This is a genomic window from Solidesulfovibrio sp. C21, assembly GCF_047785625.1.
Classification (GTDB): domain Bacteria; phylum Desulfobacterota; class Desulfovibrionia; order Desulfovibrionales; family Desulfovibrionaceae; genus Solidesulfovibrio.
On sequence record NZ_JBLODY010000022.1, the window covers coordinates 1 to 56,462 of the forward strand.

Sequence of the window (56,462 nt, forward strand, 5' to 3'; positions counted from 1 at the left end):
CCCGGCCCCCCACCCTCCCGAAAAACTTTCAAGGGGCTGTAGGCGGTTCGATCCATGCGATCGCCGCATTCAAAGCTAATGGAAGTTTTTGAAGAGGGTCCAGGGGGAAACTTTTTTCAAAAAGTTTCCCCCTGGCCGCCTGAGGCATCCCCCCATTACCCCTCAGATATCAAGCGGCAGACGCACGAAAAAGGTGGTGCCGGCGGTGGCGTCGCTGGCGAAGCCGACCTCGCCGCCGAGGTATTTTTCCGCGAAAAGCTTCATGCCGTAGGTGCCCAGTCCCCGGCCGGCTCCTTTGGTGGAAAAGGCGCGGCGGAAAATCTGCGCCCGGGCTTCCTCGGGCACGACCCCGGGGTTGTGCACCCAGAAGCGCACGTGCCCGTCGTCCAGGGCGCAGCCGACCGTGATGGTGTCACCCTGGCCGGACGCCTCCAGGGCGTTTTTCTGCATGTTGACCAGGATACGGGAGAGGAGCCTGCGGTCCGTGGCGAAAAAGGCGTCGGCGCTTTCCTTGGCCACGACGAGGGTCTTGCCCCGGGCCGAGCTTTCCCGCCGCATGAAGGCGACGATGTCGCCAAGCAGGGTCCGCGTCCCGAGCTTGCTCACCGTGACTTCATAGTCCCCATGCTCGGCCTGGGTGAATTCCCGCTGGGACACGATGAGGTCGTTGATACGCTCGGTGGCGAAAATGAGCAGATCCAGCTCGGCATTGCGGGCGCCTTCCTCCTCTTCGCGCATGATCTCGCAGATGCCCTGCATGCCGGAGACAATGTTCAGGATGTCGTGGTAGAAGATGCGCTCGATGAGCGACAAGCGTTTTTCGGCCCGCGTATCGGTCAGGATGATGGCGTGGAACACTTCCCCGTCGTAGGGCATCCCCCAAGCCCAGAGCCGGAAGTCCAGGGTCTCCAGGCGCTTGCCCCCATGCCGGGCCAGGGAGCATTCGCCCTGGACCTCCGTGGCCCCGGCCAGCAGCTTGGCCATCGACCGGGCCACGCCGCAGCCACGGCAGGTCTCGCTCGTGCCGCAGCCGCCGATTTCGATGTTCGCGCCCAGGCAGGAGAGGGCCTCGCCCAGGCGCTGGCCCAGGACATTTTTGTCGGGACAATCCAGGGAGGCCAGTTCCCGGAACTTCTCATTCGAATAGATGATCTGGCGGGTGGCGTTGCACACGGCCACCCCCAGCGGCAGGCGATTGAGTACGCCGGCCGCCGGGCTCGAGGCGAAGAGCTGGGCCTGGCGGCCGAGTTCCTCAACGGACGTGCGCTGGGCCGGTAAAAACGGTACAACTCCGGCGTTCACAAAACTACCTCCGGGCGGATAATCCGCCCGAACCGCATACCGTATGGTGTGCCGCCCCCGCAAGTCCTCAGGCCATGGTCGCGTCCTCCGCCAGCGCGGACAGGATCGGCGCGCCGGGATCGCCCAGGCGGGCCGCGCAAATCTCCGGCAATCCGGCCAGTTCCGTCAGCAGACGGGACAGGCGGCCATCGTCGGTCACGGCCACGACCAGCCGCGTCGTTCCGTCGGGCCGGGGCAGGCAGGCCAGTCCCAGCAGGGGATAGGCCCGTCTGGCCAGACAGGCGGCCACATGGCGCACGGCGGCCATGGGATCATGGGCGGCCAGCTCCAGCACGGCGCGGCCGCTTTCCGGGCTTTTCGCGTCAATTGGCGTCGGCATGGCTTTCCTCCAGAATCATTTCGCTGTTGGCGGCGCCGGGCGGCACCATGGGATAGACGTGGGCGTCGGGATCGACCGGGACGCGGATGAGCGCCGGTCCCGGGGCGGCCAGGGCGGCGGCCAGGGCGCCGCGACCGTCCCGGCAGTGCTCCATGTCCAGGCTCGCCATGCCGAATCCGGCGGCCAGGGCCGGGAAATTCGGCCGGGCGGCAAAGGTCGAGGCCGTGTAGCGCCCTCCCACGAAAAAGGCCTGCTGTTGGCGCACGAGCCCGAGCACGCCGTTGTCCATGAGCAGGATTTTGACCGGCAGCCCCAGCTCCACCAGCGTGGCCATCTCCTGGATATTCATGAGCAGCCCGCCGTCGCCGGTGACGCAGACAACCGGCGTGCCCGGTTCGGCCAAGGCCGCGCCGATGGCTGACGGCAGCCCGAAGCCCATGGTGCCGAGCCCGCCCGAGGTGAGAAACCGTCCCGGACGCGAGCACGGCCAGACCTGGGCCGCGCGCATCTGGTTCTGGCCCACGTCGGTTGTCACGATGGCCTCGGGGCCGAGGATGTCGGCCACTGTCGCCAGCACGCCGTAAGGACTCTTGGGATCGCCAAGGGCCGGCAGGGAGAAGGGATGCAGCTCGCGCAGCACCGCCCGGTGCGCCGACCAGCGCGGCCGTGTCCGCACCGGCACCAGGGGCAACAGCGCGTCGAGCACCTTGGTTGCGTCCCCGGCCAGGGCGACATGGGCGCGCCGGTTCTTGTGGTGTTCGGCCGGGTCGATGTCGATGTGCACCACGGCCGCGTCCGGACAGAACCGCTTGGCGTCGCCCGTGGCCCGGTCGTCGAAACGCGCGCCAATGGCCACGAGCAGGTCGCAGTCGGTGAGCAGGTGATTGGAGGCCGGCCGGCCGTGCATGCCGATCATGCCCGCGTTTCGCGGATGCCCGCCCGGGAGCAGTCCAAGGGCCATCAGCGTGGTCACCACCGGCGCGTCCAGCGCCTCGGCCAGGGCGGCCACGGCGGCTCCCGCCTCGCACCGGGCCGCGCCGCCGCCGCAGTAGAGCACCGGCCGTTCGCTCGCCGCCATGAGCGCCGCCGCCTTGGCCAGATCGGCCGTGTGCGGCATGGCCTGGACATCGGCCTGACCGGCCTCGGGCCAGGCCTCGAAGCGGACCAGCTCGGTCTGCACGTCCCGGGGCACGTCGATCACCACCGGACCGGGCCGGCCCGAGGCGGCGATGTGGAAGGCGTCGGCCATGAGCCTTGGCAGATCCGCTGCCCGGCGCACCAGCATGTTGTGCTTGGCAATGGGAATGGTCAGGCCGTACACGTCCACTTCCTGAAAGGCGTCCGTGCCGATGAGCCCCCGCGAGACCTGCCCCGTGATACACACCAGCGGCACGGAATCGGCCTTGGCGTCGGCAATGGTGGTCAGCACGTTCATCGCGCCCGGCCCCGACGTGGCCAGACACACCTGGGTCGTGCCCGACACCCGGGCCATGCCCTGGGCAATGAACCCCGCGCCCTGCTCGTGGCGCGCCAGCACGATGCGCACCGGCGTTTCGGCGATGGCGTCGAACATGGGCAGATTGGCCCCACCCGGGATGCCCGACACCACGGTGATGCCTTGCCGCACGAGACTTTCCGCAATGATGCGCGCTCCGGTCATCTCAATCATCTTGGGCCTCCTTGGGCCCCAACGACGCGCGGCGGAAAACGCAAAAAGCCCCCGCCGGCGCGCCGGCGGGGGCTGGATAAGCTTCGAATTGCTGTAAAAGAATCCCCGCTAAGGCGCCGCTATAACGACGCCTACTACGACCGCGCTGGTCCAGAAGGACTTGGGTAGCATGCGGGAATTCGTCGTAGTCATGGCAGGGTTTGCTCCGTAGTTTGGTTATCCCTACCCCGGCTTCCCCCGGCCCGTCAAGCCCCGGGGGCAGGCAGGGGAGGCTTTGCCTCCCCTGCACCCCTCCATCGGGGGGCTTGATGTCCCCCGAACCCCCCTTTACCGGGTTGGTCTGGTGGCTGGGGGGGCCGGGGGGCGCGCCCCAGCCTGAGCTACACCATGTAGCGCAGATAATAGCTGCAGGTGGGATAGGCCCAGATGGCGTCGGCCAGGGCCTTGGCCGGCAGGTTGTTGCGCATGGCCAGGGCGATGGCGTTGATGATTTCCTCGGCGTCGTGGCCGAGGATGTGCGCGCCGAGGATCTCTCCGGTGTCCGGGGCGGTGAGGATCTTGGAGTAGCCGACGGTTTCGCCCAGGCGTTTCCAGGGAAAGGCGTCGGCCAGATCGTATTCCTTTTTCTCGTAGGGGATGTCGCGAGCCCGGCACTGGGCTTCGGTCAGGCCGGCCATGCCCAGCGGCGGCTGGGTGAAGAGCACGCTCGGGGTGCCGCGGCGGTCGATGGGCAGGGTATTGCCGGTGAGCATGTTGTGCCCGGCGGTCTTGCTTTCGAGGTCGGCGGTGGGCGTCAGCGCGTAGGGCGCGTCCAGGCAGTCGCCGGCGGCGTAGATGTCGGGGTTGGCGGTCTGGAGGTAGGGGGTGACGGTGATGCCGCGTTTGTTATGGGTGATGCCGGCGGCTTCGAGGCCGAGGTCGTCGATGGCGGCGGGGCGGCCGGCGGCGTTTATGGCCCTGTCGCAGGTGAGGCTGGCTCCCGGGATCTCGATGCGCAGGCCCTCGGGGCTTTGGGTTATGGAGGAGACCGGGGCGTTTAAGCGCGCGTCGATGCCCAGGGCGCGGGTCGCGTCTACGAGACGGCTGACGGCGTCCTGGTCGAAGTTGCGCAGGAAGGCGTCGCCGTGGGTGAGGATGGCGACTTCTTTCGCGCCGCATATTTTGGCGATGTGGGCCAGTTCGAAGGCGATGAAGCCGCCGCCGATAAAGGCCAGGCGATAGGGCAGGGCGTCGAGGTCGAGAAACGCGTCGCTGGTGTCGAGCCGTTCGCTGCCGGGAAAGTCGAAGCGGCGGGGCCGCGCGCCCACGGCGACGAGAATTTTTTTGCCCGTGTATTCCGTTGCGTCCACTGCTATGGTGTTTTTGCCGGTAAAGATGCCGCGTCCCCGGATGATGTCGATGCCGGCCTTGGCGTAGGACGTTTCGATCCTGGCGTCGACAGGGCTTACAAAGCCGCGTTTGAAGGCCATGAGCGCCTTCCAGTCGACGGCGGGCTCGCCGGAAAGGCCCTTGCCGGCCAGATGGCGGGCGGCGGTTACGGCCTCGACGGCGGCCATGAGCACTTTTTTGGGGTTGCAGCCGGTATGCGGGCAGACCCCGCCGAGCGGTCCGGATTCGATGATGGCCACGGACCAGCCGGCTTCCCGGCAGCGCCGCGCCGCCGGGTGGCAGGCCGGTCCCGCGCCGAGTACGAGCAGGTCGTATGTTCGCGTCATGACGGCTTCCTTTGCCGGGCGGGCGGCCCGGCCTTTGGCTTTGGTAGGGTCAGGCTAGCATGGATCGGGCGGCGAAGACAGGGGCGCGCGCGAAAAGCGGCGGCCGGGCGGAGGCAGGCATGGCGGTGCGATACGACTATGATCTGGTGGTCCTTGGCGGCGGCGCGGCGGGGCTGACGGTTGCGGCCGGCGCGGCAAGGCTTGGGGTCAAGGTTCTTTTGGTCGAGCGCGAAGGACGGCTTGGCGGCGACTGCCTGCATTTTGGCTGCGTGCCGAGCAAGACGCTCATCGCCACGGCCAGGGCCCGGCGGATGATGGCCCGGGCCGGGGAATTCGGCCTGCCCGATGTCGCCTTGCCGCCGGTGGATTTCGCCCGGGTGCGCCGGCGCATCGAGGCCGTGATCGCGGCGATCCAGCAACACGATTCGCCGGAGCGTTTTCGCGAACTCGGGGGCGAGGTCCGCTTCGGGCAAGCCGTGTTTGCCGACGACCATGTCCTTAGGCTCGACGGCGGGCGTCTCAGTGCCGCCCGGATCGTCGTCGCCACCGGATCGCGGGCCGCCGTGCCGGATATCCCGGGACTGGCGGAAGCCGGGTTTCTCACCAACCGGGAGATTTTTTCGCTGGAGCGGCTGCCGGAGCATCTGGTGATCCTCGGCGGCGGGCCGATCGCCGTGGAGATGGGGCAGGCGTTTTCGCGCCTGGGGAGCAGGGTCACGCTGGTGCAGCGCAGCGCCCGGATACTCACCCGAGAGGACGCGGACCTGGCGGCGGTGGTCCAGGCGCGTCTGGCCGCCGAGGGCGTGGACCTGCGCCTTTCCGCCACGGTCGTGTCCGTGGCGCCGGGTAGCCCGAAGACCATCACCATCGAACGGGAAGGGCGGCGCGAGGCCATCGAGGCCACTGCTATTCTCGTCGCCATGGGCCGTGCGCCGAACCTCGAGGGGCTTGGACTTGACGTGGCCGGGGTTGTCCATACAAAAAAGGGCCTTGTGCTCGACGCCCGGTTGCGCTCCAGCCGGCCGCACATTTTCGGGGCCGGCGACGTCACGGGGGAGCACCTTTTCACCCATGCCGCCGGCTACGAGGGCGGGGTGGTGGTGGCGAACGCCGTGTTCCGGCTGCCCAAGAAGGCCGACTACCGGCTTTTGCCGCGCTGCGTATACACCGAGCCGGAGCTGGCCGTGGTCGGCGCGACCGAGGACGGGGCGCGAAAGGCCGGCCTTGCGGTCACGACGATCGTCGAGCCTTTTTCCGGCAACGACCGGGCCAGGGCCGAGGGCGAAACGCAGGGGCTGGTCAAGATCGTGCTCGGGGGCAAGGGGCGGCCCCTCGGCGTCGGCATCGTCGGACCGGACGCCGGGGAGCTTGCCGGCGAATGGGTGGCGGCGCTGGCCGGAAAAGTGGGGCTCGGCAGGCTTTCCGGCGCGGTCCACCCCTATCCGACCCTGGCCGAGACGAGCAAACGGGCGGCCGGGCGCGGGCTCGAGGCCCGGCTTTTTTCGCCCGTTGTGCGGCGGCTGTTGCGTCTTTTTTTCGGGTATCGGGGAAAACGGTAACCATTTTGGACGATTGGCGGACTTAATTATCTGGCGGCGGGCGACGGACGCCTGATCGCGGGGGAGCGGTGCGATGACGGGGGGGAGCGAGGCGGTGCGGCTTATCATGGTGCTCAAGGGCTATCCGCGCCTGTCCGAGACGTTTATTTCCAACGAGATTTTGCTGCTCGAGGCCCAGGGCTTCAAGGTGCGCATCGTCTCCATGCGCGATCCGCGCGAGGCCGCGCGTCATGCCTCGATCTACCGCATCAAGGCCGACGTGGTCTATCTGCCGGAATACATCCGGCCGGCGCTCGGGGAGCTCCTCTACGAGAATTTCCGGGCCGCCCTGGTCGCGCCGCGCGGCTACCTGCGCGCCCTTGGCCTCATGGTCCGGCATCTGGCCCGCACGCGCCGCTCGGCCACGGTCAAGCACCTGCTCCAGGCCGGGTTTCTCTGCCGCCGGGCCCTGACGCCGGGCGAACCCGCCCATCTGCACGCCCACTTCGCCCATTCGCCCACCTCGGTCGCGGTCTATGCCGGGCTCATAAGCGGCCTGCCCGTGAGCTTCACCGGCCACGCCAAGGACGTCTGGACCCAGGAGCCGGGCAAGCTGGCCGAAAAAATCGGCCGGGCCGCCTTCGTGGTCACCTGCACCAGGGCCAACGCCGCCTACCTGCGCCGGCTCTCGCCAAACGGCACGCCGGTCTACGACGTCTACCACGGTATCGACCTGTCCCTTTTTGACGGCGCGGACAAGCGCCCCGAGCCGGCTCCGCCGTACCGCATTCTGACCGTGGCCCGGCTGACGGCCAAGAAAGGCCTGGACACGGTTCTTGACGCCCTGGGCCGTCTGGCCGGGGAGGGGATGGACTTCACCTACGACCTCGTGGGGGAGGGCGAGGACCGGGAAGCCCTGCAGGCGCGGGCGCGAGACCTTGGCCTCGGGGACCGGGTGCGCTGGCATGGGGCGATGCCCCACGAGGCGGTGCTGGCGCTCTACCGGAAAGCCGACGTCTTTGCCCTGGGCTGCCGCGTGCTGCCAAACGGCGACCGCGACGGCGTGCCCAACGTCATTGTCGAGGCCATGGCCATGGGAGTGCCGGTTGCGGCCACCAACGTCTCGGCCCTGCCGGAGCTGGCGAAAGACGGCGAGACGGCCCTGGCCTGCCCGCCCGACGATCCGGCGGCCCTGGCGGCCAATATCCGGCGCTTGCTTACCGACGCGGCGCTTCGCGCGCGCCTGACCGGCGCGGCCAGGGCGGCCGTGGCCCGCGATTTCGACAACGCGGCCAACATCGAACGGCTGGCGGCCATCTTTGCCCGCCATGCCGGGGGCAGGGTCCCGTCAGTCGGGGCCGCGCCGGACGGGGCCGCGTGAACGTCGCCCTGTACGCCCCCTTCAAGCCCCTGGATCATCCCGATCCCTCGGGCGACCGGACCATCGGCCGCGAACTGGCCGCCGCCCTGGAAGCGGGAGGGATCACGATCGTGACCCCGAGCCGGTTTCGCACCCGCTGCTTTTCCACGCGACCGCTTTTGTGGCTGGGAACCCTGGCCGCGCGCCGCGCCGCCCTGGAAGCGGCCAGCCTCGGCCGGGTCAGGGCCTGGCTCACCTTCCACACCTACTACAAGTCGCCGGACGTCATCGGCCCGTATGTCGCCCGGGAACTCGGCATCCCCTACGTCGTCTTCCAGGGCGTCTATTCCACCAAGACCCGGCGCAAGCTCAAGACGCGCCTTGGCTACGAGCTCAATCGCCGGGCCCTTCTGGCCGCCCGGCTGGTGGTCACCAACCGCCGGCTCGATTACGTCAACCTGGCCCGGCTGCTGCCTAAAAACAGGCTTGCCTATGTGCGCCCCGGCATCCATCCCGACGCCTTCGCCTTCGACGCCGAGGCCCGGCGGGAACTGCGCAAGGAGTGGGATGTGGGCGACGCCCCGGTCATCGTCACCGCGGCCATGTTTCGCAACGACGTGAAGACCGAAAGCCTGACCTACCTGTTCTTGCGCCTGGGCGAACTGGCCCGGGAGGGGACGCCTTTCTTCCTGGTCGTGGCCGGCGACGGGGTCATGCGGGACAAGCTGATGGCCCTGGCCCGGCGCGAGCTGCCCGACCGCCATCTGTTTCTGGGCTGCGTCGACCGGGAGGACATGGGGGCGCTTTTCGGCGCGGGGGACATCTTCGCCTTTCCCGGCATTCGGGAGTCCCTGGGCATGGTCTATCTCGAGGCCCAGGCCGCCGGGCTGCCGGTGGTGGCCCTGGCCGACGGCGGCGTGCCCGAGGTGGTGGCGAACGGCCGCACGGGATTGCTCACGCCCCCCGGCGACGACGCGGCCTACCGCCGGGCGTTGCGTGATCTGCTCACGGACCGGCAGCGCCGCCGGGACATGGGCGAGGCGGCCGAGGCCTACGTGCGCGAGAAGCATGACCGCGACCGCAATTACGGGGTGATGGCCCGGGTGCTGCGCCGGCTGGCCGGGGAGGGCTGAAATTGGTACTGGCCGAAAGGCCATGGTTTAGGGTATTATACATAAATTCGTATTTCGTGTATGTTTTTTCTTATTCCCGCATACGCCTTGCGGCCTTCGCGGTGGCCCGCCGGCAAGGCCGGAGCCTGTCATGGCCAATCTCTGTGAAACGCCGCTGCGTGATCTCCCTCCCGCAACGCCCGTAACGCTCGGCCCCTGGACCACGGCCGGTCAGGCCGCCCGCAGGCTGCTCGACGTCGGAGCCGGCGAAGCGCTGGTTCTCGACGGCGGCCGGCCGCTCGGCGTGGTCACCACGCGCGGTCTGTCCCGGGTGCTCAACCAGTCCCCGGACACGGCCGCCCATCTGGCTGTGCGCGACCTCATGGACCCCGTGGCCGTCTCTTCGGATGCCGAGTTTCTGCCGGCTGCCCTGCGCCATTTGCTGGCCGCGCCGTCGCGGCGGCTGGCGGTGGTGGACGCCAAGGGGCGGGCTGTCGGGATTTTGGCCCCGTTTCACGTGGCCCGGCTGTGCGGGGGCATCGACACGCTTGCCGGCCGCACCGTGGCCAGCGCCATGGCCAGGGCGGTGGTGACGGCGGTCATCGGCGAGACGTTGCCGGCCGTTTTGGCCCGCATGATCCGTACCGGCGTCGGTGGCGTGGTGGTGGCCGAGGCGGACAGGCCGCGCGGCGTTTTTACGGCCCGCGACGCCGTGGCGCTTTTGGCCGACGGGCGCGATATCGGCCACTGCCGCGTGGAGGCGGTCATGCGCACCCCGGTGGTGGCCATCTCGCCGCAACTGCCGCTTCCCGAGGCCGTTTCGGGCATGGATGGGGCCGGTGCGGGCCGGCTGGCCGTCACCGACGCCGCCGGCTATCTGCTCGGCCTTTTGACCTGGACCGACGTGGCCCAGGCCGTCTCCGAACGCCTGTCCGAGGCCGAGGGCGCGGCGCTTCGCGAACGGGCGGAGCGGTACCGGGATCTCTACAACAATGCCGCCCAGGGACTTTTCCGCCTGGATACGGCCGGCCGTCCCCTGGCCGCCAATACGACCCTGGCCCGGCTTTTCGGCTGCCGCGACGTGGCCGATTTCCTGCGGCAGGCCCGCACCGACGAGCCCCTCGTGCGTCTGGACATCCCCCAGCGCCGGGAACTGCTCGTGCGCGCCCTGGGGCAGACCGATCCCGTCTTTTTCGAAACGCATTTCTATCATCATGACGGCAGCATGGCGCGCATCAAATGCTATGTGCGGGCCTTACGCGATACCCTCGGCAGTCCGGTGTGCCTGGAAGGGGCCTGCGCCGATTTTTCCGCCTTGCCGCCGACGGAAAGCGCGGCCGGCGAAAACGGCTACCGCTCCATCGTCGAGCACATCACCGAACTGATCTGCCGCATCGACGCCGCCGGGCGGCTGCTCTTCGTCAACACGGCCTTTGCCCGCTACTGGGGCAAGACGGCCGAAGCCTGCGTGGCCGAGCATTTCCGGTCGCCCATGCCGGACGAGGATGCGGACATGGTGGCCGGGCGCCTGGCCGCCCTCTCCCCCGACCGGCCGACCACCGGCTTCGAGCACCGGGTGCTGCGTCCGGACGGCCGCATGCGCTGGCAGCGCTGGACCTACCGGGCCATGTTCGACGAGGCGGGAGCGCTCCTCGAATACCAGGCCGTGGGGCGCGACGTCACGGCGCGCAAGTTGGCCGAGGAACATCTGCGCGCCGAGCACGCCCGGGTCCGGAACATGCTCGAGGCCTTGCCGCTGCCCGTTTTTTTCAAGGATACGGGAGGGCGTTTCACCGGCTGCAACCAGACCTTCGAGACGTTAAGCGGCCTTGCGCGCGCGCGGCTTGTCGGCCGTACCCTCGGGGATTTCCTCGAGGACGGCGAGGCCCGGCCGTACGAGGCCATCGAGGCCGAACTGCTGGCCAAGGGCGGTCGGCAGGTCTACGAGGCCGTGCTGCCGACGCCGGCCGGCGCGCGCCACATGATCATCCACAAAGGCCTTATCCACGATGCCGGGGGGGCCGTTGCCGGCATCATCGGCGTCACCATCGACATCACCGAGCGCAAGCTGGCCGATCGGGCGGCCGTTCAAGTCCGTGACGGGCTGGAGGCCGAGGTGTTGCGCCTGCGCCAGCGCATGGCCGGTGAAATCGAGGCCAGGGAAGAGGCCGAGGCCCGGCTGCGCCGGGAACGACATTTTCTGGATACGGTGCTCACCGGTATCCAGGACGGCATCTGCCTGCTCACGCCCGACCTGACCGTGACGACGTCCAACCGGGCCATGCGGACGCTCTATGCCAGACAGGAAGAAATGGTCGGACGCAAGTGCCACGACCTGTTTCACGGCCTGGGCATGCCCTGCAACGATTGTCCCGCCTTGCGGGCGTTGGCCACGCGCAAGCTGGCCATCAGCCTCGTGCCCAAGGTCGAGGCGGGCAAACCCTCGGGCTGGGTGGAGCTTTTTTGCTATCCGCTGCTCGATGACGACGACGAGGTGGCGGGCGTGGTCGAGATCGTGCGCGACGTCACCGCCGGCAAGCGGCTGGAGGCGGAACTGGCCGACGCGCTGGAGCGGGCCGAGGGAGCCAGCCAGGCCAAGGGGGCGTTTCTGGCCAACATGAGCCACGAGATCCGCACGCCGCTCAATGCCGTGCTCGGCTATGTCCAGCTCATGCTGGCCGACCGCCTGGACCCCAGGCAGCGCGAACGCCTGAGCGTGGTCGAGGAATCCGCCGGCACCCTGCTTTCCATCATCAACGACATCCTCGACTATTCCAAGATCGAGGCCGGCCGTATGGAACTGAAAGCCGCGCCCTTCGATCTGGTGCGCGGCCTGGAGGGCGTGCTCAAGGAACAGGAGGTCCTGGCCCGGGCCAAGGGGCTCGACCTTGTCCTCGACATCGCGGGAAACGTGCCCGGGGCCGTACGCGGCGACGGGTTGCGGCTGCGCCAGGTGCTGCGTAATCTGGTCAACAACGCCGTCAAGTACACCGACAAGGGGGGCGTACGGCTTGGGGTCGCCATTGCCGACGCGCCGCGCGCCGCTTCCGGCGGGGAGGGCGGCCGGCTGTGGCTGCGCTTCACCGTGGCCGACACCGGAATCGGCATTCCCTACGAGCAGCAGGAAACGATCTTCGACAGCTTCACCCAGATTGACGGCGGCCTGACCAAGCGGCAGGCCGGCACCGGACTGGGGCTGGCCATCTGCCGCCGGCTGGCCGGGCTCATGGGCGGGACGATATCGCTCGAAAGCACGCCCGGCCAGGGCAGCGCGTTTCGGCTGGAATGTCCCTTCGATGCGGCCGGCGCCGAATCGGTGCCCGTCGCGGACGCGCTTCCCGGTTCCCGGCCCGACGACTTGCCGCCGCTTTCCATCCTTCTGGTCGAGGACAACCGGGTCAACCGGGTGTTCGCCTCCGATCTCCTGGAAAACAGGGGGCATACCGTCGCCGTGGCCGAAAACGGCCAGGCCGCCCTGGACTATCTGGCCAGGCATCCGGTCGACGTGGTGCTCATGGACATCCAGATGCCGGTCATGGACGGGCTCACCGCCACCCGGGCCATCCGGGCCGGACGTCCGCCCATCGATCCGAAGCTGCCGGTCATCGGGTTGTCGGCCTATGCCATGGATCAGGAACGGGAGCGTTTCCTGGCGGCCGGGCTTGACGACTACATCATCAAGCCCATTGACGTGGAAGCGTTTTTCGCGGTCGTGCGCGGCGTGCTGATCCGTCGCGGCCGCATGCCGTCCGGGGCGCGCCGGGACGAAGTCAGTGAAAAGCAACTCCTCGATACGCAAGGGCTGACGCGCCAATACCGCAACAAGACGGGGCTGTTGACCCGGGTAGGGCGGGCGTTCGTGGCTTCGGTGCCGGAGCAGCTTGCGGCCATGGACGCGGCCCGGCGCGCCGGGGACATGGTGGTGTGCGAGCGGGTGGCCCACACGCTCAAGGGCAATGCGGCCATGTTCGGGGCGGCGGCCATGCGCGCCCTGGCCGCCGAGGCGGAAATTGCCGCCGCCGCCGGCGATGCCGACAAGTTCGCCTCCCTGGCGCCGGGTCTGGTCGAAGCCTGCCAGGCGGTGGTGACCGGGCTGGACGATTTTCTGCGGGGGCTCACGCGTTAGACCTGGGTGCGTTTTCCCGGAGTTTGAGGCATACCGGCCGCAAGGCCTCACGGAGGGACCGTTTTCCATGGCACGTACCGTCTTTTATCTTTTGCGCCACGCCGAGACGCTGTGGAACCGGGACAAGCGCATCCAGGGGCAATGGGACAGCGAATTGCACCCGGAAGGCCATGCCGCCGCCGAAGCCCTGGCGTCGCGCCTCACCGGCCTCGGCCTGTCCCGCATCCTCGTCAGCGATCTGGGCCGGGCCAAATCCACGGCCGGCATTTTCAACCTGCACCTGCGCCTGCCGGTGAGTGTGGAACGCAGGCTGCGCGAACAGCATTACGGCGAGTGGATGGGCAAATACTGGCGCGACATCCCCGAGGCCGATATCCGCGCGGCCGAGGCGGCGGGCTGGGATTTTCGTCCACCCGGCGGCGAGTCGCGAAGCGACGTGCGCCAGCGCGCCGAGCACGCCCTGATCGATGCCGCCCGGGCCAATGCCGGGCGCGCGGTCCTGGTCGTCACCCACCAGGGCGTCATCAAGGCCATACTTTACCATCTCCTCGATCGTCCCTTCGTCCCGGGCGCACCGCCGGCTTTCGACCTGTCCCTGTTGCAGCGGGTGGTGTGCCAGGATGGCGTGCTGTCCATCGACGCCCTGGACGTCGTCCTCCCCGAGGAAGCCCCCGCCCCGGACGTTGCGTGAAAATCGCCTTCTATTGCCAGCACGTGCTCGGCATGGGCCATCTCATGCGCACCCTGGAGATCGTCGCCGCCCTGGCCGGGCATGAGCGACTGCTCATTCTCGGCGGCCCCGACGCCCCGGTCGGCCTGCCCGGTGACGTGACGCTCGTCCGGCTGCCGGCGCTGTCCATGGACGCGGCATTTTCCGCGCTGTCCCTGGACGGGGAGGCCTTGGAAGCGGCCAGGAAGACCCGGGCCGCCATGCTACTCGATGCCCTGGCCGCCTTTGCCCCGGACGTCTTTTTCGTCGAACTCTATCCTTTTGGCCGCAAGGCCTTCGAATTCGAGCTCGTGCCCGCCCTGACCGCCATCCGCGCCGGCGCGTGCGGCCCCTGCCGGGTCGTTTGCGGCGTGCGCGACATCCTGGTGGGAAAAAAGGATCAGCCGGCCTACGAGGCCCGGGTCCTGGACCGGTTGGGGCGCTTTTTCGACGCGGTGTGCGTCCATGGCGACCCGGCGCTTTTTCCGCTGTCGGCCACGTTTTCCCGGGCCGCGGATATCCCCGTGCCCGTGGCCTACACGGGCTACGTGGCTCCCGCGCCGCAGGCGGCCGTCGACGGGGGGGGCGTGCGCCGGGTGTTTGGCGTGGGACAGGGGCGGGAACTTCTGGTCGCAAGCGCCGGGGGCGGCAAGGTCGGCTACGAGCTTTTGGCCGCGACCCTGGCCGCCTGCCGCACGCGGGCGCGTCTCACGGCGCTGGCGGTCCGGGTCTTTACCGGTCCGTATTGCCCCGACGACGCGTATCTGGCGATAGAGGACGCGGCGGCGGGATTGCCGGACGCCAGGGTGGCGCGCTTTACCGACAATTTTGCCGACCTCCTGGGAAGCGCCGATGTCTCGGTGAGTCTGGGCGGGTACAACACGGTCATGGCGCTTCTGGCCGCCGGCGTCCGGGGGCTGGTCTATCCCTTCGACCAGAACCGCGAGCAGCGCCTTCGGGCCGGCCGCCTGGAGGACATGGGGCTTTTGGGCCTGGTCGGGCCGGAGGACCTCGCCCCGGACCGTCTGGCCGACCGGATCGTCGCCGCCCTGGACGCGCCCCGGCCGCCCCGGGCCGCCGTCAATCTGGACGGTGCGCGGGGCACGGCCGCCTTGCTGACGACGCCCGCCGTTTGACGAAAAACGCATCCCCGGAAACGATCCGCCCCTCCGGGCCCCGCGCGAAATCGTAGAGTCCGTCGCAGGCGAACCCGTATTCCGCCAGGAAAGCCTCGAGTTCGGGCAAAAGCGCCTGCCCGTCGTAAAGCGGCACGAGCGCCGTCTCGGCCACCACCACCGATACGCCCGGTAAAAGCCCGCTCGCTCCGCGAAGCGCCGGCAATTCGTAGCCCTGCAAATCCAGCTTGATGACGTCGGCGGCTGCGGCCACGGCGTCGAGCCGCGCTACCGGCACGTCCACCGTCTCCGTCACCGTGAGCGTCTCATCGGCATATTTGTCGCGGATGCCCGTGGGCGGAAGGAGCGAGGACAGCGTGGGGCGGTTCATGACCGAGAGGGTGCGCGTATCCGTCGCCTCGCCGAGGGCCACGGCCCGGACCGTCACCCGGGCGTCGCCGGCGAAACGCTTGGCCAGCTTGCGCGCCAGACGCGGCTGGGGCTCCACGGCCAACACGCGCGCCCGGGGCAGGGCCTCAAGCAGCCGCGCCACGACATTGCCCTTGTTGGCCCCGCCGTCGACGATGACAGGCGCTTCCGGCAACGCCAGCTCCAAAAGACGATCGATCCAGCTCTCCCGCATGAATGGGCATTCCTTTGGGAAGAAAGACAGTGCGAGAGGGGAAACCCTTTAAAAAGGGTTGTCCCCTCTCGCGCTCTCCCTTTCCTCAATTTTATAAAGGGGTGGGGATGTGATATGGATAACGCGCTGTCACCGTTAAAAGTTTTTGGAGAGGGGGTCCGGGGGGGAACCTTTTTTCAAAAAGGTTCCCCCCCGGTCTCATCCTCCTCTTCATCCAAATCCAGCGCCTGGTCGTAGGGCGCGCCGAGGGGCAGTTGCACGGTGAAGGTCGCCTCGCCGCCAAGCTGGAAAAAGGTGAGCGAGCCGCCCATGTTCTTGACGATGCGATAGGCCAGCGGCAGCCCGAGGCGTTCCTCGCCTTCCTCGAAGGGCAGGAAGAGCAGTTCCGGATCGGCCACCGGCATGGTCGTGGCAAAGGTCACGTCGAGATGGATGAACCGGGCGTGGCGCGAGGTGGTAAGCGACACCCGGCCGCCCTGGGGCAGGCGTTTGGACGCGTAGCGCACGAGGCTTGTGACCACCTGGGTGAGCAGTTCCGGGTCGAGCTGGAGATCGGGCAGCCCGGCGGCCAGCTTCGTCTCGGCGGTAACGCCCCGGGCGGAAAATTCCGGAGCCAGGAATTCCACCACGGCGGACACGATGGCCCCGAGCGAACACAGCCGTGGCCGCAGATCGACCGGGTGCAGGTAGGTGCTTATCCGGTCCAGGATGTCCTCGAGGCGTCTGGCCTCGGCCAGGATGATGCCCGCCTCGCGATTGTCCGGCATCCTGGCTTGCAGGCGATGGGCGAAGCCGGCGATGGAAAAAAGCGGGTTGCGGATCTCGTGGGCCACTTCCGCCGAGATCGCGCCCAGGGTCTTGAGCTTTTCCTCCTGGACCACGAAGCGTTCCAGTTCCACCCGGTCGGTGATGTCCACCACGATGCCCTCGATCATGCTCGCGGCGTCGTCGTGGTTGGGCCGGGTCGAGGGAATGGCCCGCAGCAGCGCGTGGATCGTGGCCCCGTTTTTGTGGATGAACCGGCACTCCTCGGTGCGGGCGTGGCCCCGGGCCGGGAAGTCCCGGGTAAGGCTCGCGACCAGGCGTTCCCGGTCGCCCGGGTGCAGACGCGTCACGAACCAGTCCTGTTCGGTCAGGGCTTCGCCCCGGGAAAAGCCGAGCAACGTGCGGCAAAATTTGTTAATGAAAGCCACCCGCAGGTCCGCCTCCAGCACGAAAACCAAAAGCGGCAGGTTTTGCACCAGATTGAAGTAGCGGGTTTCGGCCAGGCGCACGGCCCGGGACAGATGTTGCCGCTCGAGCACGGCTTCCAGGGCATGGGCGAGCAGGTCGAAGCTGACGATGGGTTTTTGCAGATAGTCCGTCGCACCCAGGCGAAAGGCCTGGATCACGCCCTGGATTTCGTCCTGGCCGGAGATGACGATGACTGGCGGAGGCTCGCCGCCCTCCCGGGCCAGGGACGCCAGCACGCCGAACCCGTCCAGGATCGGCAGTCGCAGGTCGAGCAGCACGGCGTCGGGTTTCTGGGCGCGGATGGCGGCAAGCCCGGCCCGGCCGTCGCCGGCGGTGGCGACGGTGTAGCCCGAGGCCGTCAGCCAAAGGCTTATGGCTTGGCGGACGTCGGCGTCATCCTCGACAAGCAGGATTCTGGCGTTTGTGTCGGCCATGGCGGTCTCCGCAGACTGCTGCTTATGATGCCAAGCATAGACCATTTGGCTGCGTCTTGCCAGGGCCGCATGGCGATTCGAGCAGCCGGAACAAGGTTTTTTTGGAGTTGCAAAAATGTCAACTTCACACTAGTGGGAAGAACGCCGTGCCGCCTGCGGAGCGCGTCGGCTCCTTGTGGAGAGAGGTCCGGCCTTGTCTGCCCCGGGACGGATGGAGATCCGGCGTCGTCTGGGGCTTGGTACACAAAAACGTTACGAGAGGGGGAACCCATGAACGCGGCGGACACCGCTTTCGTGCTCATTTCGGCGGCCCTGGTCATGCTCATGACCCCGGGGCTGGCACTTTTTTATGGCGGCATGGTCCGAGGCAAAAACATCCTCGGTACGCTCATGCACTCCAACATCCTGCTTGGCACCGTCACCATCATCTGGGCCATCGTCGGCTACAGCCTGGCCTTCGGCGGCGATATCGGCGGGCTGATCGGCAATCTCGACTACGTGTTCCTGCGCGGGGTCGGCGCCGCCGCCAAGCCGGGCGTGGACAACATCCCGCACCTGGCCTTCATGATCTTCCAGTGCATGTTCGCGGTGATCACGCCGGCGCTGATTACCGGCGCGTTTGCCGAGCGCATCAAGTTTTCCGGTTTTCTCGTCTTCACCTGCCTGTGGATGATCGTGGTCTATTCGCCCATGGCTCACTGGGTCTGGGGCGGCGGCTGGATGGCCAAGATGGGGGCCCTCGATTTCGCCGGCGGCGCGGTGGTCCACATGAGTTCCGGCGCCTCCGCCCTGGCCGCGGCCCTGTACCTGGGCCCGCGGCACGGCTACGGCAAACAGGCGTTTATTCCCCACAACCTGCCGCTGACCATCCTTGGCGCGGGGCTTTTGTGGTTCGGCTGGTTCGGGTTCAACGCCGGCAGCGCCCTGGCCGCCAACGGTCTGGCCGCCTCGGCCTTCGTCACCACGCATCTTGCCGCTGCGGCCGCGGCCGTGAGCTGGATCGTGGTGGAGTGGCTCCATCGCGGCAAGCCGACCACCCTCGGCATGGCTTCCGGCGCGGTGGCGGGCCTTGTCGCCATCACCCCGGCGGCGGGCTTCGTCGAGCCCATGCCGGCCATCCTCATGGGCCTTGTCGCCGGCGCGCTGTGCTACGGCGGCGTGCTTATAAAAAGCCGGCTCAAGTACGACGACGCCCTGGATGTCGTGGGCATCCATGGTCTGGGCGGCACCTTCGGCGCGCTGGCCACCGGCCTTTTCGCCACCACGGCCGTCAACAGCGCCGGGGCCAACGGCCTTTTCTACGGCAACGCCGGACAGCTGTGGATTCAGTTCGTCTCGGTGGTCGCCACCTGGGCCTACTGCTTTGTCATGTCGCTGATCCTGTTTAAGGTCGTGGACTTGATGGTCGGTATTCGGGTAAGCCTGGACGACGAGACCAAGGGCCTCGACGTCAGCCAGCACAGTGAAGTCGGCTACCAGCTCTAACGCGGGGGAGTACATGCGCCATGAAAAAAATCGAAGTCATCACGCGGCCTTACAAGATCGATGAGATCAAGGAAAAGCTCACCGGCATCGGCATCAAGGGCATGACCATCTCCGAGGTCAAGGGCTTCGGCCGTCAGCGCGGCCATACCGAGGTCTACCGTGGGGCCGAGTACCAGGTGGATTTCGTGCCCAAGGTCAAGATGGAGGTGGTGGTGGAGGACGCCATGGCCGTCGAGGTCATCGCCACCATCAAGGCCGCCGCCCAGACCGGCGAGGTCGGCGACGGCAAGATCTTCGTTTCCAGCATCGATGAGGTCATCCGCATCCGCACCGGCGAGACCGGCAACGCGGCTATTTAAGGAAAAGAGGAAGAAGTGCGAGAGGGGAAACCCTTTGCAAAGGGTTCTCCCCTCTCGCGCTCTCCCTTTCCTAAATTTTTTAATGGGGTGGGGAAAAAGAGGGATGCCGCCTTATCGTTCAAGAGAAGGATAAAGAGGTTGCCAAAATTTTCCCTGCCTCGTGTATGATCTCCCCAGAAGCATCCATGTCCCTACAGGAAAAACCGCCGAGCGCGGCCCTGCTTGTCGAAGGCAAGGCCCTTCTGGACACGGCCCTGGCCGAAGGTCAGGTGGACGTGCCCTACGTCGCGGCCCTGGCCGACGTCTTTGACCGCTATTTCCGCGAACGTCTGACCGAGTACGAGGCGTCGGCCGCCGGCCGGGCGGCCTTTGCCCTGGTGGCCGTGGGCGGCTACGGCCGGCGGGAACTGTGCCCGGCTTCGGACATCGACGTGCTGGTGGTCTTCGGCGGCGAGTGCCCGGCCGACGCGCCGGAACTGGCGCGGTTTCTTTTTTTTCCGCTGTGGGACCTGGGCGTGGACCTGGGCCATGGCGTGCGCACCATGGCCCAGTGCCTGGAGTTGGCCCGGACGGACCAGCAAGTGCTGGCGTCGCTGCTCGACGCCCGGTTCATTGCCGGCGACGCCGGCGTGCACGAGGGCCTGGCCGCCCGGCTGGCCGCCGACGTGTTTCCGGACCGGGCCGCCGATTTCGCCCTGTGGCTCGATGCGGACAACAAGGAGCGCAAGGCGTCCTACGGCGACGCCGGGGCCATGCTCGAACCCAACCTCAAAAACGGCCTGGGCGGACTGCGCGCCGTGCATCAGGTGCGCTGGCTTCTGGCCCTGGACGCCGGGCGCGAACGCGATGCCGGGCTCCTGGCCCCGGAACTGGCCGCCCTGGCCGAGGATTTCCATTTCGTCCTGACCGCCCGGATGCATCTGCACCGCCTGTGCGGCCGCAAAAACGACAAGCTGTATTTCGAGTTCCAGGAGCGCGTGGCCGAGGCCATGGGCTTTGGGCCGCGCGGCGACCGGGCCGGGGTGGAGCGGTTTTTGGCAAAGCTGTTGCGCCGCATGGCCGACATCAAGGCCCTGCGCCTTTCCGCCTGGCCGCTTTTGGCCGGAGCGCTCGGGGCGCTCGATCTCGGCGCGCCGGCCAAGACACTGGGCAACGGCGTGGAGCTCGCCCCGGAGGGCCTGCGCTTTGCGCCGGGACTCTCCGACGAGGCGGCCATGGAGGGGCTTTTCGACCTGCTGCTGGCCTGTGCCCGGACGGGCCGGGCGCCCTCCCACGAGACGCTGCGCCGGATGGGGGGCATGGCCGAAGCCTACGCCCGGCTGGCCGGGGTGTCCCCGCTTTCCGGGCGGCGGCTTTACGAGGGCCTTGGCGCGGTCATGCAGGTCGACGCCACCGGCACGGCCATGGACGCGGTCATGGGCACCGGGCTTTTGCGGGCCGCGCTGCCGGAATTCACCCGGGTCGAGGACATCGTCGCCTTCGACATCTACCACGTGCACCCCGTGGGCCGGCACACCCTGGAGGCGGTGCGGCTTCTGGCCGGCATCCGGGCCGGGAAATCGTCGCGCTACAAGGCGCTTCTGGCCGGCCTGCCCCGGCCGGAGCTGGTCTTCTGGGGGCTTTTGCTCCACGACGTGGGCAAGGGCCTGGGCGGAGGCCATGCGGAAAAAGGGGCGCAGCTGGCCGAGGCCATGCTGGTCCGACTCGCCGCGCCGCCGGAGGTGCGCCATGCCGTGGCCGGGCTCGTGCGCGAGCATTTGCTGTTGCCGGAAACGGCCACCGGGCGCGATCTGGCCGACCGGGACGTGGTGGCCGGGGTGGCGGCCCGGGTGGCCACGGTGGAAACGCTCGACATGCTGACGCTCATCGCCCGCTGCGACGGCCAGGCCACCGGGCCCCAGGCCTGGACCGGCTGGAAGGAATCGCTCATTTTCGAGCTCTATGACAAGGTCCGCGCCGCTATCGAGCAGGGCCGCCTTTTCGACGCCGGCGACGTCAAAATCATGCTGGCGACGCGGGAACGCGTGCGTGAGCTGGCCGGCGGGGGTATGGAGCCCGAGGCCCTGGAGCGGGCGCTTTTGGCCATGCCGCCGCGCTATCTGGTGGTGGAATCGCCCGAGACGATCCTGTCCCATCTGGCCTTGCTCAAGGAACTGGACGCGGCCGAGGTCGAGGACAGGCGCATGCGCCCGAGCGCCCGGTCGGCCCGCCGGGGCCGGGACGTGGCCGTTTTGCGCCACGAGGCCTTGCCCGAGGCCGACGGCTTTCGGCTGACCGTGGCGGCCCGGGGCGTGCGCGCCCTTTTCGCCACAGTGTGCGGGGCGCTGGCCCTCTACGACCTGTCCATCCGCGACGCCGACGTGTTCGCCTGGGAGGGCGGGGTGACGATCCTGTCGCTTCGCACCGCCAATCCGCCGGACGTGCTCTATGCCGACGAGGTCTTCGCCCGGGTCGCCCGGGCCGTGCACTATGCGCTTTCGGGCAAGCTCTTTCTCGCCTACCGGCTGGCCAAAAAACGGGAATCGTTCCTCTACCCGCCGGTCGCCAACCGTCCGCGAACCCCGCCCGAGGTGGTGCTCGACGACCGGGCCTCGGATCTCTACACCGTGGTGGAGGTGACTTGCGACGATCGGGTGGGGCTGCTCTACGACATCGCCCGCACGCTCTACGAGCTGCGCCTGGAGACGCATCTGGCCAAGGTGGTGACCCCGGCCGGTCGGGTGCGCGACGTGTTTTACGTGCGCGGCCCCGACGGCAGAAGGGTGGAGGACCCGGAGCAGGCGGCGGAGATCAAGGCCGCGCTGTTGCATCGGCTGGCCGACGATTTGGGCGGCCTGAGCTGAGACCGGAGGCCCCGTGCGCGGCGCTCCGGCGCTTGACGCCGGCCTTGTATCCGGCGATACCTTGGGCATCTACGCCGTGTCGCGGCAGCTATCCGCGACCGTCAAGGAGCCCGTATGAGCGACAGTGAAGCCCTGCCCTGTTCTCCGCGCCTCGGGGAGCCCGCCCCGGATTTCGAGATCGAAACCACCCAGGGCATCCTGCGTCTGGAAGACTTCCGGGGAAGCTGGTTGGTGCTTTTTTCCCATCCGGCGGATTTCACCCCGGTGTGCGCCACCGAGATCATCGCCTTCGCCGGGGTGCGCGAGACATTGCGCGCCAGCGGCTGCGAACTGCTCGGGCTGTCCGTGGATTCCATCTTTTCCCACATCGCCTGGGTGCGCTCCCTGGAATCGCGGTTTTCGGTCACCGTCGATTTCCCTCTGGGCGCGGACACCACCGGCGTGGTGGCGCGGCGCTACGGCATGCACATGCCCGCCGAGTCGCCAAACGAGCCCTCGCGCGTGACCTTCGTCATCGACGACCGCCAGATCGTGCGGGCCCACTTTGCCTACCCCATGACCACCGGCCGCAACGTGGACGAGATCGTGCGGCTGGTCGCGGCCCTGCAGACGACCGACGCCCACGGCGTCGCCACCCCGGCCGGCTGGAAACCGGGCGAGGCGGTGCTCGCCCCGCCACCACGCACCAAGGCCATGGCCGAGGAGCGGGTGAAGGCGGCTGGGCCGGGCTGCCCGGATTGGTATTTTTGCAAAAAGGAGACGGCATGACGTCCGAGGACAATCTAGACGAACGCATAGACGCCGATGAGAGCGTCGCCGCCATCAAACCCGACGGAGGACTGACCCAGACGGCCAAGGATATCCTGCGCGTCTGCGATCCGCCGGCGACCGAGGAGGATATCAGCCGGGCCTTGGTGCGCCATTTTTCCCAGGTCGTGCCCATGGTGCGCGATATGGTCAATCTGGGACTGCTCGTGGATGTCGAGGGCCGGCTGGCCCTGACCGACCTGGCGCGGGACAAGCTGCCGCGCTAGGGCCGCGCCCTGAAAACGCCTGCCGGCGGATTTCGGGGTGCGACACGTCTTATCCCGCCTCTTTGCCCGAAAAGGAAGGCGTCCGCTGTACCGGCTCGGCCTTTACGGTCGCGTTTGGCGGTATTATGGTGTCCAGTATCGATGCGCCGGCCGTCTGCCGTCCGGCGACGGCCAAGCGCCTCTGGAGGTTGCCGTGAACGCCTTTTCCCGGCCCGGGGAGATCCCCGCGCCGTCCAACCCGGAAAACTGCCGCCAATGCGCCGCAGCCGGTCCCACCTGCTGTACGCTCACGCCCGGACATGAGGATTTGTGCTTCCCCATTTCCGAGATGGAGCGCCACCGCATTGCCGAGCATGTGGGCCTTTCGCTTGGGGCGTTCACGCCGGAAGCCAATTCCGGGGCGTTTGTCTCCTGTATGCGCCGGCTTTTTCCCCGTGAGGGCAAGCTGGTCGAAAGCCTTTTCCCGGAATGGGGACGGCACCTGCGCCTGTCGGTCACGCCCGGGGGGCACTGCGTGTTTTTGCGGGACGACGGATGCTGCTTGCCAAGGGAGGCCCGGCCGTATTATTGCCGCCTCTTCCCCTTCTGGATGACCGACGGACGGGTCACGGCCTTTGCCGCCGCCGGTTGCCTCGTCCACCGCCAGGGCCGCACCGTCGCCGGGATGCTTGCGCTTCTTCTGGCGACCGAGGGGCAGGTCCGCGATCTCCACGGCCGACTGCGGCTGGCCTGGGGGCTCCCTCCTCGGGAAGGCATGCCCGCGGTCACTCCCGCCCCAGCGAGATTTGGTACGTGAAAAAATTCCTCATATTGCTTGTTCTGTTGTTGTTCGTTGGCGCCGTTTCCGGTGCCGCCGGCTTGATCGGCCTGTATTACTGGGCTTCGAGCGATCTGCCGAGCTTTCGCAAAATCACCGACTACCGCCCGCCGCTGGTGACGACCATCTATACCCGCGGGGGCAAGGTGCTCGGCTACCTCTATTCCGAAAAGCGCTTTCTGGTGACGCTTTCGGAGATGCCCGAATTTTTGCCCAAGGCCTTTTTGGCCGCCGAGGACGCCACCTTTTACCAGCACGAGGGCGTGGACCTTTCGGCCATCGTGCGGGCCATGATCAAGAACCTCCAGCGCGGCGGCATCCGGCAGGGCGGTTCCACCATCACCCAGCAGGTCATCAAGCGGCTGCTTCTCTCTTCGGAAAAAAGCTACAAGCGCAAGATCAAGGAAGCCATCCTGGCCTACCGCCTGGAAAAGTACCTGACCAAGGACGAGATCCTCACCATCTACCTCAACCAGATCTACCTGGGCTCCCGGGCCTATGGCGTGGAGGCGGCGGCCCGGACCTACTTCGGCGTCCACGTCGGCGACCTGACCCTGGCCCAGGCCGCGCTTCTGGCCGGTCTGCCCCAGGCCCCCACCCGTTACAGCCCTTTTCGGGATTTCCAGGCGGCCAAGAACCGCCAGAAGTACGTGCTCGGACGCATGCTGGCCCAGGGCTGGATCACCCAGGCCCAGCACGATCAGGCCGTGGCCGAGCCGCTGGTGTTTAAAAGCATGCCCGACCCGTCCTGGGAGGTGGCCCCGTTTTACCTGGAAGAGGTGCGCCGGGAGCTTATCACCCGTTTCGGCGAGGATCAGGTCTACAACGGCGGCCTGCACGTGCACACGGCCGTGGACCTCAAGCACCAGGAGGCGGCCGAGCGGGCCCTGCGCGAGGGGCTGGTCGCCTCGGAGAAACGCCGGGGCTACAAGCCGACCCTGGAGAAACTCGACAAGGACAAGTACGCGGATTTTCTGGCCCACAGCAACGTGCCGTCAGCGCTTTTGACCCCGGGCCGCTGGCTCAAGGCCCTGGTCACGGAGGCCGGCGCCCAGGGACTGACCGTGCGTTTCGGCGACAAGTACGGCTTTATCCCGGCCGGCGAGATCGGCTGGGCCAAGGGCCGGGTGGAGGTCGGCGACCTCATCTGGGCCTCGGTGCTGGCCGAGCCGGAGAAAACCGGAGCCCGCAAGGAGGAGGCCGAGGCCCCGGCCCCCAAGGACAAAAAGGGCAAGGCCGCCGAAGCGAAGAAATCCACCCCGGCCCCGTCCGCCCGGCCCATGTGGAAGCTGGCCATGCAGCTCGAACCGCGCATCGAGGGGGCCATTGTGTCCATGGACCCGCGCACGGGCGAGGTGCTGGCCTGCGTCGGCGGTTTCTCCTTCGAAAAAAGCCAGTTCAACCGGGCCACCCAGTCGTTTCGCCAGCCCGGATCGTCGTTTAAGCCCATCGTCTATTCCGCGGCCATGGACAACGGCATGACCCCTGCCACGGTGGTCATGGACGCGCCTTTTTCCTCCCGCGATCCCTGGAGCGGCCAGGTCTGGTCGCCGGGCAACTACGAGGGCAGCTATGCCGGGCCCATGACGCTGCGGGCCGCGCTGTCCAAGTCGAAAAACCTCGTCACGGTGCGGGTGGCCCAGCAGGTGGGCATGAAGAAGATCATCGCCCGGGCCCAGGAACTCGGCCTGCGCGGTGAATTCGTGCCGTACCTGCCGGTGAGCCTGGGGGCTGTCGCCGTCAACCTGTTGGACATGATCCACGCCTATTCGGCCTTTGCCCGCGACGGCTCGACCATCACCCCGCGCTTCGTCCTGGACGTCAAGAGCCCCTGGGGCGAGGAACTCTACGTCAACAAGCCCGAGATCAAGCAGGTGCTCACGCCCCAGACCGCCTACATCATGGACTGTATGCTGAAAGAGGTGGTGCGGGCCGGCACGGCCACGCGGGTCAAGGTTCTGGGACGGCCCATCGCCGGCAAGACCGGCACCACCAACGACTTCCAGGATGCCTGGTTCATGGGGTTCTCGCCGTATCTGCTGACCGGCTGCTATGTCGGCTTCGACCAGCCCAAGCCCATGGGCAAGGGCGAGACCGGCGGACGGGCGGCGCTGCCCATCTGGCTGGCCTACCGCGAGGCCGTGGAGAACGATTATCCGGTCGAGGACTTCTCCCGGCCCCCGGGCATCGTCATGGCCAACGTGGACGGGGTGCCCATGCCCTTTAAGGAAGGCACCGAACGCGGCTCCATGGCCATCATGGACGAGGAGCAGGAGAAGGCCTTTTTCACCGACCCCAACGCGCCACTCGGCAAGGGCGAGGACCTGCTCAAACAGATGTTCTGATCGCGCGCGCCCACGGCCGTTTTCCCTGGCCCGGGCGCGCGCGTTTTCCCGCAGCCCATCCCTCCCTCCGGCTTCCTGGCGCGGGGACAAGGCGTCCGCTTTTTTGGGGCCGCCGCGGTTGCCGTCTTCTTCCGAACAGAGAGTATCCCACCGTCGCCCGGCCGCATTTGGCAGCCGGGCGACGGTTTTTTGGGGCCTGTCCGGTCGCGGGACACGGTTTGGTCCAAGACGGTTTTTGGGGAATGTGGGTCCGGACTTTTGCGGGAGGGCGGGGGAGACGGAGGTCTCGGAGCGATTATGGAAGCAGTTGTGGGAGATTAGGGAGAAAATTGTCTTTTATGTGACGCCTCATGGATACTATTGCGCCTGTGAAAGGGATGGAAAAACAGAGGCGTTGTTCAACCACACTCGGAAAGATAGAGTGGTTTATGGGTGACCACGCGCTTGTATCGCAGAAGTATTTCGGGGCGTTTTGGGGAATCGTTTTGATCTGACGCAATGTTAATGAAAAGGTTACGCCGAGATATTTTATTTTTCCTCTAAACTCCTTTGTCCCTCGGCCGATAAGTCCCGCAGGCAAGGTTGCACAAAACCAAAGGAGAAACGCCATGTCCTCTGATCTCATCAGCCTCAGTTACGGCAGCACCAATACCCTGGGTACGCTGACCAGCTCGAGCAAGTCCTCCACCGTGAATTCCGCTTCGGGCTCGGACGCCGCCGGGAGCACCAGCGTTCAGGGTGACGACAAGAATTTATCCAACGGTGCGGAAATGATGCAGAAGCTCAAGGATCTGCAAAGTTCCGATCCGGACAAGTTCAAGGAAGTGGCGCAGAAGATTTCGGACAGTCTGTCCGATGCGGCCAAGAATTCCACGGATTCCAAGGCCGCCGGCATGTACAGCGATATGGCCGGCAAGTTCGCCCAGGCCGCCAAGTCGGGCAATATGTCCTCGCTGAGTCCCTCCGAGCCGCCGAGCAACGCTTCCGGTGCCCAGGGCCAGGCAGCCATGAAGTACGCCGCCCAGCAAGGCGGCGGCAACCCCATGGATAACGTCGACCACATCATTTCCGGCGCGCTTTCCGGCGTGGGCTCTTCCGAAGCCTAGGCCATCGCACACCGTGGCCTCCCGCCGCCGGAACATTTCGGAAATGCGGCGGCGGGAGGCGGGGATGGCGCCTGCCACTCTTTCTCGAAAGCCAAAGCGACGACTTCCGAAGAGAACAATTTCAAATGCTTGATTTTTTCTTAAAAATACGCGCGTATTTTCAAGGGATGCGGCTACAGGTCGCGCGACGGCGCGTCGTGGCTGAACAGCGTGTTTTCCAGGCTTTGCGTCTCGGCCGGCGGCAGGCGCATGGCGAGACGCTGGATATCCTCCAGGTAGCGCCGGGCGTTGCTTAAATAGAAGGCCAGGGCCGGCACGAACGTCTTTCCCACCAGGCCGTCGATAAAAAGGCGGCTGATCTCCTTTTCCCGCAACAGCACGTACTGCGACAGCAGAAACACCCGGCGCTCCCGCAGCGACATGGCGCGAAGCGCCCGGGCCATGACCGTGCGGGCGTGGGGCTGATACATCCAGAAATAGAGAAAATCCAAACCATTGGCGATGAAGATGGCTTGCAGCCCGCCCGGGTGCGATTCCAGGCCGGAAAGGAATCGTTTGGGCGACTCAAGCAGGCTCGCCGCATCGGCGTCGGGATGGAGCAGTTCGAGCCGCGTCTGCGCCTCCCGGAGCTGGCGGAATTTTTCCCGGTAGTCGCGGGCCCGCAGGCGCAGATAGTGGCCCCGGTCGGCCAGCCCCTCGATGACGGCGGCCACGCAGTCCGAAGCGAACTTGGACACGATGGCCGCGAAGGGGTCCAGGAGCGCCTCGGGCGAGGCCGCGCCGGCCTGCCGCAAGGCCCAGGCCAGGAGGAAATTGATGCCCACGGCCAGCGGGATGGAGAGCACCGACCGAAACAGGTTGCCCAGGGCCGCCGTCCGGGGCAGCCCCCGGAAGAGATTGTGGCTGGCCAGGTACAATCCGTTGGCCACGGCCATGATGGTGAAAAGGGTGGTCGGGTTGGTCGTGGTGGTGATGCCGAACCCGTGGCCGAGGATGATCGAGCGCACCAGGACGTCGAGCAGCGGTACGGAAAAACCGGTGAAAAAAAGCGAGTCCGCGATGCGGTCGATGCTGACGTAGTCTTCCCAGCGCAAAAGCGGGCTTCGCCGCAGCCCGCCGCAGCCGAAAGCCGTCTGGAGCAGGTTGCGCAGTCCCGTTATGCCGAACCAGATGAACGGGCCGCCATAGGCCAGGACCCACCACGAATGGGTGCTGGCGAAGGACGCGGCGGCCACGGCGAAGCCGATGCCGATTTTCACGGCGTTTTTGAGCGTGCCGTTGGCGTAGCGCTCCCGAAACCGCATGGGCCGGGCATCGGCGGCCGCTTGCAGAAAGCGCTCGGCGGCGCTTGGCTGCATGCCGCCCAGGGTATGGATGTTGGCGGTTTTTCCGGTCGCCTTGAAGGCGCGGCCCACCAGCCACGATAGTCGCCAGCGGTAGCCGCCAAGGCGCAGGGCTGGCCATTCGCCAAGGCGGCGTAGCATCCTGGTGACCGGTCCCGGCGGGCAGTCGTCGGGCAGGGCGCGAAGGCGCGGCGAGACGGCCAAGCCCACGGGAATGACCCGGCGCAGGCTGTCGCCCGGTTTTTTGGCCCGGGCGGCTAGATGGGCCCGGGTGCGGTGGGGCAGGGTGTCGGCCACGGCCAGCCCCATGCCGTGGCAACGGGTGGAACGGCCCGAGGAATCCGAACCCATGCGCACGTCAAGGGGGGAGAGGCGGTAGGCGGCCGTGACCTCCCCCACCTCCGGGCGCAACTCCCGCAGCCGCGCGGCCGTTGCCGTATCTCCGGCCGCCTCGGCCAGCTCGGCCGCCCGGGTGATGCGTTCCTTGAGCCCCACGGCATCGCCGGCGTTGAGGATGGCCAGAAGCTCCAACGTATCGGCCGCGTCGCGTTTTTCCGTTTCGAACACCCGGAGGTTGAAGACCTCGAGATGCGTGATCGCGCCCCGGCAGGCGAAAAGCAGGCGCAGCACATCGGAAAGGTCCATGATGGCGTAGGCCAGGCGCATGGTGCGCGGGGCGGCCATTTCCTTGATGCCATGGGGATGCAGGTACGGGGCGAGCAATCCCCGCAGTCCCGGGGAATCCCGCCGGGACCAGACATCGGCGACGAGTCCCAGCAGTTCGTAATCCCCCTGGTCGAAACACAGCCGGGCCGGGCCGGACAGCGCCGGGGCGGACGGGAGCCGGGGGCGCGGGCTGGCCGGATCGAGCCTGGGCAGGGAATCGCCAGGGAAATCGCTGTGTTGCATAACCACCTTTTTTCCTTGAACAACTCCTAGCGTCTGGTCGGGGCGGCCGTCAAGGGGCCTTGACCGAGGGAGCCGCTTGGCCTGGCAGGACTGTTTTGTTATGCACGGGATTGGCAGGTATGATACCGTCTGTCGCAACACGGGAGGAAAAATGGGAAAATCCAAGGTTCCCCAGGCGGCCCTGGACAGGGTCCGGCAATCGGCCGATGCGATACGCCGCCTGGAAGCCGAGGCCGGCAGGGTCCTTCATGAGGCGGGCGACACCGCCGGTCACCGGAAGCATCTGACCGACAAATGCCTGACCCTCGAAGGTTTGCCCGGGGAAGTTGCCGACATCCTGTCCGCCTCCGACGCGGATGGCGCGGCCGCCTTTGCCGCGGGGCTCGAGGATTTCGCCCGGCGGGCCGGCATGGCCCTGTCCCTCGAGAGCATTTTCTTCATGGGCGCGCTGCTCTATCCCGAGGACTACCAGGACGGCGACCCCAATGATCTGGAACGGTTCCTGGATCGTTTCGAGGCGGCGTAAACCATGGGCGTTTTCGATCCCATCGTGATCAACGGCATGCGGGTCAAGAACCGTTTCGTGCGTTCGGCCACGGCCGAGGGCATGGCCGCTCCCGACGGCACGGTCACGGACAGGCTCGAGGCAACGCTCAAAGCCCTGGCCATCGGCGGGGTGGGGCTCGTCATCTCGGGCCATGCCTACGTGGAGAAGCGGGGACAGGCCGGCGTCGGCCAGCTTGGCGTCCACAGGCCGGAGATGGAAGCGGGAGTGGCTAGGCTGGCCAGGGCCGTGCATGCCCATGGCGGCCGGTTCGTGGTCCAGCTTGCCCACGCCGGCTGCCGGGCCGATCCGACCCTGTCCGGCGAGCCGGCGGTCGGGCCTTCGCAGCCCGAGGACCCGGACGCGCCGCCGTGCCTGGCCATGAGCGCCGAGGATCTGGCCCGGTTCGAGGCCGCTTTCGGCGCGGCCGCCGCGCTGTGCCGCGACGCCGGGGCCGACGGTGTGCAGATTCACGCCGCCCACGGCTACGGCGTCAGCCAGTTTCTCTCCCCGCGCACCAACCGCCGCCTGGGGGCCTACGGCGGCGCTCTGGCCAACCGGGCCAGGCTTCTGCTCGAAACCATAGGCGCCATTCGGGGCCGGATCGGCAACAGTTACCCGGTACTGGTCAAGATCAACTGCGAGGATTTCATCGAGGGCGGCATGACGGCCGAGGAAGGCCGACAGGTCGTTTCCTGGCTCGAGGCCGCCGGCGCGGACGCGGTGGAACTTTCCGGCGGCACGCTGGATTCGGGCAAACTGGCGCCCGTGCGGCCGGGAAAGCTCGCCATCCCCGACGGCGAGGCCTATTACCGGGAACAGGCTGCCGCGCTCAAAGCCCAGAGGATCGGCATCCCGCTTATCCTGGTCGGCGGCATACGCAGCCTGGAAACCGCCCAAGATATCGTCGCCTCGGGCACGGCCGACATGGTCGCCCTGTCCCGGCCGCTGATCCGCGAGCCGGGCCTTATCGCACGCTGGCAGTCCGGCGATGCCGCCCCCTCCGCCTGCGTCAGCGACAACGCCTGCTTCGTGCCCCTGCGCCGGGGCGAAGGCGTCTCCTGCCTGACCGAGATCCGGGAGAAGCGACGCAGGGCGTCGTAATGAGACTGGGGGGAACCTTTCTGTAGAAAGGTTCCCCCCAGACCCCCTTCCCAAGACTTTTCACGGTGATGGGATGTTGCCCGCCAACAACTCGTAAAAGTTAAAAAATTTAGGAAGGGGAGAGCGCGAGAGGGGAGAACCCTTTTTAAAGGGTTTCCCCTCTCGCACCTCTTCTTCTTGCCTCTTCCTATTCTTCGTTCTTATTCTGGATGAAGGCGATGGTTTTTTCGGGCAGGGCTTTATGGCCGCCGGCGGCCGAGAGTTCCGTCAGGTCTTCGGTAATGGTGAGCATGAGGTTGGTGAAGCGCGTCTGCATTTGGAAGCGCTCCCGGGCGTCGGGGCTGTGCCAGGCCTGTTTGAGGAGTTCCGCCGCGTGGTGGTGGATCATCAGCGCAATGGGCTTGGGCATGCTGCCGTAGTATTCCAGCATGTTGGCCTTCATCTCGTCGATGCTCTCCAGGAATTCGGCGAACTGCTCGGTTTGCCGCTCCTCTTCCATGCGCGTTCGGCGGCACTCTTCCTTAAAGCGGATTTCCATGAGCTCCAGGCGTTTTTTGAGTTCCGCCGCGGCCACGAGCTTTTCTTCCTTGAGCCGGTCGAGTTCGGGCTGGTTTTCCTTGTGCCACTCGGCCGCCTCGCTCCGGACGGAGTAGCAAAGCCGGGTGATGGCCTTGGCGATGTTCTCGGGTATCGACATGGTTACCTCGTTTGTTCGAAGAAAAGTTCCATCACCGGCGGCGTGTCCGAGGCGCCCGCACTGGCGAAAAAGTGGTGCAGCGCCGCGAGCCGGTCGAAGTCGACATCCGTGACCGCCTTTTCGATGAAAACCGACGTGCGCTGGTGCATGTAGGGCGTCATTTTGCGTTTGTTGGCCTCGAGCTGTTCGCGCACGATGACCGCCATTTCGCGGATGTTGCGGCGCTGATGGCGAAGCGCCAGCTTGGCCCGTGCTTTTTGGCCCCTGGTCGCGATGTTTTCCCGGATGCGGCTGTGTTTTTCCAGTCGCCGCTCCAGCCGGGATTTGCGGCCGAGCAGATAACGGTAGGCCAGAAAGGTTAAAAGGAGCGCCGGGCCGTACAGGGCGACCACGGAAAAGGAGACATAGATCAACGACGTCTGGGCGGGATTAGGCGGCATGGCGGAAAATAAGGGCGTCCGGGAATCGGCCCGGGCTTTTGAGGGCCGCGTGCCGGGCGGAAGGAAAAAGGCGTTGTCGCGTACTCGTGACTGCACTCATGCGGCTGTGTGCCCGTCGCCGGCCGGTGGGAGCGGCGCTCCCCGGCGACCCAAGCGGGCATCCATTTGTCCTGCTAGGCCAAAGCCCGGCCGGCGTCAAGCCGGCGTTCCCGCCGGCATCCGCGGCCGGACAGGCCGCGCGCCAACCGGCCGGAAGCTCTCGGGGATTTGTCGGACGGCCGGACGCTTTTCGCACGGGCGCGGACAGGGCCGAAAGCGGGCGCCAGGAGCGGCAACCGGATTTTTAAAACTTTCGTGACGGTCCTTCCTTGGGGAGAATATTCTATCCTATTGTTATAAAGAGTTAAATTGGAACAGTGTCAAATTGCCCGGGCCGCCGCGCCAAGCCTATACTCCAGGCTTCCATCCAAAACGCCAAGCCAGGAGCCTGACCCATGCGGTGCCCCATTTGCGAACGCGGCTGTATCCTCGAACCGGGAAAAACGGGCCTTTGCGGCCGCTATACGCTGGAGGACGGCGGCGTCGGGGAGTGCTATCCGGACCGTTATCTGATCGCCAGCCCCATCTCCGTGGAGACCATCCCCTTGCTCCATTTCCATCCGGGCGCGCCGTTTTTCCAGATCAGCACCGTGGGCTGCAACTTCGATTGCCCCGGTTGCATCGCCACGGTCACGGCCCGGGAGATGCGGCCGGACAGCCCGGCCCTGCGCCACATCCCTCCCGAGGCCGTGGTGGACATGGCCGTGGAGCAGGGCTGCCGGGGTATCGCCTTTTTGATGAACGACCCGCTGGCTTCCTATTTCACCTTCCTGGAGGTGGCCAGGGTGGCCAAGGCGCGGGGGCTTCTGGTCGGCTGCGCCAGCAACGCCTATTTCACCGAGGCGTCCCTGCAACCGTTTCTCGAACTTCTCGACTGCATCAACATCGGCGTCAAGGGAATCAGTGCCGAGCGGTCCAGGCTGTGCGGCGGGGCGGACCCGGAGGTGGTGCTGCGCAACATCCGGGCGCTTGTCGCGGCGGGCGTGCACGTGGAGGTCGCCTGCATGGACCGCCTGGACAACCGGGACGACACCCGGCTTCTGGCCGCGACCCTGGCGGAAATTTCCCCCGACATGGTGTTGCAGATGATGCGCTTCGTGCCCATCGAAGACGCCGATCCGGCCCTTGAGCCGGCCATTGCCGACACCGAGGCCTTTGCCCGGGAACTGCGCCGGACACTGCCCTTCACCTACGTCTTCAACACTCCCGGCACACGCGGCCTGGATACGGTTTGCCCGTCGTGCGGCGCGCCGATCGTTTCGCGCGACTTCTACGGCCCCATGGGGGCGCGGCTGCTCACGCTCGCCCCGGGAGTGTCGCCCGAATCCGTGCGTTGCGCCGCCTGCGGGGCCGATGCGGCCATGCGGGGGCCGGCGGAGCCGCCGGTCATGCGCGAGGGGGCCTTTCAGGGCGGCTATCCGTTCACCCGGGCGCTCGAGATCGTGGAGTCCATGTGCCTGGCCATGGGCGTGGACGACCGGGCCGAGGTGGTCGCCGTGTGGGAGCATCTGCTGGCGGGGCGCATGCTGCACCAGCTCCACAAGGACATCCAGACCATCGACGGCTACATGCGGCTGATCCGCGAGTTCGGCGGCGTGCTCGGGCGCGGCCCGGCGGCCGAGGGGCTGGTGGAGTTCATGACGGAGATGATCGAGCCGGTGCGGGAAGGGGCGGTGAAAGTCGCCGGGCGTCCCCGGACTTTTTACGCCATGGGCAAGCCGCTTTTCGGCCTTAAGGGCGACCGCTTCGAGAACCATCTCGTGGGCGTGGCCGGCGGGAAAAGCCTCAACACCACCCTGGACCTCGATGGCCGGCCGGGCCGTTCCATCACGGCGGCAACGCTGCAACAGCTTAACCCCGAAGTGATCTTCATTTCGTCTTTTCTCTCGAACAACATTGAGGACTTTTGCCGGGAGTGCCGGGAGCTTGGACTCGACGACGTGGCCGCCGTGCGCGACGGGCGCGTGTATACCGCTCCCGTGCCGTCGAGCGACTTCGGCGCGCCCAAGTGGGTGCTGGGGCTGCGCTTCATCGCCAGCAAGCTGCACCCGGAGCGTTTCCACTTCGACGGCGAGGCGGATGCGGCGGCCTACCATGCCCACGTTTTCGGCCGCAGCTTTCCGCTTGCGAGCATCAACCGGTCCTTCGCCAAGCCGAGCCGTGATTGGAGATTCGTGAAGGCGGGGAGAAGAGAAGAAAATGCGAGAGGGGAAAACCTTTAAGAAGGGTTTCCCCTCTCGCGCTCTCCCTTTCCTCAACTTTTTGCCGGCACGGGTGCCACGCATCGGCATTTGTTGGAGGAACGTGTCGGGAGAGCCAGGGGAAGGCTTTGGCAGGCCAAGGCCTTCCCCCTGGAGGCGGAAGCGGCGGTTAGTCGGTGACGACCATGATGCTGGTGGCCTTGATCATGGCCTTGACCGGGGCGCCGGCCTTGAGGCCCATGTTCTCGGCGGATTCCTTGGTGATGACGGAGACGATTTCCACGCCGCCGGCGTCGATGACCACTTCGGCGTTGACCATGCCGATGTTGACGGTCTTCACGGTGCCGGGAATAAGATTGCGGGCGCTGACTTTCATTGGTTTTTCTCCTGGTTGAAGGATGCTTGCAGAGTTTGCGAATCCTTCATAGCACAAAGATGAATTGTTTCCAGCCAGAGAAATACTTTTTTCAAAGAAATTTTCAGTCACACGAGACGTAAAATTTCCATGTGAGTGTGGCATTGCATTCCTACTGTATGAAGAATTGAAGGGAAAACGCGTTCTTGTTTCAATATTCTTCGAGAATCTTTGGCTTGCTATGGCGCAGCATCGTGGCGGACGAGGCCGCCTGTCCGTCCAGCGGGTTCCGGGCCCGCGACGAAGGTTGAGGCGGCAGACGTACGGAAGAATCAAGGGGCGGGAGAGGAAGGAGGTAATGGTTTCGATTTTTATTTTCATTTGAACAAAGAAAAGGTAAAGTTTGCCGTGTCATGTAAAAAGATACTCAGAAACTATTACTGTGTGTATGTGCTAAGGAATTTTTAGTGTGGGAACTTCAGTGTCGTTCTGATATGTTTTATGTAGATGGCATGATGCTTGTTTCATAATAGTATGATGGAGGAAATGGCATGGATGTCACTGGCGAATCGAGACAGGAAAAGAAGATTGAAGAAATGGCAAATGTTGTTGAGAAGGTCCATGCCGGGCTTTCCCATCTTTCGGTTAAAGGAGATTTTCGTTTGGCCATCGCGGCGGCCCTTAAGGATTTTGGCGAATCGAGCTGGAAGGATATCGGCAAGGGACCTCGATCGACGCGCGAAAAATTTTTCGCGGCAATTTGCGACTATGCGATCCCGAGGATAGTGAAAATTGGTTTTCCTGAAGGCAAGGTCGATACTTTGCGGCAAGGGTTGCAAGAGATGAATGCGAAATACCTGCAAGAATAAGAGGATGTGAATTTGTCGACAAAACCACGTGGGTCAGGTCCTGCGAAGGTTCGAGTGCGAGGCACAAAAAAACAAGTCCGACGCGTAGGGATCTGTGCGAGGGCGGTCTTTCGAAGCATTGCTTTGAATATCATCAAGTCTTGTGCTGTGTTGCGCCGCAAAGGAGACCGCGCGTGTTGCCCCGCATTACCGCGATGGCAAATCGTCCCTAGCTGAGTTTGCTCATTGTTTTTACCGACTTGTTTATCTTGTTCCCGGTAGGCACGCGAAGTTTGGACTATGGAATAGTGTCGGATTAAGCCGCTCTGAGCGGCTCAACTGCAAGCCTCGGCTTTGTCGGGGGGGCTGACTTACAGCTGTTTTTCGACCTCCGGCTTTGGCGATATTGTGCCCATGAATGCATGGGGGTAATGTTTGAGTGTGCTTGAGGGAATAGCCGGCCAGTGTTTCCTGGTAGTTTTCATCGCCAGGCTCGTCAATCTCCAGCATCGCGCTCCGTCCTGTTCCGACCGGCCGCAGGAATTGCGGCGGCCATTGGACTCAGGGGGCCCTGCCATTAAAACTTTCTGAGTTCGAACAGCTTTTTCGTCTGGGTCGAGACGATGTGGAAGTACTTGTCCTGGGGGATGAAGATGTAGGGTACGTCCTCGGCCCGGCGGAACAGGAAATCCGAGAGAATCATGCGGTTGACGGCCTGGTGGCCGATAATCATGATATACTCGGAATTGCCGCTTAAGTAGAGGGCCTTTTTCACGCCCCGGTAGACCCGGCCGGCCATGGTGGCGTAGCCCTCGCCGCCGGGATAGACGAAGTTGTACTTGTTGCGGGTCCGGGCCGCGAAAAGCTCCGGCCGCGTGCGTTCGATTTCGGCGTAGCTCATGCTGTCGCATTCGCCCACGTCGATCTCGTCGAATTCCGGGAAGGCGTGGTGGGTGGTCTGGCCCTTGCGCGTCTCCAGAAGCGGTTCGGCCATCTCCAGGGTGCGGGTCAGCGTGCTGGTGAAAATGTACGGCAGCGGCGTGCCGATGAAATGGCGCGAGAGCCCCCAGGCCTGTTTGCGGCCCTTGTCGGTCAGGCTCGAATTGCCGCCCACCATGTCGCGCACGTTGTATTCGCTTTCGGCATGGCGCACGAGAAACAGGTTCTTGATCCAGTCGGACATGAGCAGGTCGCGGATGCGGCCGTAGTAGGGCAGGCCGGCCGAGATGCGCTCGGACAGGATGCGGTTATTGAGCGTATCCAGCCGCACCAGGTCGGGGGCCTCGTCCGGCGGCTCGTAGATGTGGCGATAGTAGCCGATGCGGGTCACGAAGCTTTTCTTGGCTTCGGCCTCGGACAGGCCGGCGAATTCCGGGAGCCTGGCCTTGCGGGCGATGGACAGGGCCAGCAGTTCCGGGTCGTCGTTTATGCACTCGATGAATAAAATTGGATGGTTGGGCAGATGGGCCCGCAACGTCTCCCGCCGTTTGCGGGAGACGTTGGTGGCGTCGAGGATGGCGATGTCGCCTTCGGTGGAAAGGTAGGCCTTGGCCTCGGCGAAATTGACCGCCGCGATGCGCTCCCGCAGCCCGGCCGCCTGGGTGTTGGCCGGGTTGTAGAAATCGGGATTGGACGTGTTGCCCGGGATCATGCGCCGGCGCACGTCGCCGTTGTTGAAAATTCCGACTTTGATGTCGTCTTTTTCCAGGTTCTCCTTGATCTTGGCGCCCACGGTGGACTTGCCCATGGCCGGCAGCCCCACCATGGCGATGTAGAGCTTGCTCGGCCTGGCCATTAGAGCAGCCCCACTTCCCAGTTGAAATGGCTGGTGCGTTCACGGCGTTCCACATCCCTGGGCATGGGCTCGCGCAGGTCCACGAACACGGCGTAGCCGGCTCTGGCCAGCTCCTCGCGGTGCTTGTGCAGGTCGACCTCCCAGTTGGCGTAGAGCCAATAGGTGCGGTCGTACTTGACGGCCCAAAAGCCTTCTTCCTTGGGGCTCACCACCGGCAGGCAGGTCTTGATCTCGCCGGAAAGCACCCGGGAGAGCCCGAGCGGCCAGGCCCCCTTGTGCACGATGCCGAGCGGCAAAGGCGAGAGCTTCGGCAGGGCGAGCATGTCCTCGCCGGAAAGCTCCGGCGAAACGAAGGCCCCGGCGAATCCGGCGCGCCCCAGTTCGCCGATGGCGATGGGGTTGGCGATGTTGCAAAACGGGCCGGCCCACAGCTCCAGCCCCTTGGCCCCGGCCGGGAAAAGTCCCGTCTGCCACGGCGCGCCGAGCACGAACCGCTTGCCGCCGCGCGAACAGATGGCCGCAACCAGGCTGACGAATTCGCTTTCCTCATCCGGCCACACCACCGGCGGCAGCCACCACCACACCGAGGCGGCCCGGCCGAGCGGCAGGTTGTGCGCCCGCTTGGTGGAGACCCAGACGCCAAAGGGCCCCTTTTCCTTGCGCATGTCGGGATGCCGCCACACGCTTATGAAAAGCGGTTCGCCCCGGGACGGCTTCCTGGGCTTCGGCAGGACGGGGGAAAACTCCACGGGTTTGGCTTCGCGCTCGGGCATGCGTTCAAGCTCGGCCTGCAAGGGGCGCAGCTTGTCCATGAGCCCGGGTTCGCGGCGGTCGATCAGGTAGGCCGGCATGCCGGATTCGGGGCGCGGGGCGTCGCTTATGGTCAGGGTCAGCCGGCCGCCCTTGGGCACGGGCCGCGTCACCTTGATGATGCGGTGGCCGGGTTCGTCCTCGGTGCCGAGGCGCACCAGGTCGCCGGTCATGAGCGTCACCCGGGCCGACAGGTTCCATTGCCCGGGCTTCATGCCCCGGGTGAGCTTGCCGGCCGGCATGCCGGAGCCGGTGCGCTCCTTGGCGTCGATGGGGTTCTTGGGACGCTGGGGCAGGAAATTGTAATTGGTGGTGGCCCGGCCGAGGGACTGCTCCAAAAAGCTGGCCGCCATCTTCTTGGCCGAGGCGTCGTCGGCGAAGTCGCGCAGGAGCTTGTAGGCCGCGACCGTATGATAGACGTAATGGGGGCCCTTTTTGCGGCCCTCGATCTTCCAGGATGTCACTTCCGGGATGGTCAAAAGCGCCTTGGTCAGGACGTCGAGGCTCAGGTCCTGGCAGGAGAAATAGCGACCCTTCTGGCCCCGATGGGTGTATATGCGGCGGCAGGGCTGGACGCAGCGGCCGCGAAGCCCGGATTTGCCGCCGAGGAAGCTGCTCCAGTAGCAGCGGCCCGAGACGTTGTAGCACAGCGCGCCGTGGACAAAGACTTCCAGGGTAAGGCCTTCGGGCACGCCCTCGGCCATCTCGCGGATTTCGTCCACGGAGAGCTCCCGGGGCAGGACCACGCGGGAAAAGGAGTAGCCGGGCAGGGCGCCAAGGCCGGTCGCGCTCGAAACGTTGGCCAGGGTGGACAGGTGCAGTTCGCCCTTGTAACCGGCCTGCCGGGCAACGGCGGCCACGCCCAGGTCCTGGACGATGAGCGCTTCCGGACCGACATCGGCGATGAGGCGTTTGACCAGCCGGCCTGCCTGGTCCGCCTCGTCGGGCTTGAGCAGGGTGTTTATGGCCACGTAGGTGCGCACGCCGCGTCCCCGGGCCAGCTCGGCCAGGCCGGCCAGCTCGGAGATGGAAAAATTGCGGGCCAGCATGCGGGCGGAGAAGTGCTTGAGCCCGCAGTAGATAGCGTCGGCTCCGGCGGCCACGGCCGCCAGATACGAATAGGGATCCCCCGCAGGGGCCAGGATTTCAGGCTTTTTCGCCTCGGTCATAGGGATACTCGTTTGCAGGAATTATGGGCGGGAGATGCCGCGAGGGGAACATACTAGGACAAAGTCGAACGGGAGGGAATACTTTTTCCGCATCCCGGGCCGCCGGCCGGTCCCTGCGGCAGCATTCGGCGCCAGACTCGTTACCATATTGCAACAGTTTGGGTTTGGTGCAATGGTGACTGCCACGTTTTTTTTATCGGAGGGGCGGATCATGCAACTGGTGACCGAGCAGATGGAGCGGTATTTGTCGGGCGGGGCCTGGATTCGCAAGATTTTCGAGCAGGGCCTGGAGCTCAAGAAGCGGTACGGCGAAGAGGCTGTCTGCGACTTTTCCCTCGGCAACCCCGACCTGCCGCCGCCGCCCATCATCGGCCAGTGCCTGGCCGAGTTGTCCGGCCAGATGGATAAGCCCTTTGCCCTGGGCTACATGCCCAACCCCGGCTATCCCGAGGTGCGCGCCGCCCTGGCCGAGCATCTGCGCAAGGAGCAGGATGGCGCGCCCGTGACCGCCGGCGACGTGATCCTTACCTGCGGCGCGGCCGGCGGCATCAACGTTTTTTTCAGGACCGTGCTGACGCCCGGCGACGTGGTCCTTTGCCCGTCGCCGTATTTCGTGGAATACGACTTCTACGCCGCCAACCACGGCGCGACCCTGACCGCCGTGCCGACCAAACCCGACACCTTCGAGCTGGACATCCCGGCCATGGAGGCGGCCATCACCCCCCGCACCCGGGTGGTCATGATCAACTCCCCCAACAACCCCACCGGGCAGATCTATTCCAAGGAAACGCTGCGCGAGCTTTCGGCCATGCTCACCCGCCAAAACGTGGGCCGCGACCGGCCGATCTATCTGCTGGCCGACGAGCCGTACCGTTTTCTGGCCTACGACGGCGCGGCCGTGCCGTCGGTGCTGCCGCTCTATCCGTATTCCCTGGTCATCGGCTCCTTTTCCAAGAATCTGTCCCTGCCGGGCGAGCGGGTGGGATTCGTGGTGGTCTCGCCGGACATGCCGGGCCGGGAAAAGCTTGTGGCCGGCATGGTCTTCGCCAACCGCATCATGGGCTTCGTCAACGCCCCGGCCGTGGGCCAGGCGCTTTTACTGCGCGCCCTTGGCCAGGAAGTGGACCGCGGCATCTACGAACGCCGGCGCAAGGCCATGGCCGGGGTGCTGACCCGGTCGGGGTATTCGTTTTTCATGCCGCGCGGGGCGTTTTATTTTTTCCCCAAATCGCCCATCCCGGACGAGGTGGCCTTCGTGGAACGGCTCGCGGCCGAGCGGGTGCTGGCCGTGCCAGGGCGCGGATTCGGGCTGCCCGGCCACTTCCGGCTGGCCTTCTGCGTGGACGAGGCGGTCATCAACCGGGCCGAGGCGGGCTTCGTCAAAGCCATGGCCGGATAACGGGCGGGCTTTTTTTACAAGATATCTGTTGACAGTCCCGGTGGGGCGGCATAGTTGATTGCATCTTAACGCTGGCTAAATCTTTGTAACCGTCTCCGAGGATCTTTGCGTTTGCCGAGCTCCCGTCGACCTTTGAAGAGTTAGCCCGAAAAAAAGTTTGGAGCTTTAGCGAATGTCCAAGAAACTCTACGTCGGCAACCTTCCTTTTTCCACCAATGAAGACGAAATCCGCACTCTTTTCGCCAGTTATGGCGATGTGGAGTCGGTCAACCTGATCGTTGACCGCGAGACCGGCCGCCTGCGCGGCTTCGGCTTCGTGGAAATGACCCCTGAAGGTGCCGATGCCGCCATGGAAGCCCTAGACGGCAAGCCTTTCGGCGGCCGCGACCTGCGCGTCAATGAGGCGCAGGAGCGTCAGCCCCGTACCGGCGGTTCCGGCGGTCCCCGTCGCAACAGCTGGTAGTCGCCGTCATGCCGGCGTCCGCGTCGGCTACGGAAGCAGCCAAGGCCCCGTCCGCACGCGGACGGGGCCTTTTATTTGGCCCTTGTGCCGTTGAGAGGCTCTTGGCAGGCTGCCACGCTCGGGCTATACTTCAAGAAATGGACAAGGTGAGCCCTGAGCAACGAAGTCGGACAATGGCCCGGGTTAGGGGGAAAAATACGCGCCCCGAAGTGTTCCTGCGGTCCTTGCTGCATAAGCGGGGATTTCGTTACAGACTGCATGTCGCTTCATTGCCCGGAGTTCCTGACATCGTTTTGCCAAAGTATCGAACAGTTGTATTTGTTAATGGTTGCTTTTGGCATAGGCATCCTGGATGTAAAAGGGCTTCAACTCCTACTACTAATGTTGAATATTGGACAAAGAAATTTGTCAATAATATTGCGCGGGATACAAAAAATAAACTTTTACTTGAGAAGATGGGATGGAAAGTGCTGACTGTTTGGGAATGTGAACTTAAGTTTCCAATGCAACTGGCCAATGATTTGGCGAGTATGATTCGCGGTTGAGTCTTTGTGGGATGCTTATGACGACATGTTTGGCCAATGTCCTTGAGGACATTCCAGATCAGCATCAAAAAAAATATCCTGGCAAGCTCCCGTTGCTGGATTTTTTTGCGGGGAGCGGTTTAGTCAGTTATGCTTTGTCAAGATACTTTGATCTCGTATGGTCCAATGACGTTTGCCCCAAAAAAGCAGACGTCTTCAGGACAAATTATCCAGATAAACCTTTTAAACTAGCATCTATTGCAGGTATTTCCGGTGATGATGTCCCTGCCGCGGCTCTATCTTGGGCCAGCTTTCCTTGCCAGGATCTTTCCCTCGCGGGGCCAGCCAAAGGGATTCGGGCCAGTAGGAGTGGGCTTGTTTGGGAATGGCTTCGCGTGATGGACACAATGAAGCAAAAGCCTCCTCTTGTGGTTGCTGAAAATGTTATTGGACTTCTATCTACACATGAAGGGCGACATTATGCTGAACTGCATAATGCTTTGATGTCTCGGGGGTATCGCGTGGGGGCGATTGTGTTGGATGCGATTCATTTCGTACCTCAATCGCGTCCCCGAGTTTTTGTGATCGGGGTTGATGTGCATGCGCCTCGACTGAGGGAATTCGAGTCGAATGGTCCCAATTGGTTACATCCCTTGGCTGTAATTCGAGCAGCAGCAGGAGTGGAGTCCTTTGTTTGGTGGAATATGCCACAACCACGAAACCGTGCGCAAAACTTGTCCGATATTGTTGACTTAACGATTCCATGTCACGATGCGGCAAGAAGTAAAAAAAATCTTGCCCTGATTCCGCTGAATCATCTTTTGCGTCTTAATGAATGTGGTTTGAATGTTGTTCCTGGGTACAAAAGAATTCGCCAGGGCCGCCAGGTGCTTGAACTGCGTTTTGACGATGTGGCGGGGTGTTTGCGTACCCCGGGAGGAGGTAGCAGCAAGCAATTCTTGGTTATACGTTGTGGGAGCCAATGGCGGACTCGGTTGTTAACACCTCGGGAAGCCGCAAAACTTATGGGAGCGCCTCGCGGTTTTATTTTACCTACATCCGCGAATGATGCATATAGAGCAATGGGAGATGCAGTGGCGGTGCCGGTCGCGCGATATCTTGCGAAGAGCCTGCTCTCAAAAATTGCGGCGGTATCTTATGGACATCCTTGAAGAAAAACTAAGGCAATTTCAGAAGCTACATCGTCTCTATGGAAAGGGGCAACTCGCTCTCGCATTATATGTTACACGGATTGCCATACATAAAGGGCTTCCACTTGATTCTGAGACCTTGGTGACACGAGGAACTGGCCAAGTCGCTGGTTTGAGTAAGTCAGCGGTTCAATCTATCTTAGCTGATTATGGGATTACTCGTGTCCTTGCTGAGGAGTGTGGCCGCACAAGCCGTGGCAGTTTGGGCCATATGAGAAACTACGTGGCATGGCTCAATTCAATCAATGCCGGCGGATTGATCGAATTGGCCCACATAGAATCCTGGTGGATTTCAAGAGTAAAAGAATACTTCCAGGGTAAGCCGTTTGTTTTACGGTATGATGCCGCAAAATCACTTCGGTCAATTGTGACAGATGTGCTTGAGCAGGCTATAAAACGGCAAAAAGAAAATCCTGGGGCGACGTTTGCGGGGACAGTTTTGCAACACCTTGTTGGTGCAAAACTTGATATTATTTTGCAGGGTGAAAAAGAAATACGACATTATGGAGCGAGTGTTGCGGACGCAGCAAATTCTAGGCCTGGTGATTTTGTTGTTGACGATGTTGCAATTCATGTAACGACATCGCCTACAGAGGCATTGATCAGGAAATGTAAATCAAATTTAGATCAAGGTTTATCCCCAATTATCATAACAATATCTGAAAGTAGAGCTGGAATGGAGTCGCTTGCTAGGAATGTCAGCCTTCAATCCAGGATAGATATTATTGAAGCGGAGCAATTTATCGCTACAAATCTTCATGAATGGACGCGATTCGATTCAAAGCGAAGGCGTTTTGAAATTTCTAAGCTTTTTGATCGTTATAATGCAATAATTGAAGAAGTTGAGACAGACCCGAGTCTAATGGTCATGATTCCTTAGTTTTGTTTGATGAATGCCACCCTTTCTTCTCTTCATTAGTTTCGTTCCAGTAATGCCATGCTCCGTGCCTCTTGACGGCCGGATGAAAGGCGGTTAAGTAGTCCAACTTTGCCCTTTACCGAGGTGCGCCAGGACCATGTTCGACAGCCTTACCGACAGACTCGACGACGTCTTCCGCAAGATCAGGGGACACGCCCGCCTGACCGAGGAGAACGTCCAGACCGCCTTGCGCGAGGTGCGTCTGGCCCTGCTTGAGGCCGACGTCAACTTCAAGGTCGTCAAGGACTTCATCGAGCGCGTGCGCGAGCGGGCCATGGGCCAGGACGTGCTCAAGAGCCTGACCCCGGGCCAGCAGGTCGTCAAGATCGTCCACGACGAAATGGTCGAACTGCTCGGCGGCCAGGCCCAGGAACTCGACCTCAAGGCCTCCCCGGCCGTCATCATGGTCGTGGGCCTGCAAGGCTCGGGCAAAACCACCACCTGCGCCAAGCTGGCCCTGAAGCTGCGGCGCGAACTGAAGCGCAAGCCCTATCTGGTGCCGGCCGACGTCTACCGCCCGGCGGCCATCGAGCAGCTCCACAAGTTGGCGTCCCAGCTCGATATCGACGCTTTTCCGTCCACCACGGACCAGAGCCCGGTGGATATCTGCGTGGCCGCCCTGGAAGAGGCCAAGCGCAGCGGCCATGACGTGGTGTTGCTCGACACCGCCGGCCGCCTGCATATCGACGAAGCCCTCATGGAGGAGCTTTCGGCCATCAAGGCCAGGACCAACCCCGGCGAAATCCTGTTCGTGGCCGACGCCATGACCGGCCAGGACGCGGTCACCGTTGCCGCCTCCTTCAACGAGCGCCTGGGCGTCACCGGCGTGGTGCTCACCAAGATGGACGGCGACGCCCGGGGCGGCGCGGCCCTGTCCGTGCGCCAGGTCACGGGCAAGGCCATCAAGCTCGTGGGCACGGGCGAGAAGGTCGCCGACCTGGAAGTCTTCCATCCCGACCGGGTCGCCTCGCGCATCCTCGGCATGGGCGACATCCTGACGCTCATCGAGAAGGCCCAGACCGACGTGGACGCCGAGGAAGCGGCGGCCATGGAGAAGAAACTGCGCAAGGCGCAGTTCACCCTGGAGGATTTCCGCACCCAGATGCGCCGGGTCAAAAAACTCGGCTCCATCGAGGGCCTGCTCAAGCTCATTCCCGGCATGTCCCAGATCCGCAAGCAGCTCGGCGAAGTCCAGATGCCGGAAAAAGAGATGTCCCGGGTCGAGGCCATCATCAATTCCATGACCAAGGCCGAGCGGGCCACCCCCAAGCTCATAAACGTCAGCCGCAAGGAACGCATCGCCAGGGGTTCGGGTACCACGGTCCTGGAAGTCAGCCAGCTTCTTAAAAATTTCAGCCAGATGCAAAAGATGATGCAGCGCATGATGGGCGGCAAGGGCATGCCGAGCATGCCCAAGATGCCCCCTGGCATGAAGATGCCCGGCGGCATGCCGGGAGGGATGCCGGGTATGCCCCCGGGAATGCCTGGTGGCATGCCGGGCGGCATGCCGGGAGTCCCCGGCGGCGGCGATCCCGAAGCCATTCGCGCCGCCCGGGCCGCGGCCAAGGCCGCCGTCAAGAAGAAGAAGGAACAACGGAAAAAACGGAAAAAACGCTAGCCGGACGGCGGGCGGTTATTCCACAACAGCTATCATCCCCAAGGACAGGAGAATACGTTATGGCCATGAAACTGCGTCTGACCCGCATGGGTTCCAAGAAGCGCCCGTTTTACCGCATTGTCGCCATGGACTCCAAGACCCGCCGCGACGGCCGCGCTCTGGAGTATCTGGGCTACTACAACCCCATGGTTGACCCGGCGGAAATAAAAGTGGATAGTGAAAAAGTGCGGTCCTGGCTTGAGCGTGGAGCCAAGCCCTCGGATACCGTGCGCGCCCTGCTGCAAAAGGCTGACGTCTAGGCTCCTCCGGCACACGACGCTTTGAAGAAGAGGTCCGGGCCGGAAATCCCAGACGTCGCCGCTTCACCCCCGGGTACGGCCCGGGGGGAATACGGAAACGGAGGCGGGAGTCCTTCGCTTGCTCTTACGGTTACCTCAGGAGGTGCGTATGTTGAAGGACTTGATTGAGTATGTGGCCAAATCCCTGGTGGACAACCCGGATCAGGTGCAGGTGTCGGAGATAGAGGGCGAACAGACCTCGGTCATCGAACTCAAGGTGGCCAAGGAAGACCTCGGCAAGGTTATCGGCAAACAGGGCCGGACCGCCCGTGCCATGCGCACTATCCTCGGCGCGGCCTCGACCAAGGCTCGCAAACGCTCCGTGCTGGAGATCCTCGAGTAGGAAGCCCCGGCACCTATCGAAACGACCGCCATGGGCCCGGAAAAATACATTATCGTGGGTGACGTGGCGCGCCCACACGGCATCCGAGGGGAGTTGTGCATCGACAGCCATGCCGACTCCCCTTCCTATTTCGGCCGGGGAGCCGTGGTGCGCCTGTGCCCGGCCGGGGCCCCGGGACGCGGCCGCGACTATACCGTGCGCGTCGCCCGCGTCCATAAGGAACGGGTGCTCGTCAGCTTCGAGGGCGTCCCCGACCGCAACGCCGCCGAGGCCCTGCGGGGCTTGGCCGTTTGCGTGCCGGCCTCGCGCCTTGCCCCGCCCGAACCCGACGAGGTCTTTCTCCACCAACTCCTCGGCCTGCGCGTACGTCTGGCCCAATCCGCCCCCACCAGTCCCGACTTCGGCGTCATCGAAGACGTCCGCGACTCCGGCGGGGCCGAACTCTGGGTCATCCGCGACGCCGCCGGCCATGAAATCCTTTTTCCCGCCGCCGATGCGCTGGTGCCCGAAATCGACATTGCCGCCGGTTTCGTGGTCATCGACCCGCCGCCCGGCTTGCTGGAACTCTACCAGACCGACTAACACCGCGTTCGTTTGTCCGAGTATCGCCGGAGCGGCGATGCGGTTTCTCACGGCAAAGCCGACATAGTATCGGTTTTGTTTGGGGGAGGCTGCCGTGTTGTCGTTGCACTGTTGCTTTTGTTTTGCTGTTGCTGTGGTCGCCGTTGTTGGTTGGGCCGGTTGGGGGCTGTGCGGCAGCCGTTGTTGGTCGGGCCGGCTGGAGGCAGTGCGGCCGCGCGCGGCGCATATTTGAAGAATACGCCTTCGCGTCCGTCCTGCCCCCAACCGGCCCTGGCCACGCGTCCCATCCCCGTGAGTGATTCATACCGTCCGTACGGGTCTGCACAGCCGTTGGAAAGCAGGGGGTGTACGCATCTGGCATGGCCCTCCGGCGCAACCCCAACCCCCTTTGAAAGTTTTTGATGGGGGGTCCGGGGGGAAACTTTTTTCAAAAAGTTTCCCCCCGGCCGCCGGAGGCATCCCCTCCCTCATATATCGCCTCCGGCCGCGAAGCCCGAGGCCCAGGCCCAGTGCAGGTTGAAGCCGCCGAGGCGGCCGGTGACGTCGAGTAGTTCGCCGATGACGTAGAGGCCGGGCACGTCGCCGGCGGCCAGGGTCTTGGAGGAGATGCGGTTCACGGCGACGCCGCCGAGGGTCACTTCGGCCTTGGCATAGCCTTCGGCCCGGGCGGGAGTGAAGGGGAAGGCGGAAAGCGCCGTAGCGAGTCTGCGGCGGGCCTTGGGCGAAAGCCCGGCCGCGGGGCCGGTGGCGCCAAGGTGATGGCACAGGGCGGTGGCCAGGCGTTTGGGCAGGCAGCCGGCTAAAGCGTTTTTGATCTCCTGACGGCCGGCATCGGCCAGGATCGCCTCGGGGTCGCGGCCGGGCAGCCAATCGATGGTGAGCGTGTCGCCCTCGCGCCAGAAAAGCGAGGCGTCGAGCACGGCCGGGCCGGAGACGCCCTTGTGGGTGAAAAGCAGCTCTCCGGTCACGTCGCACGGACCGGCAAGGTGCACGGGCAGGGACACGCCGGCCAGTTCGCGGCAAAGCGGGGTCATGTCCGCTCCGGCCAGAAGCGGGGTGAGTCCCGGGCGCAGTTCGGTGACCGACAGGCCGAAGCCCCGGGCCAGGGCGTAGCCGCAATCCGTGGCACCGAGTCCCGGCCAGGACCGTCCGCCCAGGGCCAGCACCAGGGAGGCGGCGCGAATGGGGCCGGCGTCGGTGTCGATAATGAAGACGTCGCCGTCCTTGTGGGCCTCGCGCACCTTCGTGCCGAGCTGGATGCGGGCACCCGCCCGAAGGGCCTCGGCCGAAAGAAACCGGGTCAGGGAGGGCGCGCCGTCGCGGCAGAAGACCTTGCCGCCGGGCTCCTCCACCGTGGCCACGCCGCCGGCATGAATCCAGTCCAGGAAGTCGGTGGGGGAAAAGCGGGCCAGGGCCGATTTGACGAAATGCGGGTTGGCGCAGCGATAGTCCGCGGCCCGGATGTCGGTGTTGGTGCAGTTGGCCCGGCCGCCGCCGGCGGCCAGTACCTTGCGGGCGGCCTTGGGGCCGTGGTCGATGACAAGGGTGTCGCGCCCCCTGCCGGCACAGGCGATGGTGCAGCAAAGGCCGGAGGCCCCGGCTCCCAGAATGACGACGTCGGTGTGCATATTCGCAATGCAACCGGGGGAAAACTTTTCTGAAGAAAAGTTTTCCCCCGGACCCCCTTTCAAAAGACTTTTAATAATAATGCAGTGTTAACTTTATGATGCTGGCCACGTTATAAGTTTTAGGAAGGGGAGAGCGCGAGAGGGGAGAACCCTTTTTTAAAAGGGTTTCCCCTCTCGCACCCTCTTCTCCATCTACTTCCTGACCACGGCCATCCAGGTTTCGAGAGTATCGAGCAGCTTCGCCTTGGCGATGGGCTTGGTCTGGAAGTCGTCGCAGCCGGCGGCCAGTCCGCGCTGGCGATGTTCCTCGAAGGCGTGGGCGGTCAGGGCGATAACCGGGGTGCGGGAGCGTCCCAGTTCCGTTTCCATGCGGCGCAGGGCCTTTGTCGTTTCGAAGCCGTCCATTTCGGGCATTTCCATGTCCATGAGCACGATATCGCAGGGCGTTTCGCGCAGGGCCTCGATCCCGGCCTGGCCGCTGGGAGCCCAGGTCAGGTCGAAGCGGCTGCCTTCGAGCATGAGCCGGATGACTTCGGCGTTGCCGGGGCTGTCCTCGATGAGCAGGACCGTCCCCCGCCAGCCGGCATGGGAGGAAAGGGCGGGCTGGGCCGTGGGCAGCGTGTCGTCAGGGATCGGCACGGCCATGGGGCGCAGCGGAAGGCGCACGGTGAAGGTCGACCCCCGGTCGACAGCGGTTTCCACCTGGATGCTGCCGCCCATCAGGTCCACGAGCTTCTTGCTGATGGCGAGTCCCAGGCCGACTCCGCCGTAGATCCGACTGGTGGAGGCGTCGGCCTGGGTGAAACGGTCGAAGATGACGGGCAGCTTGTCCTTGGGGATGCCGATGCCGGTGTCGCGTACGTCCAGGCGCAGCCAGGAACCGCCGGCGGGGTCGTTCTCCCGGCCGATGTCCAGGACGATGCTGCCCTGGTGGGTGAATTTGACGGCGTTGCCGAGCAGGTTGACCAGCACCTGCCGGATGCGGTCCGGGCTCAAGGATACGCGAGGCGGCAGCCCCTCGGCGACCACAAGGCGCAAGGCGATGTTTTTCGCGGCGGCGTCGGGGCGCATCATGTCCACGATACGCCCGGCGAGTTCTTTGATGTCGCAGGGCTTTTCCTCGAGGATAAGGCCCCCGGAATCGATCTGGGACAGGTCGAGGATGTCGTTTAAAAGGGCCAGCAGGCCTTCCCCGGCGCTCTCGATGGCCAGGATGGCCTGGGTCTGCTTCGGCGGCAGCTCGGCGGCGGAAAGCGCCTGGGCCATGCCCAGAATGGTGTTCATGGGCGTGCGGATTTCATGGCTCATGGTGGAGAGGAATTCCGATTTGGCCCGGTTGGCGGCCTCGGCGGCCTCCTTGGACCGGCGCAGGGACCGTTCCATGGCCTTGCGCTCGGTGATGTCCACCAGCACGGACAGGACGCAGCTTTCGCCGTACGCCTGGATGGGCACGGCGGAAAAGAGCACCACCACGGTGGAGCCGTTTTGATGGAGCAGTTCGAGCTCCTTGCCGACGATGAGGCCCTTGGCGGTAAGCTCGTCCACCAGCGCCCGGCGGTCCTCGGGGCGTGACCACAGCCCGAGGCCCGGGCTTTCGCGGCCGATCGCGTCCGTCTTTTCATAGCCGAACATGCGAGCCCCGTTTTCATTGATGTCCACGATGCGGCCGCTGCCTTGGGTATTCACGCAAAGCCCGACAGGGGACAGGCGGAAAATCTTGGCCAGTTGGTCCTGACTCTCACGCAGGGCCGTTTCGTCCTTTTTCCGGCGGGTGATGTCGGTATGGGAGCCGGCCATGCGCACGATCCGGCCGCTGCCGTCCTTGAAACTCGCGCCCCGGCCGACGATCCACCGATAGGAGCCGTCCGCGTGGCGCAGCCGGTACTCCACGACGAAGCTGTCCGTCTCGCCGTCGGCGCAGCGCCGGTTTTCCCGCATGACGGCCTCGACATCGTCGGGATGGATGCGCCTGCTCCATTCTTTGACGGACGGAGGCACCGCATTCGGGGACAGCCCGAGTATTTCCAGATAACGGGGGGAGAAATAGACCACGTCCGTGTGCAGGTCCCAGTCCCAGATCCCGTCGTTGGAGGCGCGCACCACCAGGGCGTAGCGGGCTTCGCTGGCGGCCAGGGCGTCTTCGGCCTGCTTGCGCTCCGTGATGTCGTTGCCGACGCAAAGAAATTCGGCGGGATTCCCCTTGGGGTCGCGCAGGGCGATCACGGACCAGGCGATCCAGAGGGAGCGGCCATGATCCCCGATATGCCGCCTGTCCAGAAACCGCGCGCCATCCGGGGTCTCGACCAGGGCGGACAGGACCGCCTCCCACGATTCGGGGGCGTCATCGTCCGGGGCGTTCCCCAGGACGTCGATGCCGCGCCCGAGCATGCGCGTCAGGGGGATGCCGAAGACTCGTTGTCCCCAGGCGTTGCAGAACACCACCCGGCCGAGGAGGTCGAGGCGCACGATGAGGCAGGCCACGTTTTCGACCAGTTCGCGGTAGCGGCGTTCGCTTTGGCCGACCGCCTCGAGCAGTTCCTCGAGCCTGGCCGTCTGGCGGCGGACCGTTCGCCGCAGCAGTGCGTTTATGGACAACAAGACAAGCGCCGCCGCGGCCAGGGTCGCCACGGCCCACAGGGCGTAGCGCAGGCTGGACGAGGGGAAAAGGGGCGTACCGCGCCATCTCTTGTCGATATCCTTGAGGGTTTTGGCCGGAATACTGTCGAAGCCCACTTCGACAAAGCGCAAGAGCGCCGCGTTTCCCTTGCGCACGGCGCGGTGCAACTCGCCGGTATAGAGGGTGAAGGCCAGCCTGAACTCGCCCTCGAGCCCCTGCTTGGAGAGGTGGTACATCGCCGGTGGCGCGTCCATGCAAAAGACCTTGACCTTGCCGTCCTTGGCGGCCTGGACCACGTCTTCATAGGTATCGTAGTACAAAAGCGGTCCGATGCCGTGCTGCAGCAATTTGTCGGCGCTGGCGTCGCCGCGTTTGACCGCCACCGGAAAGCCGCGCAGGGAGGAAATGTCGGTTATGCCGGCCAAGTCCTTATGCACGAAGACCGGTACGTCGATGGACGCGTAGGGCTTGGAGAAGAGATAGTCTTTTTTGCGGGCCTCATTTTCGAAAAGCAGGTCGATGACGTCGGCCTCGCCATGGCGCATGGCGTCCTGGGCCGCTTCCCAGGTCATGGGCACGAGGGTGACCGGCACGCCGGTGTGTTGTTCCCACAGCTTCCAGTAATCGACCAGGATGCCGCGCACTTCGCCCGCAGGGGCAGTGATGACGTAAGGCGGGTAATCCTTGTCCACGACCACGGTGAGTTTTTTCGGGCGTTCCGGTTCGGCCTTGGGCGATTGCGTCAGGGGCGTCGCGGCCCCGGCCGGGGCGAGGGCGGGGAAAAGGGCGGCCGACAGCACGGCTGTGACCAAAAGCAGGAAGAAGGCGCGAACGGCCTGCGACAGGGCCTGGCCGGCGGCAGCGGCCGGCGCGGAGGCATCGGAGGGGCGGCGGGGGGCTGTTGCTTCGGGTATTGGAAATCGCATGGCCGCTCTGTTGTTGAGGTCGCGCCGTCTTGCGGAAGCCCATGTCCGCAACTGCTTTCCTGGTACGCGAAAGCCCTGCGGGCGGCAATGCGGGCTTTTTGGCGCCCGCACCGGGCGGGGGCGTGGAAAAACGGTGCTTCGCGGCGTCGCAAGCCGGCTTCTTTTTTGGCCATTGGGCATGATTTGGTTTGCCAGGGAAAGGGGATAAAGCGAATATAGGGCGCAGAATAAGAAGGGGGATGCGGCATGATCAGCACCACGCTTTTTCCGGGACGATATGTGCAGGGGCGCGGGGCGTTGTCCCGGCTGGGCGTCGAGTTGGCGCGGCTGGGCAAACGCCACTTCTGCCTGTGTTCCCCGCATGCTCTCATGCAACTGCTGCCGCCCCTGCTGCCGGAGCTTGAGCGGGCCGGGGAGGTGCATACCGAGCGCTTCGGCCGGGAATGCACGGATGGGGAGGTCGAACGCCTCGTTGCGGCGGTTGCGGCCTTTGGCGCGCAGACCGTGACGGCCTTTGGCGGGGGCAAGACCCTGGATACGGCCAAGGCCGTGGCCGTGCGCGCGGAGCTCCCCGTGGCCGTGGTGCCGACCATCGCCTCCACGGACGCGCCGTGCAGTTCGGTATGCATCATCTACACCCCGGACGGGGTGTTCGAACGCGTGGACGTCTTGCCGCGAAATCCCGACCTGGTGCTGGTGGACACGGCCGTTGTGGCCAAGGCGCCGCCCCGCTTTCTGGTCGCCGGCATGGGGGACGCGTTGGCCACCTGGTTCGAGGCCGATTCCTGCCGCCTGAGCCGCGGCCCCAACATCGCCGGCGATCCGGGGTCCATGACGGCGAACGCCCTGGCCCGGCTGTGCTACGAAACGATTCGGGACTACGGGCTTTCGGCGCGCACCGCCTGCGAGGCCGGCGTTGTCACGCCCGCCCTGGAGCGGGTGGTGGAAGCCAATACGCTTTTAAGTGGCCTGGGATTCGAAAGCGGCGGCCTTGGCGCGGCCCACTCCATCCACAACGGCCTGACGGTGTTGGCCGGCGTCAAGGGCTGCTATCACGGGGAGAAGGTGGCCTTCGGCGTGCTGGCCTCGCTCTTTTTGCGGGAATGGCCCATGGACCTTGTGGACGAGGTCTACGACCTGTGCGCCCGGCTTGGTCTGCCGACGACCCTGGCCGAGCTGGGACTCGCCGACGCCACCGACGCCGACCTGTTCCGGGTGGCCGAAAAGACCTGCGCGGCCGGCGAATCCATCTTCAACGAGCCCGTGGAGATCCTGCCCGAGGCGGTCTTTGCCGCGCTCAAGGCCGGCGACGCCGAGGGACGGCGCCGGAAAGGGGCGGTATAGCGCTGCCTAGCTCCATTCCTTCATCGGCGGGTTGGACTTGCCGGTCATGGATTCGATGTCGATGCGCACCACGGCCGTTTTGGCCACCACCTCGGGCCGGAAACCTTCTTCCGGGCCGGCAAAGTGGTGCATGAGGACGCGCAGGCCATCGAGTTTTTCCGCTTCGTCCTCGATGATGATGGCCGTGCCGAAGCCGATGATCGACTTGTAGTAGGCGGTATAATCGCAGGGGCGTTCGCCGGTGACGATTTCCACGGCGCTGTCGATCTCGAAGCAGACCTTGGGATTTTGGCGCAGGATGTCCATCTTCTTGCCCTTGAACGAGGAATGGAAATAGATGCACCCCGAAGTATAGCCAATGTTGACGGGCACGACATAGGGCCACGCACCGTCGTAGAGCCCGAGCCGGCACACCTTGGCCCGCATGAGCAGTTCTTCCAGTACGCCCCTGTCCGTGAGTTCCCGCTCTTTCTTGCGCATCGCTTCCTCCCGGCAACGGTTTTTTCCCTGTTCCCGAAGGAATGAGGGAAGGTTTCCTCGTGCATATCCGGTGGAGTCCTCCACCCCCCTTGAAAGTTTTTGAAGAGGGTCCGGGGGAAACTTTTTTCAAAAAGTTTCCCCCGGCCGCCGGAGGCTCTTTCTTCTTTCCCCACTAAACGATTATGGCGTCGCAGACCTTGTGCATGAGCGCCTTGATGTCCTTGAAGGCTTCGCGCCCGGCGTGCATCTGCTTGGGGTGGTGGATGGTGGGGCCGGGAGTGGCCACATCGGCGGCGCAGTACTTGATGAGTTTTTGCATGTTCACCGGCTGGGTCTCCAGGTGGAACTGCAAGCCGACGACGTTTTGTTTATAGACGAAGGCCTGATTGGCGCAGGCGGCCGAGGAGGCGGCGTGGACCGCTCCCGGCGGGATGGAGAAGGCGTCGCCGTGCCAGTGGAAGGCGTAGAAGGATTGGGGGAATCCGGCGAAGACCGGTTCGGCCAGGCCTTCCGGCGTCATTTCCACCTTGAACCAGCCGATTTCCGGCACCGGATTTTTGGTGACCGTGCCGCCGAGCACGACGGAGACGAGCTGGGCTCCCAGACAGATGCCGAGCACCTTCTTGCCGGCGGCGATGGCCGCTTCGATGGCTTTTTTCTCGCCGGCCAGCCAGGGATATTCTTTTTCGTCGTAGACGCTCATGGGCCCGCCCATGACGATGAGCATGTCGTAGTCAGAGGCCGGAGGCGGGGTCTCGTCGGCGTAAAAGCCGGTGGCGGTCAGGGGATGGCCTTTCTCGGCGGCAAAGGATGCGATGGAGCCCACATCCTCGAAGGGGACATGGTAAAAGGCGTGCAGGCGCATGGGTACCTCCCGAAGTGACGATGGAAGTCGGCGCGGCGAAAGCGCCGATGCCGGTTGTCGGTTCCGCCCCGGGTTCTTGTCAAGGCCGGGGGAGCGCAAACGCCGGCCGGGGCCTTCCACGGGGCGCGGGATTGGCATATAGGGGCACCATGCCCGACGCCCCGCGCGGGCGGGGCACCAACAAAAACGCGAGGAACTCCATGACCAACCCCACGTGGCATGCCCAGACGCTGGCCCTGCATGCCGGCCATGCTCCGGATGAGGATACGCTTTCCCGGGCCGTGCCCATCTACCAGACCACAAGCTTTTTGTTCCGCGATGCCGCCCACGCGGCCAACCTGTTCGCGCTCAAGGAAGCCGGCTACATCTACACGCGCCTTGGCAACCCCACCACCGACGTGCTGGAAAAGCGTCTGGCCGCCCTGCACGGCGCTCCGGCCTGCCTGTGCACCGCCTCGGGCATGTCCGCCATCTTCTACGCCGTGGCCGCCATCACCAAGGCCGGGCAGAACATCGTTTCGGGCAGCAACCTCTACGGCGGCACCCACACGCTTTTCGAGCATACGCTGAAGCGCTTCGGCATCGAGGTGCGGTTCGTGGACTCTTCCGACCCGGCCAATTTTGCCCGGGCCATCGATGCCGACACGCGCCTCGTCTACACCGAATCCATCGGCAACCCGCGCTGCAACGTGGACGACCTGCCCGCCATCGCCAAGGTGGCCCACGACGCCGGCATCCCCTTTATCCTGGACAACACCGTGGCCGCGCCGCCCATCCTTAATCCCTTCGAGGTGGGGGCGGACATCGCCGTCTATTCCCTGACGAAAATCATCGGCGGCCACGGCACCTGCATCGGCGGGGCCATTGTCGAAAGCGGCGGCTTCGACTGGGCGGCGGGCGGAAAATTTCCGGAGATCACCGCGCCCGATCCCACCTACCACGGGGCCAATTTCTGGGAGATGCTGTGCGAGCTCGAGGGCACGCCGTGCTCGGCCTTTTGCACCAAGTTGCGCACCGGGCTCATGCGTGACATCGGCGCAACGCCGGCTCCCATGAACAGCTTCCTTATCATCCAGGGCCTGGAGACGCTGCCGCTTCGGGCCCGGGCGCACTGCGCCAACGCCCAGCGCGTGGCGGAATTTCTGGAAGCCCATCCCAAGGTGGCCTGGGTCAATTACGCCGGCCTGCCAAGCCACAAGGACCATGCCCGGGCCAAGAAGTTCTTTCCCCTCGGTCCGGGAGCTGTGTTCGGTTTCGGACTCACGGGCGGCATCGAGGCCGGGCGCACATTCATCGAATCGGTGAAGCTGTGCTCGCACCTGGCCAACATTCTCGACGCCAAGACCCTCGTCATCCATCCGGCCAGCACCACCCATTCCCAGCTCACCCCCGACGAGCTGGCGGCGGCCGGCGTGCCCCCGGACATGGTGCGCATCTCGGTCGGCATCGAAGACGTGCGCGACATCATCGCCGACCTGGACCAGGCCCTGGCCCAGGTCTCGGCGTAGGAGAGGGGGAGGAGGGAACCGGGGGAGGGAACCCTTTTTTGAAAAAAAGGGTTCCCTCC

The 56,462-nt window shown here is 64.8% G+C and carries 45 protein-coding genes; 29 read left to right on the plus strand and 16 right to left on the minus strand.

The features are described from left to right. Window positions 1-162: 162 nt before the first annotated feature. From ACMZ6R_RS08815 to ACMZ6R_RS08830, 4 genes are all read right to left on the minus strand, one after another. Window positions 163-1,302 (minus strand): sensor histidine kinase, encoded by a 1,140-nt coding sequence (locus ACMZ6R_RS08815; protein ID WP_416110557.1) that lies wholly within the window; start codon window positions 1,300-1,302, stop codon window positions 163-165. Between the two features lie 67 nt (window positions 1,303-1,369). Continuing rightward, window positions 1,370-1,681 carry a hypothetical protein gene (locus ACMZ6R_RS08820; protein ID WP_416110558.1) on the minus strand — a complete coding sequence of 104 codons (312 nt, stop codon included), beginning with the start codon at window positions 1,679-1,681 and terminating at the stop codon, window positions 1,370-1,372. Further along, a complete protein-coding gene (gene ilvB / locus ACMZ6R_RS08825) occupies window positions 1,665-3,350 on the minus strand; it encodes a biosynthetic-type acetolactate synthase large subunit (RefSeq protein WP_416110559.1) in 1,686 nt (561 codons plus the stop codon). The genes ACMZ6R_RS08820 and ilvB overlap by 17 nt, the downstream gene beginning before the upstream one ends. A 380-nt stretch (window positions 3,351-3,730) precedes the next feature. Beyond that, a complete protein-coding gene (locus ACMZ6R_RS08830; protein ID WP_416110560.1) occupies window positions 3,731-5,065 on the minus strand; it encodes a dihydrolipoyl dehydrogenase family protein in 1,335 nt (444 codons plus the stop codon). A 119-nt stretch (window positions 5,066-5,184) separates the two neighbouring features. On the opposite strand from ACMZ6R_RS08830, the gene ACMZ6R_RS08835 reads away from it, so the two are divergent. The 6 genes from ACMZ6R_RS08835 (at window position 5,185) to ACMZ6R_RS08860 (ending at window position 15,046) form a co-directional block, all read left to right on the plus strand. Then, the gene (locus ACMZ6R_RS08835) at window positions 5,185-6,624 is read left to right on the plus strand and encodes a dihydrolipoyl dehydrogenase family protein (protein ID WP_416110561.1); all 1,440 of its coding nucleotides are present in this window, start codon (window positions 5,185-5,187) and stop codon (window positions 6,622-6,624) included. A gap of 73 nt (window positions 6,625-6,697) precedes the next feature. After that, window positions 6,698-7,984: a glycosyltransferase family 4 protein gene (locus ACMZ6R_RS08840; RefSeq protein WP_416110562.1), complete on the plus strand. Its 1,287-nt coding sequence runs from the start codon at window positions 6,698-6,700 to the stop codon at window positions 7,982-7,984. After that, on the plus strand, window positions 7,981-9,096 hold the full coding sequence (locus ACMZ6R_RS08845) for a glycosyltransferase family 4 protein (RefSeq protein ID WP_416110563.1): 1,116 nt from the start codon (window positions 7,981-7,983) through the stop codon (window positions 9,094-9,096). The genes ACMZ6R_RS08840 and ACMZ6R_RS08845 overlap by 4 nt, the downstream gene beginning before the upstream one ends. Window positions 9,097-9,226: 130 nt before the next feature. Continuing rightward, on the plus strand, window positions 9,227-13,201 hold the full coding sequence (locus ACMZ6R_RS08850) for a PAS domain-containing protein (protein ID WP_416110564.1): 3,975 nt from the start codon (window positions 9,227-9,229) through the stop codon (window positions 13,199-13,201). Window positions 13,202-13,268: 67 nt separating this feature from the next. Continuing rightward, window positions 13,269-13,892 (plus strand): histidine phosphatase family protein, encoded by a 624-nt coding sequence (locus ACMZ6R_RS08855; protein WP_416110565.1) that lies wholly within the window; start codon window positions 13,269-13,271, stop codon window positions 13,890-13,892. Next, on the plus strand, window positions 13,889-15,046 hold the full coding sequence (locus ACMZ6R_RS08860) for a glycosyltransferase family protein (protein WP_416110566.1): 1,158 nt from the start codon (window positions 13,889-13,891) through the stop codon (window positions 15,044-15,046). The genes ACMZ6R_RS08855 and ACMZ6R_RS08860 overlap by 4 nt, the downstream gene beginning before the upstream one ends. Here the strand turns inward: ACMZ6R_RS08860 and ACMZ6R_RS08865 are convergent. After that, window positions 14,991-15,668 (minus strand): FkbM family methyltransferase, encoded by a 678-nt coding sequence (locus ACMZ6R_RS08865; RefSeq protein ID WP_416110567.1) that lies wholly within the window; start codon window positions 15,666-15,668, stop codon window positions 14,991-14,993. The two genes, ACMZ6R_RS08860 and ACMZ6R_RS08865, sit on opposite strands and share 56 nt — an antisense overlap. 176 nt (window positions 15,669-15,844) lie before the next feature. Then, window positions 15,845-17,335 carry a response regulator gene (locus ACMZ6R_RS08870; protein ID WP_416110568.1) on the minus strand — a complete coding sequence of 497 codons (1,491 nt, stop codon included), beginning with the start codon at window positions 17,333-17,335 and terminating at the stop codon, window positions 15,845-15,847. A 270-nt stretch (window positions 17,336-17,605) separates the two neighbouring features. Between ACMZ6R_RS08870 and ACMZ6R_RS08875 the strand changes: the two genes are divergently transcribed. The 8 genes from ACMZ6R_RS08875 to ACMZ6R_RS08910 all read left to right on the plus strand — a co-directional run bounded on the left by ACMZ6R_RS08875 (window position 17,606) and on the right by ACMZ6R_RS08910 (window position 27,324). Continuing rightward, window positions 17,606-18,820, plus strand: coding sequence for an ammonium transporter (locus ACMZ6R_RS08875; RefSeq protein ID WP_416110569.1), 1,215 nt, complete (start codon window positions 17,606-17,608; stop codon window positions 18,818-18,820). 20 nt (window positions 18,821-18,840) lie between these two features. Next, window positions 18,841-19,179 carry a P-II family nitrogen regulator gene (locus tag ACMZ6R_RS08880; protein WP_416110570.1) on the plus strand — a complete coding sequence of 113 codons (339 nt, stop codon included), beginning with the start codon at window positions 18,841-18,843 and terminating at the stop codon, window positions 19,177-19,179. Window positions 19,180-19,364: 185 nt separating this feature from the next. Continuing rightward, window positions 19,365-22,022, plus strand: coding sequence for an HD domain-containing protein (locus ACMZ6R_RS08885; protein WP_416110571.1), 2,658 nt, complete (start codon window positions 19,365-19,367; stop codon window positions 22,020-22,022). A 114-nt stretch (window positions 22,023-22,136) separates the two neighbouring features. Beyond that, window positions 22,137-22,790: a peroxiredoxin gene (locus ACMZ6R_RS08890; protein ID WP_416110572.1), complete on the plus strand. Its 654-nt coding sequence runs from the start codon at window positions 22,137-22,139 to the stop codon at window positions 22,788-22,790. Next, on the plus strand, window positions 22,787-23,056 hold the full coding sequence (locus ACMZ6R_RS08895) for a hypothetical protein (RefSeq protein WP_416110573.1): 270 nt from the start codon (window positions 22,787-22,789) through the stop codon (window positions 23,054-23,056). Before ACMZ6R_RS08890 ends, ACMZ6R_RS08895 begins: the two co-directional genes overlap by 4 nt. Before the next feature lie 193 nt (window positions 23,057-23,249). Further along, a complete protein-coding gene (locus ACMZ6R_RS08900) occupies window positions 23,250-23,852 on the plus strand; it encodes a YkgJ family cysteine cluster protein (protein WP_416110574.1) in 603 nt (200 codons plus the stop codon). Beyond that, window positions 23,849-26,218, plus strand: a complete 2,370-nt coding sequence (locus tag ACMZ6R_RS08905; protein ID WP_416110575.1) for a penicillin-binding protein 1A — start codon at window positions 23,849-23,851, stop codon at window positions 26,216-26,218. Before ACMZ6R_RS08900 ends, ACMZ6R_RS08905 begins: the two co-directional genes overlap by 4 nt. A 608-nt stretch (window positions 26,219-26,826) precedes the next feature. Beyond that, window positions 26,827-27,324: a hypothetical protein gene (locus ACMZ6R_RS08910; protein ID WP_416110576.1), complete on the plus strand. Its 498-nt coding sequence runs from the start codon at window positions 26,827-26,829 to the stop codon at window positions 27,322-27,324. Between the two features lie 173 nt (window positions 27,325-27,497). Here ACMZ6R_RS08910 and ACMZ6R_RS08915 read toward each other — a convergent pair whose 3' ends face one another. After that, complete coding sequence (locus ACMZ6R_RS08915) at window positions 27,498-29,576, minus strand: hypothetical protein (RefSeq protein WP_416110577.1); 2,079 nt, start codon at window positions 29,574-29,576, stop codon at window positions 27,498-27,500. A 151-nt stretch (window positions 29,577-29,727) separates the two neighbouring features. Between ACMZ6R_RS08915 and ACMZ6R_RS08920 the strand changes: the two genes are divergently transcribed. Further along, a complete protein-coding gene (locus ACMZ6R_RS08920; protein ID WP_416110578.1) occupies window positions 29,728-30,102 on the plus strand; it encodes a hypothetical protein in 375 nt (124 codons plus the stop codon). A gap of 3 nt (window positions 30,103-30,105) precedes the next feature. After that, on the plus strand, window positions 30,106-31,224 hold the full coding sequence (locus tag ACMZ6R_RS08925; RefSeq protein WP_416110579.1) for an NADH:flavin oxidoreductase: 1,119 nt from the start codon (window positions 30,106-30,108) through the stop codon (window positions 31,222-31,224). A 187-nt stretch (window positions 31,225-31,411) separates the two neighbouring features. On the opposite strand, the gene ACMZ6R_RS08930 is transcribed toward ACMZ6R_RS08925, so the two are convergent. Continuing rightward, the gene (locus ACMZ6R_RS08930) at window positions 31,412-31,921 is read right to left on the minus strand and encodes a hypothetical protein (RefSeq protein WP_416110580.1); all 510 of its coding nucleotides are present in this window, start codon (window positions 31,919-31,921) and stop codon (window positions 31,412-31,414) included. Window positions 31,922-31,923: 2 nt separating this feature from the next. After that, window positions 31,924-32,361: a hypothetical protein gene (locus tag ACMZ6R_RS08935; RefSeq protein WP_416110581.1), complete on the minus strand. Its 438-nt coding sequence runs from the start codon at window positions 32,359-32,361 to the stop codon at window positions 31,924-31,926. Window positions 32,362-32,855: 494 nt separating this feature from the next. On the opposite strand from ACMZ6R_RS08935, the gene ACMZ6R_RS08940 reads away from it, so the two are divergent. Then, a complete protein-coding gene (locus ACMZ6R_RS08940) occupies window positions 32,856-34,682 on the plus strand; it encodes a radical SAM protein (RefSeq protein WP_416110582.1) in 1,827 nt (608 codons plus the stop codon). Between the two features lie 148 nt (window positions 34,683-34,830). Here ACMZ6R_RS08940 and ACMZ6R_RS08945 read toward each other — a convergent pair whose 3' ends face one another. Then, complete coding sequence (locus tag ACMZ6R_RS08945; RefSeq protein ID WP_416110583.1) at window positions 34,831-35,037, minus strand: TOBE domain-containing protein; 207 nt, start codon at window positions 35,035-35,037, stop codon at window positions 34,831-34,833. Window positions 35,038-35,567: 530 nt separating this feature from the next. Between ACMZ6R_RS08945 and ACMZ6R_RS08950 the strand changes: the two genes are divergently transcribed. After that, window positions 35,568-35,885 carry a hypothetical protein gene (locus ACMZ6R_RS08950; protein WP_416110584.1) on the plus strand — a complete coding sequence of 106 codons (318 nt, stop codon included), beginning with the start codon at window positions 35,568-35,570 and terminating at the stop codon, window positions 35,883-35,885. Between the two features lie 556 nt (window positions 35,886-36,441). Here ACMZ6R_RS08950 and ACMZ6R_RS08955 read toward each other — a convergent pair. Further along, window positions 36,442-37,659 carry a bifunctional nucleoside/nucleotide kinase/histidine phosphatase family protein gene (locus ACMZ6R_RS08955; protein ID WP_416110585.1) on the minus strand — a complete coding sequence of 406 codons (1,218 nt, stop codon included), beginning with the start codon at window positions 37,657-37,659 and terminating at the stop codon, window positions 36,442-36,444. Continuing rightward, on the minus strand, window positions 37,659-39,638 hold the full coding sequence (locus ACMZ6R_RS08960) for a peptidase U32 family protein (protein WP_416110586.1): 1,980 nt from the start codon (window positions 39,636-39,638) through the stop codon (window positions 37,659-37,661). The genes ACMZ6R_RS08955 and ACMZ6R_RS08960 overlap by 1 nt, the downstream gene beginning before the upstream one ends. A 211-nt stretch (window positions 39,639-39,849) precedes the next feature. On the opposite strand from ACMZ6R_RS08960, the gene ACMZ6R_RS08965 reads away from it, so the two are divergent. The 9 genes from ACMZ6R_RS08965 to rimM all read left to right on the plus strand — a co-directional run bounded on the left by ACMZ6R_RS08965 (window position 39,850) and on the right by rimM (window position 47,035). After that, window positions 39,850-41,037, plus strand: a complete 1,188-nt coding sequence (locus tag ACMZ6R_RS08965) for a pyridoxal phosphate-dependent aminotransferase (protein ID WP_416110587.1) — start codon at window positions 39,850-39,852, stop codon at window positions 41,035-41,037. A 172-nt stretch (window positions 41,038-41,209) separates the two neighbouring features. Next, window positions 41,210-41,500 carry an RNA recognition motif domain-containing protein gene (locus ACMZ6R_RS08970; protein ID WP_416110588.1) on the plus strand — a complete coding sequence of 97 codons (291 nt, stop codon included), beginning with the start codon at window positions 41,210-41,212 and terminating at the stop codon, window positions 41,498-41,500. Between the two features lie 137 nt (window positions 41,501-41,637). Continuing rightward, window positions 41,638-42,045 carry a very short patch repair endonuclease gene (locus ACMZ6R_RS08975; RefSeq protein WP_416110589.1) on the plus strand — a complete coding sequence of 136 codons (408 nt, stop codon included), beginning with the start codon at window positions 41,638-41,640 and terminating at the stop codon, window positions 42,043-42,045. A 17-nt stretch (window positions 42,046-42,062) separates the two neighbouring features. Further along, the gene (locus tag ACMZ6R_RS08980; protein ID WP_416110590.1) at window positions 42,063-43,196 is read left to right on the plus strand and encodes a DNA cytosine methyltransferase; all 1,134 of its coding nucleotides are present in this window, start codon (window positions 42,063-42,065) and stop codon (window positions 43,194-43,196) included. Next, window positions 43,183-44,115: a DUF4928 family protein gene (locus ACMZ6R_RS08985; protein WP_416110591.1), complete on the plus strand. Its 933-nt coding sequence runs from the start codon at window positions 43,183-43,185 to the stop codon at window positions 44,113-44,115. Before ACMZ6R_RS08980 ends, ACMZ6R_RS08985 begins: the two co-directional genes overlap by 14 nt. A gap of 136 nt (window positions 44,116-44,251) precedes the next feature. Next, window positions 44,252-45,772 carry a signal recognition particle protein gene (gene ffh / locus ACMZ6R_RS08990; protein ID WP_416110592.1) on the plus strand — a complete coding sequence of 507 codons (1,521 nt, stop codon included), beginning with the start codon at window positions 44,252-44,254 and terminating at the stop codon, window positions 45,770-45,772. Window positions 45,773-45,831: 59 nt separating this feature from the next. Then, on the plus strand, window positions 45,832-46,071 hold the full coding sequence (rpsP, locus tag ACMZ6R_RS08995) for a 30S ribosomal protein S16 (protein ID WP_005995516.1): 240 nt from the start codon (window positions 45,832-45,834) through the stop codon (window positions 46,069-46,071). 148 nt (window positions 46,072-46,219) lie between these two features. After that, window positions 46,220-46,453, plus strand: a complete 234-nt coding sequence (locus ACMZ6R_RS09000; protein WP_005995515.1) for a KH domain-containing protein — start codon at window positions 46,220-46,222, stop codon at window positions 46,451-46,453. 30 nt (window positions 46,454-46,483) lie between these two features. Further along, window positions 46,484-47,035 (plus strand): ribosome maturation factor RimM, encoded by a 552-nt coding sequence (gene rimM, locus ACMZ6R_RS09005; protein WP_416110593.1) that lies wholly within the window; start codon window positions 46,484-46,486, stop codon window positions 47,033-47,035. A 467-nt stretch (window positions 47,036-47,502) separates the two neighbouring features. On the opposite strand, the gene ACMZ6R_RS09010 is transcribed toward rimM, so the two are convergent. Together ACMZ6R_RS09010 and ACMZ6R_RS09015 are read right to left on the minus strand one after the other, a co-directional pair. Beyond that, window positions 47,503-48,663, minus strand: a complete 1,161-nt coding sequence (locus tag ACMZ6R_RS09010; protein ID WP_416110594.1) for an NAD(P)/FAD-dependent oxidoreductase — start codon at window positions 48,661-48,663, stop codon at window positions 47,503-47,505. 192 nt (window positions 48,664-48,855) lie between these two features. Then, window positions 48,856-52,206 (minus strand): PAS domain S-box protein, encoded by a 3,351-nt coding sequence (locus ACMZ6R_RS09015; RefSeq protein WP_416110595.1) that lies wholly within the window; start codon window positions 52,204-52,206, stop codon window positions 48,856-48,858. Window positions 52,207-52,452: 246 nt separating this feature from the next. Between ACMZ6R_RS09015 and ACMZ6R_RS09020 the strand changes: the two genes are divergently transcribed. Continuing rightward, window positions 52,453-53,550, plus strand: a complete 1,098-nt coding sequence (locus ACMZ6R_RS09020) for a glycerol dehydrogenase (protein WP_416110596.1) — start codon at window positions 52,453-52,455, stop codon at window positions 53,548-53,550. Between the two features lie 6 nt (window positions 53,551-53,556). Here the strand turns inward: ACMZ6R_RS09020 and ACMZ6R_RS09025 are convergent, their stop codons facing one another. Together ACMZ6R_RS09025 and ACMZ6R_RS09030 are read right to left on the minus strand one after the other, a co-directional pair. Continuing rightward, a complete protein-coding gene (locus tag ACMZ6R_RS09025) occupies window positions 53,557-54,030 on the minus strand; it encodes a pyridoxamine 5'-phosphate oxidase family protein (RefSeq protein ID WP_416110597.1) in 474 nt (157 codons plus the stop codon). Window positions 54,031-54,202: 172 nt separating this feature from the next. Next, window positions 54,203-54,895 carry a type 1 glutamine amidotransferase gene (locus ACMZ6R_RS09030; protein WP_416110598.1) on the minus strand — a complete coding sequence of 231 codons (693 nt, stop codon included), beginning with the start codon at window positions 54,893-54,895 and terminating at the stop codon, window positions 54,203-54,205. 200 nt (window positions 54,896-55,095) lie between these two features. Between ACMZ6R_RS09030 and ACMZ6R_RS09035 the strand changes: the two genes are divergently transcribed. Further along, window positions 55,096-56,403 carry an O-acetylhomoserine aminocarboxypropyltransferase/cysteine synthase family protein gene (locus tag ACMZ6R_RS09035; RefSeq protein WP_416110599.1) on the plus strand — a complete coding sequence of 436 codons (1,308 nt, stop codon included), beginning with the start codon at window positions 55,096-55,098 and terminating at the stop codon, window positions 56,401-56,403. The last annotated feature ends 59 nt before the right edge of the window (window positions 56,404-56,462 follow it).

Coding starts and splice junctions, on each gene's coding strand:
- ACMZ6R_RS08820 (WP_416110558.1), bottom strand. CDS start 1,681: ATGCCGACGCCAATTGACGCGAAAAGCCCGGAAAGCGGCCGCGCCGTG.
- ilvB (WP_416110559.1), bottom strand. CDS start 3,350: ATGATTGAGATGACCGGAGCGCGCATCATTGCGGAAAGTCTCGTGCGG.
- ACMZ6R_RS08830 (WP_416110560.1), bottom strand. CDS start 5,065: ATGACGCGAACATACGACCTGCTCGTACTCGGCGCGGGACCGGCCTGC.
- ACMZ6R_RS08835 (WP_416110561.1), top strand. CDS start 5,185: ATGGCGGTGCGATACGACTATGATCTGGTGGTCCTTGGCGGCGGCGCG.
- ACMZ6R_RS08840 (WP_416110562.1), top strand. CDS start 6,698: ATGACGGGGGGGAGCGAGGCGGTGCGGCTTATCATGGTGCTCAAGGGC.
- ACMZ6R_RS08850 (WP_416110564.1), top strand. CDS start 9,227: ATGGCCAATCTCTGTGAAACGCCGCTGCGTGATCTCCCTCCCGCAACG.
- ACMZ6R_RS08855 (WP_416110565.1), top strand. CDS start 13,269: ATGGCACGTACCGTCTTTTATCTTTTGCGCCACGCCGAGACGCTGTGG.
- ACMZ6R_RS08865 (WP_416110567.1), bottom strand. CDS start 15,668: ATGCGGGAGAGCTGGATCGATCGTCTTTTGGAGCTGGCGTTGCCGGAA.
- ACMZ6R_RS08870 (WP_416110568.1), bottom strand. CDS start 17,335: ATGGCCGACACAAACGCCAGAATCCTGCTTGTCGAGGATGACGCCGAC.
- ACMZ6R_RS08875 (WP_416110569.1), top strand. CDS start 17,606: ATGAACGCGGCGGACACCGCTTTCGTGCTCATTTCGGCGGCCCTGGTC.
- ACMZ6R_RS08880 (WP_416110570.1), top strand. CDS start 18,841: ATGAAAAAAATCGAAGTCATCACGCGGCCTTACAAGATCGATGAGATC.
- ACMZ6R_RS08885 (WP_416110571.1), top strand. CDS start 19,365: ATGTCCCTACAGGAAAAACCGCCGAGCGCGGCCCTGCTTGTCGAAGGC.
- ACMZ6R_RS08890 (WP_416110572.1), top strand. CDS start 22,137: ATGAGCGACAGTGAAGCCCTGCCCTGTTCTCCGCGCCTCGGGGAGCCC.
- ACMZ6R_RS08895 (WP_416110573.1), top strand. CDS start 22,787: ATGACGTCCGAGGACAATCTAGACGAACGCATAGACGCCGATGAGAGC.
- ACMZ6R_RS08910 (WP_416110576.1), top strand. CDS start 26,827: ATGTCCTCTGATCTCATCAGCCTCAGTTACGGCAGCACCAATACCCTG.
- ACMZ6R_RS08915 (WP_416110577.1), bottom strand. CDS start 29,576: ATGCAACACAGCGATTTCCCTGGCGATTCCCTGCCCAGGCTCGATCCG.
- ACMZ6R_RS08920 (WP_416110578.1), top strand. CDS start 29,728: ATGGGAAAATCCAAGGTTCCCCAGGCGGCCCTGGACAGGGTCCGGCAA.
- ACMZ6R_RS08925 (WP_416110579.1), top strand. CDS start 30,106: ATGGGCGTTTTCGATCCCATCGTGATCAACGGCATGCGGGTCAAGAAC.
- ACMZ6R_RS08930 (WP_416110580.1), bottom strand. CDS start 31,921: ATGTCGATACCCGAGAACATCGCCAAGGCCATCACCCGGCTTTGCTAC.
- ACMZ6R_RS08935 (WP_416110581.1), bottom strand. CDS start 32,361: ATGCCGCCTAATCCCGCCCAGACGTCGTTGATCTATGTCTCCTTTTCC.
- ACMZ6R_RS08940 (WP_416110582.1), top strand. CDS start 32,856: ATGCGGTGCCCCATTTGCGAACGCGGCTGTATCCTCGAACCGGGAAAA.
- ACMZ6R_RS08945 (WP_416110583.1), bottom strand. CDS start 35,037: ATGAAAGTCAGCGCCCGCAATCTTATTCCCGGCACCGTGAAGACCGTC.
- ACMZ6R_RS08950 (WP_416110584.1), top strand. CDS start 35,568: ATGGATGTCACTGGCGAATCGAGACAGGAAAAGAAGATTGAAGAAATG.
- ACMZ6R_RS08955 (WP_416110585.1), bottom strand. CDS start 37,659: ATGGCCAGGCCGAGCAAGCTCTACATCGCCATGGTGGGGCTGCCGGCC.
- ACMZ6R_RS08960 (WP_416110586.1), bottom strand. CDS start 39,638: ATGACCGAGGCGAAAAAGCCTGAAATCCTGGCCCCTGCGGGGGATCCC.
- ACMZ6R_RS08965 (WP_416110587.1), top strand. CDS start 39,850: ATGCAACTGGTGACCGAGCAGATGGAGCGGTATTTGTCGGGCGGGGCC.
- ACMZ6R_RS08970 (WP_416110588.1), top strand. CDS start 41,210: ATGTCCAAGAAACTCTACGTCGGCAACCTTCCTTTTTCCACCAATGAA.
- ACMZ6R_RS08975 (WP_416110589.1), top strand. CDS start 41,638: ATGGACAAGGTGAGCCCTGAGCAACGAAGTCGGACAATGGCCCGGGTT.
- ACMZ6R_RS08980 (WP_416110590.1), top strand. CDS start 42,063: ATGACGACATGTTTGGCCAATGTCCTTGAGGACATTCCAGATCAGCAT.
- ACMZ6R_RS08985 (WP_416110591.1), top strand. CDS start 43,183: ATGGACATCCTTGAAGAAAAACTAAGGCAATTTCAGAAGCTACATCGT.
- ffh (WP_416110592.1), top strand. CDS start 44,252: ATGTTCGACAGCCTTACCGACAGACTCGACGACGTCTTCCGCAAGATC.
- rpsP (WP_005995516.1), top strand. CDS start 45,832: ATGGCCATGAAACTGCGTCTGACCCGCATGGGTTCCAAGAAGCGCCCG.
- ACMZ6R_RS09000 (WP_005995515.1), top strand. CDS start 46,220: ATGTTGAAGGACTTGATTGAGTATGTGGCCAAATCCCTGGTGGACAAC.
- rimM (WP_416110593.1), top strand. CDS start 46,484: ATGGGCCCGGAAAAATACATTATCGTGGGTGACGTGGCGCGCCCACAC.
- ACMZ6R_RS09010 (WP_416110594.1), bottom strand. CDS start 48,663: ATGCACACCGACGTCGTCATTCTGGGAGCCGGGGCCTCCGGCCTTTGC.
- ACMZ6R_RS09015 (WP_416110595.1), bottom strand. CDS start 52,206: ATGCGATTTCCAATACCCGAAGCAACAGCCCCCCGCCGCCCCTCCGAT.
- ACMZ6R_RS09020 (WP_416110596.1), top strand. CDS start 52,453: ATGATCAGCACCACGCTTTTTCCGGGACGATATGTGCAGGGGCGCGGG.
- ACMZ6R_RS09025 (WP_416110597.1), bottom strand. CDS start 54,030: ATGCGCAAGAAAGAGCGGGAACTCACGGACAGGGGCGTACTGGAAGAA.
- ACMZ6R_RS09030 (WP_416110598.1), bottom strand. CDS start 54,895: ATGCGCCTGCACGCCTTTTACCATGTCCCCTTCGAGGATGTGGGCTCC.
- ACMZ6R_RS09035 (WP_416110599.1), top strand. CDS start 55,096: ATGACCAACCCCACGTGGCATGCCCAGACGCTGGCCCTGCATGCCGGC.